This window comes from Corynebacterium sp. HMSC05H05 (genome assembly GCF_001807265.1).
Classification (GTDB): domain Bacteria; phylum Actinomycetota; class Actinomycetes; order Mycobacteriales; family Mycobacteriaceae; genus Corynebacterium.
Genome location: NZ_KV788386.1, coordinates 124,310 through 168,134 on the forward strand (window position 1 = coordinate 124,310; position 43,825 = coordinate 168,134).

Sequence of the window (43,825 nt, forward strand, 5' to 3'; positions counted from 1 at the left end):
CAGCCCGTGGCCCGAGACCACGCCGCCCTCGCCGTCGGTGCGCTCCACCCCGGCAAGCAGCTTGAGCAGGGTGGTCTTGCCGGCACCGTTCGTGCCCAGCACCACCACGCGCGAGCCCTTGTCCACCGCCAAGTCCACCCCCGCGAAGACCTCGAGCGAGCCGTACATCTTGGTCAGACCCTTGCCAAACAGCGGCGTCTTGCCGCAGGGCGCCGGCTCCGGGAAGGAAATGGAGGCGACCTTGTCGGCGACGCGGACCTCGTCGAGCTCCCCCATCATCCGCTCGGCGCGCGCCAGCATCTGTTTCGCGGCCGCGGCCTTGGTCGCCTTCGCGCCCAGCTTCGCGGCCTGCTTCTGCAGCGCCGAGGCCTTCTTCTCGGCGTTGGCGCGCTCGCGGCGGCGCCGGGCCTCATCCAAGGCTCGGGCATCCTTGTATTTGGCAAAGCCCATGTTGTACACGTCGGCCTCGGCGCGCACCGCGTCCAGGAACCAGACCTTGTTGCACACCGCGTCGAGCAACTCGACGTCGTGAGAGATCATGATCAACCCGCCCTCGTGCTTGGACAGGAAGTTGCGCAGCCACGCGATGGAGTCGGCGTCGAGGTGGTTGGTGGGCTCGTCCAGGAGCAGAGTGGTCTGGGACTTACCCGAGCCCTGGCGCGAGGCGAACAGGATCTGGGCAAGCTCGACGCGGCGGCGCTGGCCGCCCGAAAGCGTCTTCAGCTGCTGGTCCAAGACGCGCTCCGGCAGACCCAGGTTGTCGCAGATCTGGGCTGCCTCCGCGTTCGCCTCGTAGCCACCGAGGGCCTGGTAGCGCTCCTCCAGCCGGGAGAACTTCGCGATCGCCTTGTCGCGCTCCGCGCCGTCGGTCTCCTCCATCAGCTTCTGCTGCTTCGCCATCGAGCGCTGGATTTGGTCCAGGCCGCGGGCCGAGAGCACACGGTCGCGGGCGGTCTGCTCGATGTCGCCCTCCTTGGAGTCTTGTGGGAGGTAGCCGATCTCGCCCGAGCGGGTCACCGAGCCGCCATAGGGTTCGGTCTCTCCCGCCAGGATGCGCATCGTGGTGGTCTTGCCGGCACCGTTGCGGCCGACCAGGCCGATGCGGTCGCCGGGTTGGACGCGGAGGTGCTGGCCGGGGGCGTCGAGAAGCGTGCGCGCGCCGACGCGGACCTCGAGATCATTGGTGACAATCACGGGGGTTCACTGTATCAACCGCCCCCAAATCGCCAGCTACTTCTTCGACACTGAGCGCACGATCCACAGAATTGCCAAAATCGGCAGCGCTACCAGGCTAGCGGTACCGAGCATAACCAGTATTTCGCCGAGTCCAAGGTTCACAACAGTCCTCCTTCAAAACGCGGAAATCCCCCACAGGTTAACAACCTGGGGGGGGACTTCGAGGGGTGCTTTTACACCGCGAACCCGAGGGCGCGGAGCTGCTCGCGGCCCTCCTCCGTGATGAACTGCGGGCCCCACGGCGGCATCCAAACCCAGTTCAGGTCCAGCTCGTCGACCGCCGTGTTGGCCACGACCGCCTGGGTCGCCTGCTCCTCGATCACGTCGGTGAGCGGACACGCCGGCGAGGTCAGCGTCATGTTGACCACCGCGACGGTCTTGCCCTCGCGATCCTCAATCCACAGGTCGTAGACCAAACCGAGGTCGACCACGTTGATGCCCAGCTCCGGGTCGATCACGTCGTGGAGGAACTCCTCCACCTCGCCGATGAGCTTGAGCTGCTCCTCGGTCTGCTGCGGACGCTCGGCCTGTTTCTCTGCATCAGTCATCGCTTACTCCTTCTCTCCCAGTGCGTCCGACGTCGCCGCCTGGAACGCCTTCCACCCCAGCAGCGCGCACTTCACGCGCGCCGGGAACTTGGCCACGCCGGCGAATGCCACGCCGTCGCCGATCTTCGCTGCATCCCCCTCGACGGTGCCACGCGAGGTGATCATCTCGTCGAAGGCGGCGAGCTTCGACATCGCCTCGTCGACAGGCAGCCCGATGACCTCCTCCGCCATCACCGAGGTGGAGGCCTGCGAGATCGAGCAGCCCTCGGCGTCGTAGGAGACGTCCTCGACCGTGGAGCCGTCCTCGGACAGGTGGACGCGCAAGGTCAGCTCGTCGCCGCACGACGGGTTGACGTGGTGCACCTCCGCCTCGTACGGCTCGCGCAGCCCCGCGTGCTGCGGGTTCTTGTAGTGGTCCAGGATGACTTCCTGGTACATGGATTCGAGGTTCATCGCGCGAAAAACTCCTTCGCTTTGTTAATCGACGACACCAAGGTATCAACCTCGTCCAGCGTGTTGTACAGGTAAAAGCTCGCACGCGACGTGGACTGCATGTCCAGGCCCCGGTGCAGCGGCCACGCGCAGTGGTGGCCGGTGCGGATGGCCACGCCCTCGGCGTCGAGCACCTGGCCCAGGTCGTGCGGATGCACGCCCTCGACCGTAAAGGCGATCGCACCGCCGCGGTTGTCGGCGGTGAGGGGGCCGGCGATGCGGAGGCCGTCGATACGCTGCATCTGCTCCAGGGCGTAGGCGGTGAGCTCGCGCTCGTGCGCCTGGATGTCCTCCATGCCGATCTCGGTGAGGAAGCGCACCGCCTCGCCGAGCCCCACGACCTGGGAGGTCATCTGGGTGCCCGCCTCAAAGCGCTGCGGCGCCGGGGCAAACGTCGTTTCCTCCATGCGCACAACCTCGATCATGGAGCCGCCGGTGAGGAACGGGGGCAGCTCGTTGAGGTGCTTCGAGTACACCGCGCCCACACCGTTTGGCCCGCACATCTTGTGGCCGGAGAACGCAGCGAAGTCCACGTCGAGCGCGTGGAAGTCCACCGGCATGTGCGGCACCGACTGGCAGGCGTCGAGCACGGTCAGCGCGCCGACGGCCTTGGCGCGTCGCACCATCTCGGCGACGTCGGCGTGCGCGCCGGTGACGTTGGACTGGTGGGTGAAGGCGACAACCTTGACGGTGTCGTCGAGCTCGAGCGAGTCGAGGTCGATGCGGCCGTCCTCGGTCATCGTGTACCACTTCAGCGTCGCACCGGTGCGACGCGCCAGCTCCTGCCACGGCACCAGGTTCGCGTGGTGCTCGAGCTCCGTGATCACGATGGTGTCGCCCTCGCCCACCGCGAACTCGCCGGCACGCGTGTCGCCCAGCACGTAGGCGACCAGGTTCAGCGCCTCGGTGGCGTTCTTGGTGAACGCGATCTCGTCGTCGCGCGCTCCCACGAACGCCGCGATGGCGGCGCGGGCGGACTCGTAGGCGTCAGTGGCCTCCTCGGCCAGCTGGTACGAGCCGCGGTGCACCGGGGCGTTGCAGCCGAGCACGAAGTCGCGCTCGGCGTCCCACACGCGCTGCGGGCGCTGCGATGTCGCGCCCGAATCCAGGTACACCAACGGCTTGTCCCCGCGCACCGTGCGCGACAGGATCGGGAACTCCTTGCGGATGGCAGTTACGTCGAGCGCCATTAGATGAACTTCTCGTAGCCCTCGGCCTCGAGCTGGTCGGCGAGCGAGGAGTCGCCGGTCTGCACGATCTTGCCGTCGGCGAAGACGTGGATGAAGTCGGGCTTGACGTAGTTCAGGATGCGCTTGTAGTGCGTGATCATGAGCACGCCGCCGCCGGTCTCCTCCTGGTAGCGGTTGATGCCTTCGGAGACGATGCGCAGCGCGTCGACGTCCAGGCCGGAGTCCGTCTCGTCCATGACGGCGAATTTCGGCTTCATCAGAGCAAGCTGCATGACCTCGTGGCGCTTCTTCTCGCCGCCGGAGAAGCCCTCGTTGACGGAGCGCTCGGAGAAGGAGGCGTCCATCTGCAGCGCCTCGCGGGCGGCGTTGAGCTCGCCGACCCACTCGCGCAGCTTCGGGGCCTCGCCGCGCACCGCGGTCACGGCGGAGCGCATGAAGTTCGACGAGGACACGCCCGGCACCTCCACCGGGTACTGCATGGCCAAGAAGAGACCTGCGCGGGCGCGCTCGTCGATTTCCATGTCGAGGATGTTCTCGCCGTCGAGAAGCACCTCGCCCTCGGTGACCTCGTACTTCGGGTGGCCCGCCAGCGTGTAGGCGAGGGTGGACTTGCCGGAGCCGTTCGGCCCCATGATCGCGTGGGTCTCGCCGCCCTTGATGGTCAGGTTGACGCCCTTGAGGATCGGCTTCGGTTCCTGGCCTTCCTCGGTGGGCAGGACGTTGGCGTGCAGGTTCTTAATTTCCAGGGTGGACATGTATTGCTCCTTTTAGTTTTCGTTGCGCTCGAGCTCGCCGGCGACGCGGGCGATGAGTTCTTCGCGGACGGACTCGACGGGGATCTGGTTGAGGACCTCGTTGAAGAAGCCGCGGATGATCAGGCGGGTGGCGTCTTCCTCGCGGATGCCGCGGGAGCGCAGGTAGAACAGCTGGTCGTCGTCGAAGCGGCCGACGGTTGCGGCGTGGCCGGCGCCGGCGATCTCGCCGGTTTCGATCTCCAGGTTCGGGATGGCGTCGGCGCGTGCGCCGTCGGTGAGCACCAGATTGCGGTTGGTCTCGTAGGTGTCGGTGCCCTTCGCTTCGGCGCGGATGAGCACGTCGCCCACCCAGCAAGTGCGGGCCTCGGGCAGCTTGGAGGCCTTGTCGCCCTGCAACGCGCCCTTGTACAGCACGTTGGAGCGGCAGTTCGGCACCGCGTGGTCCACCAGCAGGCGGTTCTCGATGTACTGGCCGGCGTCGGCGAAGTACACGCCGGTCAGCTCGGCGTCACCGCCCGGCGCCTCGAAGGCGAGGCGCGGGGTGATGCGGACGATCTCTCCGCCGAAGGTGGCCACGTGGTGGCGCAGGGTTGCATCGCGCTTCACGACGATCGACTGCTGGCCAACGTGCACAGCATCCAGATCCCAATCGGCATCCACCACGGCGTTGACGCGGGAACCCTCGCCGATGACCCAGTTGACGTTGTCGGCGTGGGTGCCGGAGCCCGCGTAGCGCACCACGACGGTGGCGGAAGAGTTCGCGCCGGACTCGAACACGACGGTGCCGAAGGTGGTCTTATCCGCGCCCGCGCCGGTGATGGTCACGGTGATGGGCTCGGTCAGCTCCGCGTTCGCCGGCACCGAGATCAGCGTGGCGTTCTCGGAGGAGGTCCACGCCTGGGCGGCGACGCGGTCGACGGGGGCGCCGGCGGCGGTCACGCGCTCGTCGTCAAGCGAAACCTGCTCGACTGCGACCTCACTGGGAGCATCAACCGCAATCTGCGCCTCGGCCTGCGGGGCGAACTCGCCGTTGTGCAGGCCGCGCAGGCGGCGCAGGGAGATGAAGCGCCAGACCTCGTCGCGGCCGCCCGGGACCTCGAAGTCCTCCACGTTGAAGGAGGAAAACAGGTCGCCCTTGTTGTTGTGCGTGGTGGCGTTTTTGACGGTTTCGGCCATTTAGCCCACCGATCCTTCCATTTGCAGCTCGATGAGGCGGTTCAGCTCGAGGGCGTACTCCATGGGCAGCTCCTTGGCGATCGGCTCGACGAAGCCGCGCACGATCATGGCCATGGCCTCTTCCTCGGCGATGCCGCGGGACATGAGGTAGAACAGCTGGTCCTCGGAGACCTTGGACACCTTCGCCTCGTGGCCCAGGGTCACGCGGTCGTTGCGGATGTCGTTGTACGGGTAGGTGTCCGAGCGGGAGATGTCGTCCACCAGCAGCGCGTCGCACTCCACGTTGGAGGCGGAGTCGTGCGCGTTGGCGTTGATCTGCACCAGGCCGCGGTAGGCCGCGCGGCCGCCGCCGCGGGCGACGGACTTGGACACGATGGACGAGGAGGTGTGCGGCGCCATGTGCGTCATCTTCGCGCCGGTGTCCTGGAACTGGCCCTCGCCCGCGAACGCGACGGAGAGCACCTCGCCGCGGGCGTGCTCGCCGGTCATCCACACGGCCGGGTACTTCATGGTCACCTTGGAGCCGATGTTGCCGTCGACCCACTCCATGGTCGCGCCCTCTTCAGCCTTCGCACGCTTGGTGACCAGGTTGTAGACGTTGTTGGACCAGTTCTGGATGGTGGTGTAGCGGCAGCGGCCGCCCTTCTTCACGATGATCTCCACCACCGCGGAGTGCAGCGAGTCCGACTTGTAGATCGGGGCGGTGCAGCCCTCGACGTAGTGCACGTACGCGTCCTCATCGACGATAATGAGGGTGCGCTCGAACTGGCCCATGTTCTCCGTGTTGATGCGGAAGTAGGCCTGCAGCGGGATGTCCACGTGGACCCCCGGCGGGACGTAGATGAAGGAGCCGCCCGACCACACGGCGGTGTTCAGCGCCGAGAACTTGTTGTCGCCGGCCGGGATGACGGAGCCGAAGTACTCCTTGAACAGGTCCTCGTGCTCGCGCAGGGCGGTGTCGGTGTCGACGAAGATAACGCCCTTTTCCTCCAGGTCCTCGCGGATCTGGTGGTAGACCACCTCGGACTCGTACTGCGCGGCCACGCCTGCGACGAGGCGCTGCTTCTCAGCTTCCGGGATGCCCAGCTTGTCGTAGGTGTTCTTGATGTCCTCCGGCAGGTCGTCCCAGCTGGTGGCCTGCTCCTCGGTGGAGCGGACGTAGTACTTGATGTTGTCGAAGTCGATGTCGGACAGGTCCGCGCCCCAGGTGGGCATGGGCTTCTTGTCAAAGATCTCCAGCGCCTTCACACGCTGGTTGAGCATCCACTCCGGCTCGCCCTTAATGCCGGAAATGTCGCGCACGACATCTTCGTTCAGGCCGCGGCGCGCGGCGGCGCCGGCGGCGTCCGAGTCGTGCCAGCCGTAGTTGTAGGCGCCGATCGACTCGATGATCTCGTCGTCGTTCATCGGCTTCTCAAGGCCTGGTGTGGGCTTCACTTCAGTCATTGTCAGCCGCTCCTTTCGTTGCTGTTCCCGCCGAGCGCGTTCGGGTCCGCGCCGCGGCAAGGGGGATGTTAGTTGTGCAGATTCCGTCGCCGTCGGAGATGAGGGCAAGCGGCTGCACATGCGTATCGACGATCCGCGCCACCGCCTCCCTTTCTGCCTCGCAGAACTCCGGGTGCGCCGCGGCAACCGCGGACACCGGGCAGTGGTGCTGGCAGATCTGGATGCCGGCGTCGGTGCGGTGGACGCTCGGGGCGTAGCCGTGCTTTTCCAGCGCGGCGGCGACGCGCTGCGCCGTCACCTCTGGCTCGTCCGCCGGCTCCACGTCGCCGAGGATCTTTTCCACGCGGGCGCGGGCGAAGTCGCGCACCGCGTCCTCGCCCCCGATCTGCTGGATCAGTTCCACGGCGTCGAGCGCGAGTCCGTCGTAGTGCGAACCGAAGCGCTCGCGACCTGCGGCGGTGAGCTGAAAGTGCTTGGCCGGCCGGCCGCGCCCCTGCTCCTCCCCCGCGACGGCGCGCGGGGCGCAGGGTACTGCCAGCTTCTCCTCGACGAGCTTGTCCACGTGCCTGCGCACGCCGGCCGCCGAGAGGCCGAGCTCTTCCGCAATGTCGTTGGCCGCTACCGGGCCCCGCTTGAGCAGGACCGACATCACCTGCGAGCGCGTGTCGCCGCCAACGCGGGACGCGTCCGCAGGAGCGGGATTGCGGGTATCCGCTGTGTCCGCTGTGTCCACGATGGCACCACCTTTCGCTCGATGTGGTTTGGGTCGCTGCCTTTTCACAACACTAGTGTGTTGTAAATATTCCCGCCGCAACGGGTGGGCCCGTGTCGGGGCGCCACTTAGACTGTTCAACCGTGACTGAACCCGAACGCCCGCACGGCACCCGACGTACGCGCCACGCCAGGCGCGTGAGCTTGGTCAGCGAGCTGCCCCGCTTCGGTCGTCCGGGATCCCGTTCAACGCTGCTCCACGACCCGGCCTCCCCTGCCCAGAGCACTCCGACAAGCGTGGCGGTTCGCACCCGCGAGCGCAGCCGATTCGCGGCTCTGCGCTGGGCAGGTGCGGCGGGGGCGTGCCTGATCGCCTTCGCGGGCATCGGCGGCGGCGCCCTGCCGGTGGTGGAAAACCCGTGGCAGAGCTTCCCCTTCGGCGCGGAGATGGGACGCATGATGCTCGCCTCCAACGCGCTCGTGCTCATCGGCGTCGGCGTGTTGGTGGCCGCTTGGCTGGCCATGGCGCCGTTCGTCGGGGCGTCGCCGGGCGCGGCACGAGGGGCGCGGGTGAGCAACCCGGAGATGCTGCGCACCTTCATCGCGTGGGTGATCCCGCTGCTCGCCACCGCACCACTGTTCACCCAGGACATCTACTCCTACCTGGCCAACGGCAACATCGTGCGCCAGGGGCTCGACCCGTACTCCTCCGGCCCCGTGGAGATTCTCGGCGTGGAGCACCATCTCGCCCGCTCCGTGCCGTTTATTTGGGCGCACTCCCCTAGCCCGTACGGGCCGGTTGCGCTCGGCACGGCGGCGGTGATCTCGCACATCACGGGTGACTCGATCTTTTGGGGCGTGCTCGCCCACCGCGTCGTGTCTGTCGCTGGCATTCTCGCCGCGGCCTGGGCAGTGCTCGCGCTGGCGAAGCGCTGCGGCGTAACAGGGCCGGCCGCCCTGTGGCTGGGCATCCTCAACCCGCTGACGGTGTTGCACATGGTCGGCGGCATCCACAACGAGGCCATCATGATGGGCCTGCTGCTCGTCGGCCTCGAGGTGGGGCTGCGAGGCATCGACCGGCTCGAGCGCGACCGGCGCTCCGGCTGGGCTCAGCTCGCTGCTTCTGCTGCCCTGATCAGCTGCGCCGGCATGGTGAAGGTGATCGGCTTTTTGGCCCTCGGATTCACCGGCATGGCGCTGGCCCGCCACCTGCGCACACGACCACTTCGCCAGCGCAGCGGCCCCCGCGCGATCGCCACCTCCGCCGCCCTGCACGCGACCATGCTGGTGGCCACCGCCATCGCGGTCTCGCTAATCTCCGGCATCGGCCTGGGGTGGGTCACCGGCCAAGGAGGCGCCGCGCAAATCCGCAGCTGGCTGTCTGTGACCACGGATATCGGCGTCGCCGGCGGGTTCCTCGGCATGAACCTGGGGCTCGGCGACCACACGGACGCGATGCTCAGCGTGACCCGTTGGGCGGGGTTGACCGTCGCCGCCGCGTTCGCGGTGCGCATGCTCTGGGCCACCTACCGCGGCACCATCCACCCGGTCGGCGGTCTCGGCGTGTCCACGTTCGTTTTGGTTGTGCTGTTTCCCGTCGTGCACCCCTGGTACCCGTTGTGGGCCGTGCTTCCGCTGGCGGCGTGGGCGAACCGTTTCGCCTTCCGCGCCTCTGTGGCCGGGTACTCGGCGTTGGTGAGCTTCCTCGTCCTCCCCCGCGGGCTCCGCCTCCAAGCGGGGGCGGTGGCCACCATCTACGGCTCCGCCATCGTCGGCTTCATCCTGCTGACGGTGTGCGTGGCGCTCACGCTTCGGGTGCTGCGGCGCAGGCGGTCTACACTCATCACCCATGAGTGATCACGCGCTGGTTGTCGACAGTGTTGTCAAGCGGTTCGGCGACAAAACGGCAGTTGACGGGCTCTCATTCACAGCGCGGCGCGGCGAGCTGCTGGCGCTTCTGGGCCCCAACGGCGCCGGTAAAACCACCACCATCGAGATGTGCGAGGGCTTTACCAAGCCCACCTCCGGGTCGATCCGCGTGCTCGGCATCGACCCGGTCGCGCAGCCGCAGAAGGTGCGCGACCGCATCGGCATCATGCTCCAGGGCGGCGGCTCCTACGCCGGCGTCTCCGTCGAAGAAATGCTCAACCTCGCCGCCAGCTACAACAAGCATCCCCACGACCCGCGGTGGCTCATGGAGTTGGTGGGGCTGGAAGGCGCAGCCAAGACCACCTACCGCCGACTGTCGGGCGGCCAGCAGCAGCGACTGTCGCTGGCGCTGGCGCTGATTGGCAGGCCGGAGCTGATCTTTCTGGACGAGCCCACCGCGGGCCTGGACGCCCAGTCCCGTATGGCGGTGTGGGACATCATCTCCGCACTCAAGCGCGACGGGGTGAGCGTCCTGCTCACCACCCACCTCATGGACGAGGCCGAAAGCCTCGCGGATGACGTGGTCATCATCGACCACGGCAAGGTCGTCGCCCAGGGCACCCCGGAAGAGCTGACCAGCCACGAAGAGTTTCCGGTGCTCGCGGTCGAGACGGCGGAGGTGTTCGACGTGCAAAAGCTTAACGACGAGCTCACGCCCGCCGGCCTCACAGTCGAGGAAGTCCGGCCGCGCAGTTACCGGATCAAAGGTACGGGCTCGCCGGAGGTCGTCGAGACGCTCGCGCGCGAGGCCGCACGCCAGGATGTGCTGATCCGCGAGCTGAGCGTGTCCCACCGCAACTTAGAGGACGTGTTTTTGGACATCACAGGAAGGGAGCTGAGGAGCTAATGGAGAAGCTCACCCCAGGCATTTTCGCCCCGGCGCCGCAGCGGGCGTCGTTCGGCCGGATGGCCGCGGCCCAAGGGCGCATCGAGGCGAAGCTGATGCTGCGCCACGGCGAGCAGCTCCTGCTCAACGTGCTGATCCCGGCGGCGATCCTGCTCGCCGCGCACTTCGCGCCGATCCTCGGCGAGAACACCGAGTTCGACGTGCTGGTGCCCATGGTTTTCGCTGTCGCCGCCACCGGCGCGGGTTTTACCGGCCAGGCCATCGCCGTCGCATTCGACCGACGCTACGGGGCGTTAAAGCGCACCGGCGCATCCGGGGTGCCGCCCTGGACCATCATCGTGGGCAGAATCCTCGGCGTGCTGGCCACGGTGGTGGTGCAGCTCGTGGTGCTCGGCGCGATCGCGCTGGCGCTGGGGTGGCGCGTGACCCCCGCCGGCGCCGCCTTCGGGCTGGCTACCCTCCTGTGCGGTGTGGCCGCGTTCACCGCGATGGGGCTGCTTATGGGAGGCACCCTGCGCGCCGAGCTGGTGCTGGCGCTGGCGAACCTGATCTGGCTGGTGCTCATGGGCGTCCTCGGCTGGGTGGGCTACTCCGGCGACATCGCGCACGCCGGGTGGTGGAACGCGGTGCCCACCGTGGCGCTGGCGGGCGCCCTGGTGCAGGCCCTTTCGCTGCAGGTCAACTGGGCGGCGTGGGCGTCCCTCGGAGCGTGGGGGGTAGCGGCGGTGACCGCCGCCGTGCGCCTGTTCCGCTTTGACGGCTAGGCGCGTTACACTCACCACGATCAACATCGTCCGAAAGTTGGAGAAACAGTGACCGCAACCACAGCTGAGACCCGCCCGAGTTCCTGGAGGGAGGCCTGGCGCGACCCGTCTCTCAAGTTGCAGCGCACCCTCGCCATGGTGCTGCTGCTGTGCCAGGGCGGCATCACCGTGACCGGCTCGCTGGTGCGCGTGACCGGGTCTGGCCTCGGCTGCGACACCTGGCCGCTGTGCCACGAGGGCTCGCTCGTGCCGGTCGCCGGCGCGGCCCCCTGGATCCACCAGGCCATCGAGTTCGGCAACCGCCTCCTCGCCTTCGTGGTCGCCGCGGCCGCCGGCCTCGTGCTCTTTGCCGTGATCCGCGCCGGGCGCCGCAAGGACATTAAGACGCTGGCCTGGATATCCCTGCTGGGCGTGGTCGTGCAGGCCGTCATCGGCGGCATCTCCGTGCGGCTTGACCTGCGCTGGTGGTCCGTGGCGGTGCACTTCCTGCCGTCGATGGTGCTCGTGTTCGTCGCCGCGATGCTGTACATGCGCATCGCCGAAACCGACACAGCAGCCCCCACCCGCCGCTACCCCGGCTCGGCGCAGACGTGGACGCTCATCGCCGCCGCGGCGCTGTGCCTCGTGCTCATCACCGGCACCATGGTCACAGGCTCCGGCCCTCACTCGGGCGACGCTGGCGCAGGCATGGAGGGCCGCCTCGAGATGGACACGCGCGTGCTCGCCTACGTGCACGCCGTGTGCATGTACCTCTACCTCATCGCCACCATCATCACCACGGTGCTGCTGCGCAACTCCGGCGCGCCGGAGGACGCTAAGCGCACCGCATACGTGCTCATCGCCATGATTCTGGTGCAATGGGCCATCGGCGTGATCCAGTTCCGCATGGGGGTTCCGCGCTGGACAATCCCGGCGCATATCGCCATGTCGTCGGTCGTGGTTGCATTTAGCGGGTTCCTTTTCGCACATGGGAAGCGCAGGTTGCCTACGCTCGTGTGACATGAAAGCAATCGTTGTCACATCCCACGGCGGCCCGGAAGTCCTCGAGTACAAGGACGTCGAGCCGCCACAGCCGTCTGAGGGGCAGTTGCTTGTCGACGTCGCGTACGCCGGCATCAACTACATCGACACCTACTTCCGCTCCGGAACTTACCCCTCAAATCCGCCCTATATTCCCGGCACCGAGGGCTGCGGCCGCGTGGTGGAAGATCCCCTCGGCGAGATCGCGCCCGGCACCTTGGTGGCCTGGCACGCCGCTCCCGGCTCCTACGCCGAGCAGGTGGCGGTGGACCGCAACCGGCTCGTGGCCGTGCCGGAAGGTGTCGATCCAGCGGTGGCGGCCTCGATGCTGCTGCAGGGCATGACCTCGCACTACCTGCTCCACGGTGTACGCGAAACGAAGCCGGGCGACACCATGGTCGTCACCGCCGGTGCCGGCGGCGTGGGGCTGATCCTGACCCAGATGGCGGCCGCCGAGGAGGCGACCGTCTACTCAGTTGTCTCCACCGACGAGAAAGAACAGCTCGCCTACGAGGCGGGCGCGTCCAAGGTGTTCCGCTACGGCGAGGACCTGGCCGAGCAGATCAAGGCCGAAAACGGCGGCGGCGTGGACGTGGTCTACGACGGCGTCGGGCAGGACACCTTCGAGATGTGCCTGAACGTCACCCGCCCGCGCGGGCTGGTGTGCTCGTTCGGCTCCGCCTCCGGCGACGTCGAGCCGTTCAAGATCCAGGAGCTCAACGCCCACGGCGCGCTGTTTCTCACCCGCCCCTCGTTGAAGCACTACGTGGCAACGGACGACGAGTTCCTCATGCGCGCCCAGGCCGTGGCCCGGGCGGTGGAAGACGGCACGGTGAAGATCCGCATCCACCCGCCCTATGAACTGAAAAACGCCCGCCAGGCCCACGAGGACCTGCAGGCGCGCAACACCACCGGCTCGGTGGTGCTGAAGGTCTAGAACAGCAGCTGGCTGACGGTCTCCCAGCCGAGCACCGCGTCGAAGGACAGGCCCAGGAACAGCGCGGCGAGGTAGTTGTTGGAGAGGATGAACAGCTTCAGCGGCTTGACGTTCTCGCCGCGCACGATGCCCTGGTGCAGCTTCGTCGCCATGACCAGAAACGCGACGCCGGAAATGATCGCAATTGCCAGGTAAATCCAGGACGCCGCCGGCACCAGCACCAGGGAGACCGCCACGGTCAGCCAGGAGTAGAGCACAATCTGGCGGGAGGTCTCTTCGGCCGAAGCCACCACCGGCAGCATGGGCACGTTGGCGCGGGCGTAGTCGTCCTTGTACTTCATTGCCAGCGCCCAGGTGTGCGGCGGGGTCCAGAAGAAGATGATCAAGAACAGCACGATGGCCTGCCACCAGTTGTCGGCGGAGCCGTCGTGGACGTTGTCGCGGATCACGGCCCAGCCCACCATCACGGGCATGCAGCCGGCGGCGCCGCCCCAGATGACGTTCTGCCAGGTGCGTCGCTTCAGCCACTTCGTGTAGACGAAGATGTAGAAGAAGTTGGTCAGCACGATGAAAAACGCCGCCAGCCAGGAGTTGCACAGCACCCCGAGCCACAGCACGGACAGCACGAGCATCACCCAGGCGAACACCGCGGCCTTCTGCTTGGTCACCGAGTGGCGCACCAGCGGGCGGGCGCGGGTGCGGCCCATCTTCTGGTCGATGTCGTAATCCGCCACCATGTTGAAGGTGTTCGCGGCCGCGGCACCCATCCAGCCGCCAAGCAGCGTGCCCAGCACTAGCCAGAGGTGCACCTCGCCGCGGTGCGCCTGCAGCATCGCGGGAATCGCGGCGACCAAGAGAAGTTCAATGACCCTCGGCTTCGTCAACGCGAAATATGCCTTGATGGTCTCCAACAACTCTCTCCTTTTTGTACCGCCGTCGGGCGCGGGCAATCATACCTTCGGATGATGGTAGCCCCAACCAGCGTGAGTTAACGAATCGAGGAACGGGTGGGACCGGAGGCGTCGATAAGCGATATGCTTTTGTGCGACCTTAAAGAAAGCGAGGAACCCATGACGCTGCCCCCGAAACTGCAGGCAATGACCGAGCGCAACTACCCGCAGGACTGGACCGAGACCGACACCCGCGCCGTTGACACGGCCCGGGTGCTCGCCGCGGACGCAGTGGAGCACTGCGGCTCCGGCCACCCCGGCACCGCCATGAGCCTCGCGCCGCTGGCCTACACCCTGTTCCAGCGCGTGATGGACGTGGACCCGTCCGACAAGGACTGGGTGGGCCGCGACCGCTTCGTGCTGTCCAACGGCCACTCCTCGCTCACGCAGTACGTGCAGCTGTACCTCGGCGGCTTCGGGCTGGAACTGCAGGATTTGAAGGACCTGCGCACCTGGGGCTCGAAGACCCCGGGCCACCCGGAGTACAACCACACCGACCACATCGAGATCACCACCGGCCCGCTCGGCCAGGGCCTCGCTTCCGCAGTGGGCATGGCGATGGCTTCTCGACGTGAGCGTGGCCTGTTCGACCCCGACGCCCCCGCCGGAGAGTCCCCCTTCGACCACTTCATCTACGTCGTCGCCGGCGACGGTTGCCTGCAGGAGGGCGTGACCGCCGAGGCGTCCTCCCTGGCAGGCACGCAGCAGCTGGGCAACCTCATCCTGTTCTGGGACGACAACCGCATCTCCATCGAGGACGACACCCAAATCGCCTTCACCGAGGACGTGCTCAAGCGTTACGACGCATACGGCTGGCAGACCCTCACCGTCGAATCCGGCGAGGACGTTGCCGCCATCGAGGCCGCCGTGGCCGAGGCGAAGGCGGAGCCGACCAAGCCGACGATCATCCGCGTGAAAACCGTGATCGGCTACCCGGCCCCGAACCTGATGAACACCGGTGCCATCCACGGCGCAGCACTCGGCGCCGACGAGGTCGCCGCAGTCAAGGAGGCGCTCGGCTTCGACCCGGCCGTGCACTTCCCTGAAGAAGACGAGGTGATCACCCACACCCGCAGGCTGCGCGAACGTGCGGCTGAGAAGCGCGCTGCCTGGGACGAAAAGTTCAACGCCTGGGCCGAGGCGAACCCGGAGCGCAAGGCGCTGCTGGACCGCCTGACCGCTCGCGAGCTGCCGGCGGACTGGAAGAAGGACTTCCCCACCTGGGAACCGGACGCGAAGGGCGTGGCCACTCGCAAGGCCTCCGCCGCCGCGATCCAGGCCGCCGCGGCCGCGCTGCCCGAGCTGTGGGGCGGCTCCGCCGACCTGGCCGGGTCCAACAACACCCTGATCGAGGGTGCGGACTCCTTCGGCCCGCGCTCCATCTCCACTGAGATGTTCTCCGCCGACCCGTACGGGCGCAACCTGCACTTCGGCATCCGCGAGCACGCCATGGGCGCGGTGATGAACGGCATCGCCCTGCACGGCGGCACCCGCGTCTACGGCGGTACCTTCCTCATCTTCTCCGAGTACCTCTACCCCGCCATCCGCGTCGCCGCCCTGTCCGGCATCGACGGCTACTACGTGTTCACCCACGACTCCATCGGTCTCGGCGAGGACGGCCCGACCCACCAGCCGGTGGAGACCCTCGCCGCTCTCCGCGCCATCCCGGACGTGGCGGTGATCCGCCCGGCCGACGCGAACGAGACCTCCGCCGCCTGGATCGCCGCACTCGAGGCGAAGGAGCAGCCGAAGGCGCTGGCGCTGTCCCGCCAGAACCTGCCGGTGCTCGAGGGCACCAAGGAGAAGGCTTTCGAGGGCGTGGCCCGCGGCGCCTACGTGCTGGTCGAGGAATCCGCCGACAGCCCGGAGGTGATCCTCATGGCCTCCGGTTCCGAGGTCCAGTACGCCGTCGGAGCCGCCAAAACGCTCGAGGCCGAGGGCACCGCAACCCGCGTGGTGTCCGTGCCGTCCATGGACTGGTTCATGGAGCAGGACGACGCCTACATCGACGCCGTGCTGCCGCGCGACGTCAAGGCCCGCGTCTCCGTCGAGGCGGCGACCTCCATGCCGTGGTTCCGCTTCCTCGGCGAGTACGGCCGCGCCGTGTCCCTGGAGCACTTCGGTGCCTCCGCACCGGGCGCCGAGCTGTTCGAGCGCTTCGGCTTCACCACCGACAACGTCGTGCGCACCGCCCGCGAAACCCTCGAGTGCGTGCGCGAGGAGCGCAGCGTGGCCACGAGCGTGCGCGTCGGGGACACCGAATCCGAGCCCACCCGCGGCGACGGGCGCTAACTCGCAAAGGAAGGGATTGAAAGCATGACCGCAATCGACGACCTCTACCAAGTCGGCACCTCCACCTGGCTCGACGACCTGTCGCGCGAGCGCATCGCCACCGGCAACCTGGACGAAGTGAAGCAAGCGAAGTCCATCGTCGGCGTGACCACCAACCCCGCGATCTTCGCCGCCGCCATGGGCTCCGGCACCCACTACGACGAGCAGCTCGCCGAGCTGAAGCAGGCCGGCACCACCGCCGACGCCGCCGTCTACGCCATGAGCGTCAAGGACGTCCAGGACGCCTGCGATCTCTTCCGCGACACCTTTGATGCCACCGGCGGCAAAGACGGCCGCGTCTCCATCGAGGTGGACCCGCGCTTCGCCGCCGACGAGGCGAAGACCATCGCCCAGGCCCGCGAGCTTTGGCAGCTGGTGGACCGCGACAACCTCATGATCAAGATCCCGGCCACCGACGAGTCGCTGCCCGCCGTCACCGCGGCGCTGGCCGAGGGCATCTCCGTCAACGTCACCCTGATCTTCTCCGTGGAGCGCTACAAGCAGGTCATCGATGCCTACAAGGACGGCATCCGCAAGGCCGCCACCAACGGCCACGACGTCAGCCGCATCCACTCCGTGGCGTCCTTCTTCGTCTCCCGCATGGACACCGAGGTGGACAAGCGTCTCGAAGCCATCGGCACCAAGGAGGCGCTGGCGCTGCGCGGCAAGGCCGGCATCGCCAACGCGCGGCTGGCATATGCCCTGTTTGAGCGTGAGTTTGGCGGAGCTGACGTCGAGAAGCTTCCTGCGGGCGCGAACGCCCAGCGCCCCCTATGGGCGTCGACCGGTGTGAAAAACCCGGACTACCCGGCGACGATGTACGTCACTGAGCTCGCTGGCCCGCAGACCGTGAACACGATGCCGGAGAAGACGCTCGACGCGGTGCTTCGCGACGGCGGCGTGCACGGCGACACCCTCACCGGCACCGAAGCTGCCTCTCGCGAAACCTTCGCGGCGCTGCGCGGCGTGGGCATCGACCTCGACGACGTGGTCGCCGTGCTGGAGCGCGAAGGCGTGGAGAAGTTCGTGGACGCGTGGCAGGAGCTGCTCGATTCCATGACTGCTAGGCTCGCCTAACGTGACTTCACCGCACCAGCAGTGGACCAACCCGCTGCGCTCTGACGCCGACAAACGCCTCCCCCAGATCGCCGGGCCCTCCGGCATGGTGATCTTCGGGGTCACCGGCGACCTCGCCCGCAAGAAGCTGCTGCCGGCCGTCTACGACCTGGCCAACCGCGGCCTCCTGCCCGGCGGGTTCACGCTGGTCGGTTACGGGCGGCGCGACTGGTCCAAGGCCGACTTCGAGGCGTACGTGCGCAAGGCTGTCAACGACGGCGCGCGCACCGAGTTCCACGAGAACGTGTGGCAGCGTCTCGCCGAAGGCCTCGAGTTTGTCCAGGGCAACTTCGACGACGACGCCGCCTTCGACCGGCTTGCCGCCACCTGCAAACGCAGCGACGACGAGCGCGGCACCGCCGGCAACTGGGCCTACTACCTGTCCGTGCCACCTGAGTTCTTCGCCGAGGTGGTCCACCAGCTGGACCGCTCCGGCATGGCGCACGACGGCGAGAACCAGTGGCGCCGCGTGATCATTGAAAAGCCGTTCGGCCACGACCTCGAGTCCGCCAAGGAGCTCAACGCGGTCGTCGGCGCGGTGTTCGACGAGCGTTCCGTGTTCCGCATCGACCACTACCTGGGCAAGGAAACTGTCCAGAACATCCTTGCACTGCGCTTTTCCAACCAGATGTTTGAGCCGGTGTGGAACTCCCACTACCTCGACCACGTGCAGATCACCATGGCCGAGGACATCGGCCTGGGCGGGCGCGCCAGCTACTACGACGGCATCGGCGCCGCCCGCGACGTGATCCAGAACCACCTGATCCAGCTGCTCGCCCTGGTGGCTATGGAGGAGCCGACCTCCTTTTCCCCCGGCCAGCTGCGCGCCGAGAAACTCAAGGTGCTGCGCGCCACCTCAGCGGTGGGCCCGTTCGGCAAAACCACCGCGCGCGGGCAGTACACCGCCGGGTGGCAGGGGTCGAAGAAAGTGGTCGGCCTGCGCGAGGAGGAAGGGTTCGACCCGAACTCCACCACCGAGACGTTCGCCGCCTGCACCCTACAGATCGATTCCCGCCGCTGGGCCGGCGTGCCGTTCTACCTGCGCACCGGCAAGCGGTTAGGTCGGCGCGTCACCGAGATCGCGCTGGTGTTCAAGCGCCCGCCGTATCAGCCGTTCTCCCAGGGCCAGACGGACCTTCTAACCAACAACGCGGTGGTCATCCGGGTCCAGCCCGACGAGGGCGTGCTCATGCGCTTCGGCTCCAAAGTCCCCGGCCCCGGCATGGAGCTGCGCGACGTGAACATGGACTTCTCCTACTCCGAGGCGTTCACAGAGCAGTCGCCGGAAGCCTACGAACGCCTCATCCTGGACGCGCTTTTGGACGAGTCCAGCCTGTTTCCCACCAACTCCGAGGTGGAGCGCAGTTGGGAGATCCTGGACCCGGTGCTGAATTACTGGGCCGAGCAGGGCAGCCCCGACGACTACGCCGCCGGCACCTGGGGGCCGGCCTCCGCCGAGCGCATGCTGTCGAAGGACGGGCGCGCCTGGCGGCGTCCATAAGCAAGAAAGGCTCGAGCATGATCACCGAACTGCCGGATACCACCACCAAGGCCATCGCCGCCGAGCTCGCCCACGCCCGCGAGCGGCACTCCCTGGCCACCGGGCGCGTGCTCACCCTGCTGGTGGCCATCGATGACTCGCGTGACGACAGCATCGACGCCACACTTGCGACCCTGCGCGACGCCTCTTTCGAGCATCCCGCCCGCGTGCTGGTGCTCATCTCCGGCGACCCGGAAGCCGAAACCCGCCTCGACGCGCAGGTGCTGGTGGCCACCGACGCCGGCGCCTCCGAGGTCGTGGTCATGCGCCTCTACGGCGAGCTGACCGGCCACATGGGCGCGGTGGTCACCCCGCTGCTGCTGCCGGACACCCCCGTGGTGGCATGCTGGCCGCAAAAGGCCCCGAAGCACCCCGCGGGCACGCAGCTGGGCCGGATCGCGCAGCGCCGCATCACGAACTTGCGCCGCGGCACGAACGGCGTGACCCTTGGTGAACTCACAGAGGGCTACGAACACGGCGATTCGGACATGATGTGGTCGCGGATCACCCCGTGGCGCGGCATCGTCGCCTCCGCCCTGGACCGCCACCCCGGTGCCCGCGTCCACAGCGCCGAGATCGCGGGCGCGGCCGGGGACCCGAGCGTCGATCTCGCAGCGGGCTGGCTCGCCTCCAGCCTGGGCGTGGACGTGACCCGCTGCGAAGGCGAGGCGGCCAGCGACTTCCCCATCGCCCGCCTGGTGCTGCACTGCGACGGCGGCGACGTGGAGGTTGCGGTCCAGGACCGCCACACCGTGCGCATCTCCGCGCCCGGCCACGCCGATTCTTTCGTGGCCATGGGCGAGCGCACCGAAGCGGAGAGCCTCGCCGAGGACCTGCGCCACCTCGGCCCCGACACCACCTACGAGCGCGCGCTGCGCGGACTTCAAGGAGTACACAATGAGCTTTAACGATCTTGCATCGCTTCTCGACGCCGCGACCTCCCGGTTCACCACCCTCATGTCCGACATCCACGGCGAGGGCCGCACCGCACGCGTGGTGCTCACCGGCGGCACCGCCGGCATCGCCCTGCTGGAGCGCCTGGCCGACGAGGACATCGACTGGTCGCGCGTGGAGGTCTTCTTCGGAGACGAGCGCAACGTGCCCGCGGACCACCCCGACTCCAACGAGGGCCAGGCCCGCACGGCGCTGCTGTCCAAGGTGGGCATCCCGGAGGAGAACATCTACGGATACGGCCTCGACGGCGGCCCGATGGACGCCGCGGTGGAGCGCTACCGCGAGCTCGTCGGCGACGGCGGCTTCGACCTGCACCTACTGGGCATGGGCGGCGAGGGCCACATCAACTCCCTGTTCCCCCACACCGACGCGGTGCGCGAACGCGACGCGATGGTGGTGGCGGTGACGGATTCACCGAAGCCGCCGGCCGAGCGCGCCACCCTGACCCTGCCGGCGGTGCAGTCCGCCGACCGGGTGTGGCTGCTGGTCTCCGGCGCCGAGAAGGCGGAGGCTGCGAGCCACGCCTCCGACGGTGCCGAGGCAGCCGACGACTGGCCGGTCGCCGGCGCTATCGGGCGCAAAGAAACGGTCCTGTTCGCCACGAAGGACGCAACAGGACCGTTCTAGTTCAGCGGGCGTTTAGACCGCGTAGGTCTGAATCAGATTCAGGCCGATGATGCAGAGGATCCAGATCAGGGCCAGCAGCACGGTGACGCGGTCGAGGTTCTTCTCCACCGTGGTCGAACCGGACAGGTTGGCCTGGACGCCGCCGCCGAACAGGCTGGACAGGCCGCCGCCCTTACCCTTGTGGAGCAGGACGAAGACGGTCATGAGGATCGCGGCGATCACCAGCACAATCTCAAGGGCTAAAGCCATGTGTGCGACACCTTTCAAAATGGGCGATGGTGCAAACTCCCGATGAGCTTACACCACCGCTAAGACAATCCCGGCAGCGACTTACATCACCGCGTTGGCGGCTGCCGCGGCGAGCCTGGCAAAGTCCTGCCCGTCCAGGGAGGCGCCGCCGACCAGGCCGCCGTCGACGTCCGGCTGCGAGATGATCTCGGCCACCGTGTCGGCCTTGACGGAGCCGCCGTAGAGGATGCGGATCGCGTCGGCGACGGAGTCGTCGCTAAGCTCGCGCACGAGCTCGCGGATGCCGTGGCAGACCTCCTGGGCATCCTCCGCCGAGGCGACCTTGCCGGTGCCGATCGCCCAGACCGGCTCGTAGGCGATGACCGCCTTGGACAGGTCGACGCCCGCGAGCGACTCGCGCGCCTGCTGGACCACGTAAGAGACGTGCTCCCCCGCCTCACGCACCTCGAGCGGCTCGCCCACGCAGACGATCGGGGCGATGCCGTGCTCGATGGCCTTGGCAGCTTTCGCCGCGACCTGCTCGTTGGTCTCGCCGTGGTACTCGCGGCGCTCCGAGTGGCCGACGACCACCCAGGAGCACCCCAGCTTCTCCAGCATGGACGCGGAGATGTCGCCGGTGTAGGCGCCGTTGTCGTGCTCGGAGACATCCTGGGCGCCGTAGGTGATCTTGAGCTTGTCGCCCTCCACCAGGGTCTGGATGGAACGCAGGTCCGTGAACGGGACCGTCAGCGCGATGTCGACGTACTCGTAGCCGTCTTTCGGAAACGCGAAGGCGAGCTTCTGGGCGCTCTGGATGGCCTCGAGGTGGTCGTGGTTCATCTTCCAGTTGCCCGCGATAAGTGGCGTGCGTGCCATGGGTAGCAAACCTCCTAGTTCAGAACGGAAACGCCCGGCAGTTCCTTGCCCTCGATGAGTTCGAGGGAGGCGCCGCCGCCGGTGGAGATGTGGGAAAAGCCGTCCTCGTCAAGACCGAGGGTGCGCACCGACGCCGCGGAGTCGCCGCCGCCGACCACGGTGAAGGAGCCGTTCTCCTTCGTCGCCGCGATCATTGCCTCGGCGACGGCCTTGGTGCCGTCGGCGAAGTTCGGGAACTCGAACACGCCCATCGGTCCGTTCCAGAACACCGTCTTGGAGTCCTTGATGGCCTCGGCGTAGTTCTCGGCGGTCTCCGGTCCGATGTCCAGGCCCATCCAGCCCTCCGGGATCTCGTCCAGGCCGACGATCTTCTTCTCGGTGTCCTTGTCAAACTCCGCACCAGCGGCGACGTCCACCGGCAGCAGCAGCTTGTCGCCGAAGCGCTCGATGAGCTCCTTGCAGGTATCCACCATGTCCTCTTGCAGCAGCGACTTCTGCACGTTGTGGCCCTGGGCGGCGAGGAAGGTGTAGCACATGCCGCCGCCGATGATGATCTTGTCGGCCTTTTCCGCCAGCGCCTCAATCACGCCGAGCTTATCGGAGACCTTGGAGCCGCCCAGCACCACCACGTACGGGTGCTCCGGGTTGTCTTTCACGGAAGACAGGGTCTCAACCTCCTTGTCCACGAGGTAGCCCGCGTAAGCCGGGAGCTTCTTAGCCACGTCAAAGACGGAGGCCTGCGCGCGGTGCACAACGCCGAAGCCGTCGGATACGAACGCGCCGTCGTCGGCGGCCAAGGCGGCGAGTTCCTCGGCAAACGCGGCGCGCTCCGCCTCGTCCTTGGAGGTCTCGCGCGCGTCGAAGCGGACGTTCTCGAGCAGGAGGATCTCACCCTCGGTCAGGCCATTAGCGCGCTCGTGAGCGTCCTCGCCGGAGACGTCGCCGGCCAGCGGGACAAACTGACCCAGGCGCTCAGACAGCGCCTCCGCCACCGGGGCGAGGGAGAACTTCGGGTTGACCTCGCCCTTCGGCCGGCCCAGGTGCGCCATGACGATCACCTTGGCGCCGCCGTCAAGCAGCGCCTTCAGGGTGGGCAGCGAGGCGTCGATGCGGCCGGCATCGGTGATGTTGCCGTCGTCGTCCAGGGGCACGTTGAAGTCGGACCGGACCAGGACGTGGCGGCCGTCCACGCCTTCGTCGAGAAGCTGCTGCAGGTTCTTGGTCATAGGTATCTCCTTTGCTCTGTGAACACTCACCATCGTATGAAAAACGGGCCCGCCGTGCCGGAAGGCACCACGGACCCGCAACCAATGCTCTTTAGAGTTTGTCCGCCACGAACTTGGTCAGGCGGATGTACTGGGCGGTGTAGGACCACTCGTTGTCGTACCAGGAGATGATCTTGACCAGGTTGCCGTCAATCACACGGGTCATGCCGGCATCGAAGATCGCGCCGTGCGGGTTGCCGATGATGTCGGAGGAGACGATCGGGTCCTCGGTGTACTTCAGCGCCTGGCCGAACTCGGGATCCTCGGCTGCCTTCTTCACTGCTGCGTTGAGTTCCTCAACGCTGGTCTCCTTGGACAGGGTGACGGTCAGGTCGGTGGCAGAGCCGGTGATGGTGGGCACGCGCATCGCGAAGCCGTCGAGCTTGCCGTCCAGGTTCGGCAGCACCAGGCCGACGGCCTTGGCGGCGCCGGTGGTGGTGGGCACGATGTTCTGGGCTGCGGCGCGGGCGCGGCGCCGGTCCTTGTGCGGCGCGTCCTGGAGGCGCTGGTCGCCGGTGTAGGCGTGGATGGTGGTCATCAGGCCGTGCTCGATGCCGAAGGCCTCGTCGAGGACCTTCGCCACCGGTGCAAGCGAGTTGGTGGTGCAGGATGCGGCGGAGATGACGTCCTCGGAGCCGGTGTAGTCGGTGTGGTTGACACCCCAGACGTAGGTGCCGTCGACCTCCTTGCCCGGGGCGGAGATGATGACCTTCTTCGCGCCGGCGTCGATGTGCGCCTTCGCCTCCGGGCCCTTGCGGAACACGCCGGTGCACTCGAGCACGATGTCCACGTCGACGTCACCCCAGGCGAGGTTGGCCGGGTCCTTCTCCGCGGAGACCTCGATGCGGCGGCCGTCAATGGTGATGGAGTTGTCGTCGTGCTCGATGTCGTGGTTGAACTGGCCGTATGCGGTGTCGTACTTCATCAGGTGGGCCAGGGTCTCGTTGTCGGTGAGATCGTTGATCTTCACCACTTCGAGTTCGCCCTTGTATTCGTCCTCGATGATGCGCAGCGCTGCGCGGCCGATGCGTCCAAAACCGTTGATGCCAATGCGGGTAGTCACTGTCCACACTCCTCGTGCTCGTGGTCTGTCGGTCCACCCCCGAGTGTAGAGAGCAGCGCTCCTACCTGCAGAGAGCTTTGTGCTTATCGACGAAACCAGGGGTAGCAACCGCAATCAGCACCCGCCCTGAATGTTGGTTTACGCCCGGTTTCCCGCTCTAGGGGGAGTAAAACTCTCCACTTCCACCCCCGGTAGCGACAGCGGGGCACTCACTGTGAAGTGCGTCACCCCCACTGGATTTAGGTGGTCGGGCTTCCGTGGGTGTCCTCCACGCCCAGCTCGGCGGCCCGTTTATCTGCGAGCGAAAGCAGGCGCCGGATGCGTCCGGCCACCGCGTCCTTGGTCATCTGCGGGTCCGCCAGGCGCCCCAGCTCCTCCAGGGAGGCGTGGCGGTGCTCGACGCGCAGGAAACCAGCTTCGGCGAGGTGCTCGGGGACATCGTCGCCGAGGATCTCCATGGCACGCTCCACGCGTGCGGCTGCGGCAGCCGCGGCCTGGGCCGAGCGGCGGGTGTTCGCGTCGTCAAACGTGGCGAGCCTGCTGTTCGCCTTCGCTTTGACGGCACGGGATTCGCGTTTGGTGTCCCATTCGATGCGGGTGGCCGGCGCCCCCATGCGGCTGAGCAGGATGCCGATAGCCTCCCCGTCGCGCAGGGTCACCCGCTCGATGCCGCGGGTCTCTCGGGTCTTGGCGGTCAGCCCCATGCGGCGGGCGAGCCCCACGAGCGCCAGCGCCGCCTCCTGCCCCGGGCACGCGACCTCGAGGGTGGCGGTCCGGCCGGGCTCGGCCAATCGCCCGCGGGCCAGGAACGCCCCGCGCCAGGCGGCCTCCACCCACGACATGTCGCCGGAGATGATCTGGCGCGGCATCCCCACCACCGGGTGCCCGGAGGCGGTGACCAGCTTCAGCCGGCGGATCACGTCGGCGGCACCGTCGTCGACGCGGACCTCGTAGCGGGTTTCGCGGTTGCCCGAAGAAGGCGAAAGAAGTTCCACCCGCGCCTCAACTGCGCACAGGTCTGTCAACGTGCCGGCCAACCGGCGGGCGACAGCTTCCTCCTCGAAGTCGGCCACGATCGATACCCCGTGCTCGGACGGTTGGAACTCGCCGCCGAACCGGATCAGCGCGGTCGCCTCCGCGGCGCGCACCTCTAGCCCGCCGCCGGTGGCGCGCAGGAGTTCGTCCTTGACCTTGGCCGTGAGCGCCACCGGCGCCTCCCCTCGTTTACGTGTGTTGGAGCTTCGAATCGACCAGCATTCTAGCGTGCCGGCCGAAGGGCTCTGAGGGCAGCTGCCAATTGCTCGGGGTCGTGCCGGTTGAGCGGGCTGCCGGCGGCGTCCATTTCGCGCAAGGGGGCGAAGACTACCTCGGCATCGAGCCGGGAGGCAGCCCGCGCGATGTTGTCTCGTTCGCCATCGGAGGTTGCGGTGCGCTCGTCGGCCAGGAAGTAGTCCACGTGCAACTGCGGGGCGTGCTGGGAGAAGACATGGATGTGCCGCTCAGTGGTGAACCCGTGGGTCTCCCCCGCTTCCGGCGAGAGGTTCAGGATCACCACGACGGTCGCCGAGGTTTCGTTCAGCGCCTGCGCGATGTCGGGCACGAGAATGTGCGGGATCACCGAGGAGAACCATGAGCCGGGGCCGATGGTCACCACGTCGGCGTCCATAATCGCCTGCACCGCCGCTTCGCTCGCGGCCGGCTGCGCCGGGGTCAGGCGCACGCGCCGCACCGCTCCGGGGGTGGTGGCCACCGCTACCTGGCCGCGCACGGAGCGCAGCACGCGCGGGTCGTCGTCGAGCCCTGCCACGTCCGCCTCGATGTCCAGCGGCTGCGGGCACACCGGGATCACGCGGCCGGCGGAGCCGGTCCAGGCGGCCACCTGGTCCAGGGCCGCCTGGGTGTCTCCGAGGCGCTCTGCCAACCCCGTGATCAACAAGTTGCCCAGCGCATGTCCCGCCATCGCGCCGTGTCCGCCGAAGCGGTGCTGCAGTGTATCGCGCCACTGCACGCCGTCCTCGCCGTCGGCGGTGAGAGCCGCGAGCGCCATGCGCAGATCGCCCGGCGGGACGATCTCCATTTCGCGGCGCAGACGGCCGGAGGAACCGCCGTCGTCCGCCACTGTGACCACGGCGTTGATCGTGGACGCGCCGGCTTGACGCGCGGCGGTGAGCGTCTGGTACAGGCCGTGCCCTCCCCCGAGGCAGGTGAACGACGTATGGCTCAATTGTCCCTTCTTTCTGATGGCCTAACCGGCTCGCTTAGTGGCGCTCAAGATCGCGGTGGATCACATTGACATCCACCTGCCCCTGCTGGCGCAGACGCTTTCCGACGGCCTCCGCCACCGCCACCGAGCGGTGGTGCCCGCCCGTGCAGCCGATGCCGACGGTGATGAAGTCCTTGCCCTCGTGGCGGTAGCCGCCCAGGGTGCTGGAGAGCAGGTCGACGAAGTTGTCCACGTACTCGCGGGCACCGTCCTGGTTCAGCACATAGTCTGAAACCGCTTGGTCCACGCCGCGGAACTCCCGGAGCTCCTCCACCCAGTACGGGTTTGGCAGGAAACGAACGTCAAGCACGATATCAGCGTCGCGCGGAGAGCCGTGCTTGAACCCGAAGGATTCGATGGTGACGTGCTGGCGGCCCATCGGTAGCTCGCCGACGGAAGCCTCCACCGCGCGGCGGAGATCGTGCACCGACAGGTTGGACGTGTCGATGATGACGTCCGCGGAGGCACGCAGGTCCTCCATCTCCTCGCGCTCGTGCTCGATGCCGGACTGCAGGGTGCCGTCTCCCTGCAGCGGGTGGGTGCGCCGCACCGAATCGAAGCGGCGGATCAGCACGTCGTCGCGCGCATCCAAAAACAGCACGAACGGCTGGTGGCCGCGGTCCCGAATCGCCGCGATGGTGTCCATGAGCGAGCCGTTGAACCTCGCCGCCCGGATGTCGGTGACCACCGCGAGGCGCTCCACCGGCGAATCGTCCGCGGCGGCCAGATCCACCAGCTCCAGAATCAGCTGCGGCGGCAGGTTTTGGGAGACGAAAAAGCCCTTGTCCTCGAAGACTTTCGCTGCCGTGGACAGACCGCCGCCGGACAGGCCAGTGATGATCACGGGCCGCATCGGGGTCGCGGAATTCTCCTGGGGCAAAGCGTGTGCAGAGGATGTCGTGGGCATAGGGATCATCCTAGACAAGCCGGGGGCGGAGTGCCGTCGATTAGCAGCACGCTTTTACTGGTGCAGGTGCTGGTAGATGTTCTCCGCGAGCTTCGGCCCGACCCCTCTGACCTGCTGGATCTCCTCCACTGAGGCCTCCTTGATCTTCTTCACGGAGCCGAAGTGCTTGACCAGGTCCGTGCGGCGGGCAGGCCCAAGCCCCGGCACCGCGTCCAGTGCCGAGGCGCGCATCCGTTTGGAGCGCTGCTGGCGGTGGTACGTGATGGCGAATCGGTGTGCCTCGTCGCGGATCTGCTGCAGCAGGTACATGCCCTCGGAGTTGCGGGGCAGGATGATCGGTTCATCGTCGTCCGGCACCCAGACCTCCTCCAGGCGCTTGGCCAGTCCGATGAGCTGCACGTCCACGATGCCCAGGTCGTCGAAGACTGCCTGTGCGGCGGTGACCTGGGGCTTGCCGCCGTCAACGATGAACAGCTGCGGCGGGTAGGCGAAACGCTTCGCGCCGGTGGATTCGTCCGCCTCGTCTGCGAAGGTCTGCTCCTCCGCAACCTCGTCGGGGTTGGCCAGCTTGTCCTCGTTGTAGCGCTTAAAGCGGCGCTGCGTCACCTCGGCGATGGAGCCGACATCGTCGGAGCGGCCGTCGCCGGCGGCTTCCTTGATGCGGTAGCGGCGGTAGTCGTTCTTCTTGGGCAGGCCGTCCTCGAACACGACCAGCGACGCCACCACGTCGGTGCCCTGGATGTGGGAAATGTCGGTGCACTCGATGCGCAGCGGCGCCTCGTCCATCCCGAGGGCGTCCTGGATGTCCTGCAGCGCCTGGGAGCGGGCGGTCAGGTCGCCGACGCGCTTGAGCTTGTGCTGGTGCAGCGCCTCGGAGGCGTTTTTGTGCACCGTCTCCATCAGTGCGCGCTTGTCGCCGCGCTGCGGCACGCGGATCTCCACCGGGCCGCCGCGCAGCTCCGCGAGCAACTCGGTGACCTCCGGCAGCTCCGCCGGCAGGGTCTCCACCAGGATCTCGCGCGGCACCGGCATCGGTGTCTCCGCCTTGGCGCGGGACTCCTGGTCCACGCCGCGGCGGCGCACCTTCTGCGCCTCAATCGTGCGGTCTTCCTCCTGCTCCTGGCGCACCCGCTCGACCGCATCCGAGTAGTACTGCACCAGGAAGTTCTGCATCAGCGTGGGCAGGGTGGGGTCGGCCTGGCCCTCCTCCAGACGCTCGGCGGCGCCGGGTTCGTCGCCGGTCTTTTCCACCACCCAGCCGCGCTGTGCCCGGATGCGCCCGTCGCGGACGTTGAAGATCTGTACCGCCGCCTCCAATTCGTCGGTGTCGAAGGCGATGATGTCGGCATCGGTGTCTTGCCCCAGGACCACCGTTTGGCGCTCCATGACCTTGTTCACGGCACCCAGGTCGTCGCGAAGCCTGGCGGCCTTCTCAAACTCCAGGTTCTCTGATGCCTCCTGCATCTGGGCGGTGATGCCGCGCACGAGCTGGTCGGTGCGGCCCGACATGAAGCCCAAAAATCCCTGCACGATCTCGTCGTAGTCGGCCTCGTCCACGCGCCCCACGCACGGGGCGGCGCACTTGTCGATGTAGCCGAGCAAGCACGGCCGCCCCAGCGACTCGTGCCGGTTAAACACCCCGTTAGAACAGGTGCGGATCGGAAACACGCGTGTGAGCAGGTCAAGGGTTTCGCGCACCGCCCACGCGTGGGAGTAGGGACCAAAGTAGCGCACACCCTTGCGCTTCGGCCCGCGGTAGAAAAACGCGCGCGGGTAGCGCTCCCTCACGCTCACCGCGAGCATGGGGTACGTCTTGTCGTCGCGGTACATGACGTTGAACCACGGGTCGAAGCGCTTGATCCACGTGTACTCCAGCTGCAGCGCCTCCACCTCGGAGGCCACCACAGTCCACTCCACGGACGCGCCTGTGTAGACCATCTGGCGGGTGCGCGGGTGCAGCGTGTTCGGCGGCTGGAAGTAGTTGTTCAGGCGTGCGCGCAGGTTCTTCGCCTTGCCCACGTAGATGACGCGGCCGTCGCGGTCGCGGAACTTGTACACCCCGGGGTCGGTCGGGATGGTGCCCGGCGCCGGGCGGTAGCTTTGCGGGTCCGCCAACGCTTAATCCTGCGGCATGTACTTGGCTTCGAGCGCGCGGAACTCTTCCACGGCCTTCAAGGCGTGCTCCTTGTCGCCGGACTGGATCGCCCACAGGGGCACGTACTCGAACTCCGGCAGCTCCAGGCGCGCCATGCGGGAGCCTTTGGGAAAGCTCAGCCCGTAGATCACGGCCCACGGGTAGAAACGGGTGCCGATGATGTTGCGCACCTGCACGCCGTCCTCGTTCGCGCGCACCCGCGGGCGGGTCAGCGCGATCCAGGACAGCACGGAGATGATCAGGCCGACTCCGATGAATGCGAACTTGTCCAGGTTGGTGATGGCCACGCCGGTGAATTCCGCGTCCACGGCCCAGAACATAAACACGTGCACCGCCATGACCAGCACAATCCAGCCCACGGCGACCTTGCGCAGAAACTTCGAGGTCAGCTCGAGTTCCCAGGGTTTCGTGGTGGTGGTGGCGTGCGGGTCGAGCGCATTGAGGTAGGCAATCTCGTCCCGGTCCGAAAGTCCCGCGGTTTGGTGCTGCTTTGCCTGTTCAGCCACTGCCTTACTCCTTACAAGCGCTCGAGCTTTGCTGCGTGTCGACGTCCCAAAGGCCGCCCCACGCCCTCCGGGCTACCTTAACCCTTCAACGGCAGAGCGCGAACTTTGCGCAGCTCCGCGGCAGTGCCGGCGGCGGCGCGCATGGCCTCGGCGCCCTTGTCTTCCTTGGCGTCCTCGCCGCCGGCGCGCTCGTAGGCCTGGTCTTCGTCGTCCACGGTGAGCACGCCGTTGCCCACCGGGGTCTGCTCGTCCAGTGCCACGCGGGTCAACCCGGCGGTCACGGAGTCGCACACGTACTGGAAATGCGCTGTTTCGCCGCGGATGACGCAGCCGAGGGCCACCACGGCGTCGTAACGCTCGGCGCAAGCTTGCACCACCACCGGCAGCTCGAGTGCGCCTGCGACGGCGTACTCCTCCACCTTGACGCCGAGCTCCCGTGCCTCATCCCGCGCGCCGGCGCGCAGCAGGTCGACGATCTTGTCGTTCCAGCGGGTGTAAACCACGGCGATGGTCATACCCTCCGCCTGTATGGAATAGTCCTCGGGTGCTCCGCTCGATGCCACTTCCAGCTCCTTTTGAGTCCGTCTAGATTCCGTACCCCGGATGGGCGTGGAGCCATTCGGCCACACCGGGAAGGTCATGGCCCATCCGGTCGCGCTTGGTGCGCAGGTACTCGATGTTGTCGTGCGTGGGAACGATCTCGATCCTACTGCGGCGCGCCACCGCAGGGCCGTAACCCGCCAGCGCGTCGGACTTGTCCGGATTGTTGGTGAGCAGCTCGAAGCTGTCCACCCCCAGATCCGCCAGGATCTGCCCGGCCGCGGAGTACTCCCGCGCGTCCGCGGGCAGGCCTTGCTCCAGGTTGGCATCAACGGTGTCCAGGCCCGCGTCCTGCAGCCGGTAGGCCTGCAGCTTCGCCATCAGCCCGATGCCGCGGCCCTCGTGCCCGCGCAGGTAGACCACCACGCCGCGTCCGGCTGCCTGGATGCGCCGCATGGATTCGCGCAGCTGCGGACCGCAGTCGCAGCGCGTGGAGCCGAACACGTCGCCGGTGAGGCACTCGGAGTGCACCCTCACCAGCACATCGTTTGCTTCCCGCAGCTTGTCGACGCCTCCGGCAACCAACGCCACATGCTCCACCCCGGAAACAGTGTCGCGGTAACCCACCGCGGTGAACTCGCCGTACTCGGTGGGTAGGGTCGCCGCGGTGACCCGCTCGACGGTGCGCTCGTGGTGGCGACGGTATTCGGCCAGCTGCTCGATGGAGATCATGGGCAACCCGTGCGCGTCGGCAAAACGGCGCAGCTCGTCGAAACGCGCCATGTCGGTCGGGTCATCCTCGGAGACGATCTCGCACAGCGCGCCCACCGGGGCTTTGCCTGCGAGCCGTGCCAGGTCCACAGCCGCCTCCGTGTGCCCGGGCCGTTCCAGCACTCCGCCGACCTTGGCGCGCAGGGGCACCACGTGGCCGGGGCGGGTAAACGATGAGGCGGTGGCGGATCCACTGGCAAGCAGGGCGATCGTCGTCGCGCGCGAGCGGGCGGAGATGCCGGTCGTGCCGGTGGCCGCGTCCACGGTGACGGCGTACGCGGTGCCGTGCAGGTCTTGGTTGTTGGCCACCATCGGCGGTAGCTCGAGCGCGGTGGCGCGCTCATCCGGCATGGACACGCAGATGTAGCCGGAGGTGTGGCGCACCATGAACGCGACCAGCTCCGGGGTGGAGTCCTCGGCGGCGAAGATGAGGTCGCCCTCGTTCTCGCGGTCCTCGCTGTCCACCACAACAACGGCCTTGCCAGCGCGGATGGCGTCGATGGCCTCCTCGACCGTATTCAAGGAGTTTGGGGAAGTCATACCGTCCAAGCCTATCCCTGCACCATCTTCTCAACGTATTTGGCCACGATGTCTACCTCCAGGTTCACCGGGTCGCCGGGTGCGAGCGCGCCGGCGGTGGTCTCGCGCAGCGTGGTGGGGATCAGAGAGACATCGAAGTAACCCTCGCCCACCGCCGAGACGGTCAACGACGTGCCGTTCACCGCGATCGAGCCCTTCTCCACCACGTAGCGGTCCAGCTGCTGAGGAAGTGTGAAGCGCACGACCTCCCAGTGCTCTGACGGGGTGCGCGAGACCACCTCGGCAACCCCGTCGACGTGTCCCTGGACGATGTGGCCGCCCATGCGCTGGCCTGCGGCGAGAGCGCGCTCCAGGTTCACCTCGGAGCCTGCTTCATACGTCCCGAGCCGGGAGCGGTCCAAGGTTTCGCGCATCACGTCCGCGGTGAAGGTGCCGTTCGCGTTGTCCACCACTGTCAGGCACACCCCGTCGACGGCGATCGAGTCGCCGGGCGCGGCATCGCCGGTGACTTTGGGGGCGCGCACGGCGATCCGGACGGCGTCGTCGAGCAGCTTCAGCTCCTCCACCACGCCGATTTCCTCAACGAGTCCCGTAAACATCTCTCTCCATTTCTATGAAAACGTCGCCTCCCACCGGACGCACGAACGTGGTGCGGAAGCGGCGGGCGTCGGCGATGGTGCCTGCGATCGCGCGGTCCAGCACCCCGCGGCCCGCGCCGAGCAGCGCGGGCGCGATGTAGGCCTGCACCGCGTCGACCAGGTCCTGCTCAAGAAAACTCGCGGCGAGTGTCGCACCGCCTTCGACCAGCACGTCGCGCGCGCCGGTTGCCCACAGCGCTCCAAGCGCCTCCTCTGGCGTGGCGTACTGCTCGAAGCCTAAGCGGGTGAGGTTGCCCTCAGGGACCTCCCGGGCGCCGATAACTACGCGCCGCGGCTGGTGCCCGCGCAGCGTGCCGTCGGGGAAACGCGCGGTCAGCGACGGGTCGTCGGCGATCGCGGTGCCGGTGCCGACGATGATGGCGTCGATCTTCCCGCGGTCCTCGTGCACCAGCTCGCGGGCTTCCTCGCCCGTGATCCACTTGCTCGTGCCATCTTCCGCGGCGGTGAAGCCGTCGAGCGTGGAGGCGAACTTCAGCGTCACGCTCGGGCGGTGGTGGCGCACCGAGCGCAGCCACGGCTGCAGCGCGGCCACTCGCACCGGCTGGAAGTCCACCTCGACGCCGTGGGCGCGCAGGTACTCCGCCCCTCCGGCGGCCGCGTCGTTGGGGTCGGCGGTGAAGTACACCACGCGTGTGATCCCCGCCTCCACCAGCGCCTGCGAGCAGGGGCCGGTGCGGCCGGTGTGGTTGCACGGCTCGAGGGTCACCACGGCAGTCGCGCCCCGGGCGCGCTCCCCTGCTTCTCGCAGGGCGTTGACCTCCGCGTGGGGCCCACCCGCGGGTGAGGTTGCGCCGGTGGCGATGAGCGCACCGGAGGCGCTGACAAGCGCGCAGCCCACCGGCGGGTTCGGCGAGGTCGTGCCCCGGACGGATTCGCCCGCCTCGATCGCGGCGGAGATAGCTCCCAGCTCCTCCGTCACCCTCGCTTCGCCTCGCGGGCGAGTTCACGCAGGCGCTCCACCGCCTCGGCCGGGTTGTCGGCGCCGAAGACTGCGGAACCTGCCACGAACGCGTCCACGCCGGCCTCCGCGGCCTGCGCGATGGTGGCGTTCGCGATGCCGCCGTCGATGCCGATGATGGTGTCCAGGCCTGCCTCCGCGATGCGGTCGCGCAGCACCATCACCTTGCTCAAGACCTCCGGCATGAACTTCTGGCCGCCAAAACCCGGCTCCACGCTCATGACCATGACCTGGTCGAAATGCTCCAGGTCGTCCAGGTACGGCTCGATCGCGGTGCCGGGCTTGATGGCAAAGCCGGACTGCACGCCCAGCTCGCGGCACTGCTTCGCGGCCGCCACGTGGTCGTCGGTGGCCTCGACGTGGAACACCAGGCGGTCGCCGCCGGCTTGCACGTAGGTTTCGAACCAGCGCTCCGGCTCCTCGATCATCAGGTGCATGTCCAGGAACTGCTCGGTCACCCCGTTGACCGCCTTGGTCACGTCCGGGCCGAAAGACAGGTTGGGCACGAAGTGGCCGTCCATGATGTCCACGTGAATCAGGTCCGCGTTGGGCACCTTGCGCACGTCCTCGCCGAGCGCGGCGTAGTTCGCGGCCAGAATTGATGGGGCGATCTGAATCATGGGTCCTACCCTAGCTTTTTGCGCAGCACCGCGAAGAACATTGCGTCGGTGCCGTGGCGGTGCGGCCACATCTGCACGCTCGGCCCCGCGCCCACGTTCTCCATGCCGGCGGCCCACTCGCGGGCGTCGAGCTCCTCAACATCGCCTTTCGCCAATTGCTTCTCGACGATCCTCCGGGTCTCCCGCACATCCGGCGAGCACGTGGAGTAGACCACCACCCCACCCGGCTTGGCCAGGTTTACTGCGGATTGGAGCAGCTCTTCCTGCAGCTGGTTCAGCTCCGCGATGTCGCCTTCGGACTTCGTCCACCGCGCCTCCGGGCGCCGCCGCAGCGCGCCGAGGCCGGAGCAGGGCGCGTCGACGAGGATGCGGTCGTAGCCGGGTTCGAGTTTGGGGTCGCGCCCGTCCGCGGTGTGGACCGTCACCGGCAGGCCGCGCACCGTCTTCGAGATGAGCTCCGCGCGGTGGGGGCTGACTTCGACGGCGTCGACCGCGGCGGCGTCGATAGCCGCGATGGCCCCGATGAGCGCGGCCTTGCCGCCGGGACCCGCGCACAGGTCAAGCCAACGGCCTTGATCCTGCTCGACGGGGACCTCGGTGACGGCGCGGGCGATGATCTGCGAGCCCTCGTCCTGCACCGCGGCAAGACCCTCGCGCACCGGCTCGAGCTGGCCCGGATCCCCCTCCGGCAGGTATACCGCGTACGGCGAGTACGTGCCCTGCTCGCCGCCGGTGGTAAGCGCGAGTTCTTCCGCGGAGATCTCGCCGGGGCGCGCCACCAGGTGCACGACCGGGCGGGCCGAGTCCGCCTCGAGTGCGGCTTCGAGCTCGTCGCGCTTGTCGCCGAGCGCCTCCGCGAAGGAGCGCGCGATCCATTCCGGGTGGGCGTGGGTGAAGGCCAGCGTGCCCAGTTCGTTGTCCGGGGCGAGGGTGGGCAGCCACTCGTCGGCAGGCGTGCGGCCGATCGAGCGCAGCACGCCGTTGGCGAAGCCCTTCGCTTTCTCCTGACCCGCAGCCTCGACCAGCCGCACCGAGGTGTCCACCGCGGCGTGGTCGCCCACCCGGGTGTAGAGCAGCTGGTAGGCGCCCAGGCGAAGTGCTGCGAGCACCTCGGGCGCGATGCGCTCGAGCTCGCGCGAGGAATTCTTCGCGATCACAGCGTCGAGCACCCCGAGGCTGCGCAGCGTGCCGTAGGCCAGCTCGGTGGCGAACGCGGCGTCGCGTCCGGTGATCTTCCGCTCGCGCAGGATGCCGGGCAGTGTGAGGTTGGCAAACGCGCCGTCGCGGGAGACGCGCAACACCACCTCAAAGGCCGCCTCGCGCGCCGGGTCGCCGATGCTGGCCGGCCGGCCCTTCACCGTGTAGCGCTGGCGCCCTCCGCCTTGTTTGCGGGGCTGCTGCTGTGCATTGCGCCCCTGCTGCCGGTTGCGGGCGGGCGTATCCTTGCGCCGCCCCGCGGAGCGCGACCTGAATCCTCCGCTCACTCGAACACCACTCCTTCTTTCGCTTCGGGGTGAAGTCCGCGGGCCCAGTCCGCGGCGTTCATCATCTTCTTGCCCGGCGGCTGGATCGTGCCCAGACGCACGTCCCCGTCGGCGGTGCCAACAAGCACCTCGTTTTTGCCAAACGCTGCCACGCCCGGGGCCAGCGCGCCCGAACCCGTCGGGGTGACCGGGCCGAGCTTGAAGCGGTCGTCCCCGCGCATCGTCCACGCACCCGGCGCCGGGGTGTGGGCGCGGATGCCGCGGTCGATGACGGCGGCCGGCTGGTTCCAGTCCACCCGGGCGTCCGCCGGGGCAATCTTGTGGGCGTAGGTGCCCTCCTCCGGCTGCGCCGTCGGTGCCGCGGTGCCGGCCTCGAGCGCATCCATGGTCTCAACCAGCAGTTCAGCACCCGCGTAGGCGAGGCGCTCCAGCAGCTCGCCGCTGGTTTCTGCCTCACCGATCTCGGTTTCCAGCGTGTTCAGGATGTCGCCGGTGTCCAGACCCTCGTTGATGCGGAAGGTGGTCGCTCCGGTGACCGCGTCGCCGGCTGCGATCGCCGCCTGCACCGGTGCCGCCCCGCGCCACTTGGGCAGCAGCGAGAAGTGCAGGTTCACCCAGCCGTGTGTGGGTATGTCCAGCATGTCGGCCGGGATGAGGTTGCCGTAGGCCACCACCGGAATCGCGTCCGGGGCCAGCTCCCTCAGCTGGTCCCGGATGGCGTCGTCGCGCGTGAGGCTCTCCGGGGTGAGCACCTCAATACCGTGCTCGACCGCGAGCGCCTTGACTGGCGACGGGTGCAGCGTGCGCCCACGGCCGCGGCGCGCATCCGGGCGGGTAAGCACCGCGACGACCTCGTGGTCGGACGCGATGAGCCGCTCAAGTGCCGCGGCGGCAGGTTCGGGGGTGCCGGCGAATACGAGTCGCATACAAACGTTCTCCTTAACTCCAGTCGGCGGCCCGGATCGCCGCCATCGCTTCCTTGCGCTGCTCCGGTGCCATCCTGCGCATGAACATCACGCCGTCCAAGTGGTCCGCCTCGTGCTGGATGCAGCGGGCCAAAAGCCCGGTGCCGCGCAGCGTGAGCGGGCGGCCGAAGCAGTCCTGGCCGCGGGCCACCACCGTCTTGTGGCGGGTGACCTCCCCGCGCACGTCCGGCACAGAGAGGCAGCCCTCGACACCGGTCTGCATCTCCTCGCCCAGCGGCTCCCACACGGGGTTGATGATGTGCCCGCGCATGCCCTGGCAGTCAAAGACGAAGATCCGGCGCGCAAGCCCGATCTGGTTGGCGGCCAAACCCACCCCGCCGGCGTGGTCCATGGTCTCCAGCATGTCGGCGACCAGCCGCTCTAAGGCGGCGTCGAAAACTGCGACCTCTGCTGCAGCGGTGTTGAGCACTGGGTCGCCGAACAGGCGGATGTCGCGAATAGCCATGGGGTGCAAGTGTAGTGGCACGCCCGGTCGCGCGACCCAGCTAGCCGATGTCCACCGGATTGACTTGGATGCGCAGCGGCAGATCCTGCTTCGCCGTCGTCCACGCCACCGCGCCGGCCCGCAACGTCTTTCCCAGCGCGGTCCGCCCGGCAAGCGGGGTGCGCACCAGCATCCGCTGCGCAGGCCCGAGCGCTTCCCGGTTCCACTCGCCCGGCAGCCGCACCCCGGGCGGCAGGTCCACCGGGCCGAGCAGCTCGGCGTGTTCCGGCAGCTCGGTGCGGGCGAAGAATTCGTCTAACCCGTCGCGCGGGGCGTCCACCACCGCCACGTGCACCGCCGGCGGGAAGCGGGCCTCGCGCCTCAAAGAAAGCTCAAGGGCCGCGAATCCGGGCGCGTCCCAGCGGATCAGGTGCTGCACCACGGGCAGGGAGGGCTCGGCGACCACGACGACTTCCCCGCCGGCACTGTGCGGCTGCACCAGCGTGGCCGCCCCCATCCACTTGGCAAAGGTGTCCTCCACAGCGCGCAGGTCCGGCCGCTGCATCAGCGCCCAGGCGTCCAGGAGCACCGCCGCACCGTAACCGCCCTCAACGTGCGGCTCCGCGCCAGGCGTGGCCACCACCAGCGCCGGGCCCGCCGGCACCTGCGCACGCACGTTGTCCCCGCCGGAAGTGATCACCTTGTACTTGGCAAACGCTCGGCCGAGCTCTTCAGCCGTGCGCTCCGTGCCCAGCACCACCGCGCGTAGCCTGCGCGAGCCGCACGCCGGGCACACGTGCGCGGGGTCCATCCGCCCGCACCACCGGCACGTCGGCGCCGCCGCCTCGCCGCCTGAGGGCAGGCCGAGCGGCCCATTGCACCACCTGCAGCGCGCCGGCGTGCGGCACTGCCCGCACGCCAGCGACTGGATGTAGCCGGTGCGCGGCACCTGGAACAGCACAGGCGCCCCGCCCTCCAATGCCTTCGCTGCCGCCTGGAACGCCGACGACGGCAGCCGGGCCTGCTTCGCGCGCGGGTCGCGCTCCATCTCATAGTCCGAATCCCCCGCCGCGTGAATGTAGGGCGAGCGGGTGCGCAGGCTCTGTCGCGGGGCGACCAGCTCGTGCATCCATCCGGACTCCACCAGCAGCTGTGCCTCGGCCGTACGGGCGTGCCCGCCGATTATCAGCGAGCATCCCTCATGCGCCGAACGCGTGGTCAGCACCTCACGCGCGTGCACGTACGGCGCGCGCGGATCCACCAAGTTGTCGTCGCCGTCGAACATCAACGCCGCAAAGCGCAGGTTGTGCACCGGGGCGAACGCCGCCGAGCGCGTGCCCACCACGATTCGGCCCTGCCCGTGCAGCACCGACAGGTAGCGCGAGTACCGCGCTTGCGGGCCCTGCGAGGCAGTCAGCGTGGTCACCTGCCGCGCGCCGACGATCTCCTTCAGCGCCGCCTCGCACGCGTCCACGTCCTTCTGGTCCGGCACCACGATCAGCGCGCCCGCTCCGTCCAGCGCCACCTTTGCCGCCAGCGACGCAAGTGCGGCGGCCCAGTCGTCCCCCGGCGCCACCTGCCACGCAGCCCGCGCAATCTTGCCGGCCACCACCGCGTCCACGAAAGACTCGCCGAAGGTGTACGCAGTCCACGCCGACAAGTCCGGCTCACCGGCCTCCCCCAGCTCCTCCCACGGCGTGGAATTGTCTGTCTCCTCCGCCTTCGCGTGGCGCGCCGGGATGGCGGAGCGGTAGATATCGGATCGCACGCCTGCGTAACGGTCCGCCAGCGCGTCGATAAGCTCCCGCGTCTTCGCGGGCGCCACAACCTCCGGCGAGATGACGCGCTCGATGAAGCGCAGCGACCCCTCGTGCCTCGATACCGAGGCGCGTTCGAGCACCACGGCATCCACGAGCCGGCCCGCGAAGCGCACCCGCACCCGCACCCCGGGCTGCGCCGCGTCCGCATCCTGTGAAGGCACCAAGTAGTCGAAGGGCCTGTCCAGGTGCGCCAGCCCGAGCATGGGCAACACTCGCGCGACGGGGGCTTCGGCGGCGGGCGTGTCAGACATGACCCCGGATTCTAAACCACCGCCCGACACTGCCATTGAGCGCAATCGCCCCAATCCCCAGTTTCAGACCCCAATGGAGTACTAATAAGACTGAAAGTTTTCCCCTTACGCGCGTTTGAAAGACCCCGCTGCCCCATGAAACGCCTGCTCGTAGCAGCCACTTCCGTTACACTCCTCGCCGCCGCAGCACTCACGCCAGCGCCTGCCACCGCGGAGCCCGTCAAAGTGACGCAATTGGCGCGGTTAGGAGACGCGAAGATCATTCCCGGCCACTCCTTCGGCCCCGTCCTGGCGCAGGGGGCAGGTTTGCCTATCGACGGCAGCTCCGCCTTCATCACCGGTTCCTCCGACCGCGCCCGCAGCGCCGCGGAAGACGGCTGGCGGCGCGCCTTCGACGGCCTCCCGGCACAGGTCAAGCAGGCCGTGCCTCCGCACCTGCGCCCGCCGGAACCCGCGACACCCGCCGAGGTGACCACGGCACCCGCAGCAGAGCCGTCACCCTCGCCGGTGCTGCCCAAGTGCTACAACTGCGTCGCCATCACCTACGACGACGGCCCGGTGCCAGGCAGCACCGAGCGCCTGCTGGACATTCTCAAGCGAAAGGGCGTGCACGCCACCTTCTTCGTGGTTGGCCGAAACGCCAACGCCCACCCGCAGATCCTGCGGCGGATCCGCGACGAGGGCCACACCATCGGCAACCACTCCTTTTCCCACCCGGACCTGGCCCGCCAGTCCGACGGCACCATCGCCGCCCAGTTGGACGACACGGACACCGTGCTGAAGAAGCAGGCCGGCCTCGACCCGCACTGGATGCGCCCGCCCTACGGCTCCCACGACCCGCGCGTGGCGTCCGCCGCCGGCACCCGCGGCATGGCGCTGGCCGTGTGGGATGTGGATACCGCCGACTGGCAGCACCGCAACCCCGCCACCACCTGCAAGCGTGCGGTGGACGGCGCCCGTGCAGGCTCCATCATCCTCATGCACGACATCCACGAACCCACCGTCGACGCGGCGGAGTGCGTCATCGACGGTCTGCGCGCCAAGGGGCTCAATCCCGTCGGCCTGGACGAAATGATCGCCCACCCCGAGGCGGGTCACGTCTACACCCGCGCGGATTAGTTCCTATACTCCTGCCCGTGACTGAACAGCAAGACAACGACAGCCGCCAAGGGTGGGTCAAAGCCATCCCGTATGCCATGTTCGCTGCCTACGCCCTCGGGCCCTTGCTGCTCATCCCGTTGGTGGGCAACCCGTGGGTCATGGTCGGGTTCATTGTCGCGGTGGCCATCATCGCCGGGCTTATCGACGGCATCGCGTTCCGCCCCAACTGGTCCCTCCCGCTGCTCACCGGTGTGGGCTTTTGGATTGCCAAGGCCCTGTACTTCAACGACGGCACGTTCATCTATTCCATCGCCGTGACGCTGATCTGCGCGGCGGCAATGTGGGTGGGGGCGTTGGTGGGCGGCAGCTCGTCGAGAAGCAAGGCGGAGGCCTAGCCGATGGAAACCTGGAGCCTGAACCACCCCGAGTACGGCCTGATCGAGGTCAGCGTCGGTTTCGACCGCGACTTCGCCGCCGAGGATTCCAGCTGGCCCGGCGACGAGGCGGACAAGGCGGGCACCCTGGCAACGGCGGAGAATTCTTTCAAAGAGCGGATCACACTGTGGTCGATGAACCCCACCGAGCGCATGGAGGTGCGCGTCGACGGCGAGGTGCAGCACCGCTACAACGACGTTGCAAGCGCCCGGCTGCCGCTGTTCGGCGACGGCCCCGCAAACGAGTTGGAAGCACCGGTGGGGCTTGGCACCAACCGCAAGAAGCCGCACCTGAAACTGCGGGTGAGCAGCTTGGATGAGCTGCTCAGCGTGGAGTTTCGCGAAGGCGACACGGTGGTGGAGTTCGACCCGCCCGCCGGCTCCCGCGGCGCGCACCGGCGCGAAACCATGGAGTCCAGCGAGCTCAAGCGCACCCTTATCCCAATGGCGGAAGGGCTGGGCAAGGGCGGCTGGGCGCTCGCGGTGCTTGTGCTCGGCCCGATCATTTCTCGGTTCATCAGCTGGCTGCTTGGGTTCGTACCCGACTGGGACCTGCCCGACCTGCCTGACATCCAGCTGCCGCACATGGACCTGCCGGTGCCGTCGCTGCCAGATTTCAACCTGCCGCTGCCAGACATCGACCTGCCGGAGCTCAACCTTCCGGAGGTGCCCGAGTGGGCGCTGTGGCTGCTCGAGTACTCGAAGATTTGGGTGCCGGTTCTCATCGGCATCGTCGTCGGAGTGGTCGCGCTGCGCAACCACCGGCGTTCCGAGCAAGAAAAAGCCGCCTGGCAGGAACACCAGGCGGACAAGACGCCGGAGACGGACTAGACGCCGGCGGCGGCCTTCAAGTCGTCGACCTTGTCGGTGCGCTCCCACGGCACGTCGATGTCCGTGCGGCCGAAGTGGCCGTACGCGGCGGTTTGCGCGTAGATCGGGCGCTTGAGGTCCAGCTCGCGGATGATCGCCTCAGGGCGCAGGTCGAAGACCTTCTCCACCGCCTGCTGAATGCTCTCGTCTGTCTGGCCCTCCGTGGCGGTGCCGAACGTCTCCACGTACAGCCCCACCGGGTTCGCGCGGCCGATGGCGTAGGCCACCTGCACCTCGACGCGCTCCGCCAGGCCCGCGGCGACGATGTTCTTGGCCACCCAGCGCATCGCGTACGCGCCGGAGCGGTCCACCTTTGAGGGGTCCTTGCCGGAAAACGCGCCGCCGCCGTGACGGGCCATGCCACCGTAGGTGTCCACGATGATCTTGCGGCCGGTCAGGCCGGCGTCGCTCATGGGGCCGCCTTGGATGAAGGACCCGGACGGGTTGACCAGCACCTTGGTGTCCTTACGGTAGTAACGCTGAAGGTCCGCGTCCTTGAGCACCCAGTTGATCACGTGCTCGCGAAGCGCAGCCTCCAGCGTCTTGCCGGTGAAGTCCGGGTCGTGCTGGGTGGAGATGACGATGGTGTCGATGAACGCCGGGGTCTGCCCGTCGTAGGCGAAGGTCACCTGCGTCTTGCCGTCCGGGCGCAGACCTTCCACAATGCCCTCGTGGCGCACCTGGGACAGGCGGCGCGCCAGATGGTGCGCCGTAGAAATCGGCAGCGGCATGTACTCCGGGGTCTCGTTGGTGGCGTAGCCGAACATCAGGCCCTGGTCGCCCGCGCCGGTCTGGTCGTCCTCGCCGGTCGAGGTGTTCTCGCGGACCTCCTGCGAGGTCACCACGGAATCGTGGATCTCCGCGGATTGGTCGCCGATGGCGATGTTCACGCCGCAGCTGCGGCCGTCGAAGCCGACCTCGGAAGAGTCGAATCCAATCTCCACCAGCTTTTCGCGCACGATCCGCGCGATGTTGGAATAGGCGGAGGTCCGCACCTCGCCCACGACGTGTACCTGGCCTGTTGTGGCGAGGGTCTCCACAGCCACCTTCGCGTCCGGATCCTGGGCCAGCATGTCGTCCAAGATCGAGTCCGAGATCGCATCGCAGATTTTGTCGGGGTGGCCCTCAGTGACCGATTCGCTTGTGAACAAGCGGAAGTACGTATCAGTGGACAAAGCAGTCTTTCCTTTGCATCTGGGCGGAGGGGTTATGTTCCGGCGCGCCTGCTGGGTGGCTCAGCTCTGTGCAGGCTGAAACGGAATCGGCACGTCGTTAAGTCATGCCAACGATAGACCAAGCTGTCTAAATGTGCAATGTCACTGCGAGAGGCGCTCAATCGCGTCCCAAATCCGGGCAGCGACCTCGTGCTTGGTGCCGTCCGGGATCTCCTCCTCGCGGCCGTCGGCGCTGAGCAGCCAGCCCCGGTTACGCGCCTGCCCAAAGACGCCGCCGCCCGCCACGGAGTTGAGCATGAGCATGTCCGCGCCCTTGCGCTTGAGCTTCGCGCGGCCGTTTTCCAGTTCGTTGTCCGTCTCAGCGGCGAAACCGATGATGGTCGCGGCGGTCTGACCCGCCTTGCGCATCTCCACCAGGCCCTTGAGGATGTCCGGATTCTCGGTGAGACGGATCGTGGACAACGCGTCGTCCGCCTGCCCCTTCTTCAGCTTCGTGTCCGCTTCCGCTTCTGGACGGAAATCCGCCACCGCGGCCGCCATAATCACCACGTCAGCGTCCGGCGCGCGATCCGCCATCGCCTGCTGCATCTCGCGGGTGGAGCCGACCTCTATCACCTCCGCGCCCGACGGCGGTTGAAGCTCGTCGGTCGCCCCCGCCACGATGGTCACCTTCGCTCCGCGTTGCGCGGCGATGTCGCCGAGGGCGTAGCCCTGCTTGCCGGAAGAGCGGTTGCCGATGTAACGCACCGGGTCAATGTTCTCCTGGGTGCCGCCGGCGCTGATGAGCACTCGTTTGCCCGCAAGTGTTGGGGCGAATGCTTTCGTGCGCACCACGGTGCGGGCGAGCTGGGCGATCACGTCCGGCTCCGGCAGGCGCCCGGGACCGGTGTCTGTGCCGGTGAGTCGCCCGTGCGCGGGCTCGAGCACCGTTAGTCCGCGCTCGCGTAGCGTAGCGACGTTCGACTGCGTGGCCGGGTTGAGCCACATCTCCGTGTGCATCGCGGGTGCCAGCACCACCGGGCAGGTGGCGACGAGGATGGTGGAGGTGAGCAGGTCGTCCGCCCGTCCGGCAGACACCCGGGCCATAAGGTCCGCGGTCGCGGGCGCGACGACAATCAGGTCTGCCTCCTGCCCCACCCGCACGTGCTGTACCTCGTCCACGCGGGTGAACACGCCGGTGTCCACCGGGTTGCCGCTGAGCGCTTCAAACGTCGCTGCGCCGACGAAGTTCAACGCGTTTTCTGTTGGAATGACGCGCACCTCGTCCCCAGCCTCCTTGAAGTTGCGGACGAGGTGGCACGCCTTGTACGCGGCAATTCCTCCAGAGACTCCAACAACGATACGCAGCGGGTGGGACGGG

42 protein-coding genes (1 of these 42 only partly in view) are annotated in these 43,825 nt (G+C 67.7%); 13 read left to right on the forward strand and 29 right to left on the reverse strand.

Features of this window, described 5'->3' with window-relative positions; translation table 11 throughout:
- From HMPREF3151_RS04700 to HMPREF3151_RS04735, 8 genes are all read right to left on the reverse strand, one after another.
- On the reverse strand, positions 1-1,194 hold the 5' portion of the coding sequence (locus HMPREF3151_RS04700) for an ABC-F family ATP-binding cassette domain-containing protein (RefSeq protein ID WP_070473958.1). The gene continues 435 nt to the left of window position 1, outside the view; only the first 1,194 of its 1,629 coding nucleotides appear in the window; its start codon is at positions 1,192-1,194; its stop codon lies beyond the left edge, outside the window.
- 215 nt (positions 1,195-1,409) lie between these two features.
- Positions 1,410-1,784, reverse strand: coding sequence for a metal-sulfur cluster assembly factor (locus HMPREF3151_RS04705; protein WP_070473960.1), 375 nt, complete (start codon positions 1,782-1,784; stop codon positions 1,410-1,412).
- A gap of 3 nt (positions 1,785-1,787) precedes the next feature.
- Positions 1,788-2,237 (reverse strand): Fe-S cluster assembly sulfur transfer protein SufU, encoded by a 450-nt coding sequence (gene sufU, locus HMPREF3151_RS04710; RefSeq protein WP_070473962.1) that lies wholly within the window; start codon positions 2,235-2,237, stop codon positions 1,788-1,790.
- Entirely contained in the window at positions 2,234-3,466 is a 1,233-nt protein-coding gene (locus HMPREF3151_RS04715; protein WP_070473964.1) for a cysteine desulfurase, read from the reverse strand. Before HMPREF3151_RS04715 ends, sufU begins: the two co-directional genes overlap by 4 nt.
- Positions 3,466-4,221, reverse strand: coding sequence for a Fe-S cluster assembly ATPase SufC (gene sufC / locus HMPREF3151_RS04720; RefSeq protein WP_070473965.1), 756 nt, complete (start codon positions 4,219-4,221; stop codon positions 3,466-3,468). Before sufC ends, HMPREF3151_RS04715 begins: the two co-directional genes overlap by 1 nt.
- 12 nt (positions 4,222-4,233) lie before the next feature.
- Positions 4,234-5,397, reverse strand: a complete 1,164-nt coding sequence (gene sufD / locus HMPREF3151_RS04725) for a Fe-S cluster assembly protein SufD (RefSeq protein WP_070473967.1) — start codon at positions 5,395-5,397, stop codon at positions 4,234-4,236.
- Positions 5,398-6,843, reverse strand: coding sequence for a Fe-S cluster assembly protein SufB (gene sufB / locus HMPREF3151_RS04730; protein ID WP_070473969.1), 1,446 nt, complete (start codon positions 6,841-6,843; stop codon positions 5,398-5,400). It abuts the gene before it with no gap.
- Positions 6,836-7,576, reverse strand: a complete 741-nt coding sequence (locus HMPREF3151_RS04735; protein ID WP_239218117.1) for a helix-turn-helix transcriptional regulator — start codon at positions 7,574-7,576, stop codon at positions 6,836-6,838. The genes sufB and HMPREF3151_RS04735 overlap by 8 nt, the downstream gene beginning before the upstream one ends.
- 122 nt (positions 7,577-7,698) lie before the next feature.
- Here HMPREF3151_RS04735 and mptB point away from each other — a divergent pair, with 122 nt between their 5' ends.
- The 5 genes from mptB to HMPREF3151_RS04760 all read left to right on the forward strand — a co-directional run bounded on the left by mptB (position 7,699) and on the right by HMPREF3151_RS04760 (position 13,051).
- Positions 7,699-9,411 carry a polyprenol phosphomannose-dependent alpha 1,6 mannosyltransferase MptB gene (gene mptB, locus HMPREF3151_RS04740; RefSeq protein WP_371441210.1) on the forward strand — a complete coding sequence of 571 codons (1,713 nt, stop codon included), beginning with the start codon at positions 7,699-7,701 and terminating at the stop codon, positions 9,409-9,411.
- A complete protein-coding gene (locus HMPREF3151_RS04745; protein ID WP_070473973.1) occupies positions 9,404-10,330 on the forward strand; it encodes an ABC transporter ATP-binding protein in 927 nt (308 codons plus the stop codon). The genes mptB and HMPREF3151_RS04745 overlap by 8 nt, the downstream gene beginning before the upstream one ends.
- Positions 10,330-11,094: an ABC transporter permease gene (locus HMPREF3151_RS04750; RefSeq protein WP_070473975.1), complete on the forward strand. Its 765-nt coding sequence runs from the start codon at positions 10,330-10,332 to the stop codon at positions 11,092-11,094. Before HMPREF3151_RS04745 ends, HMPREF3151_RS04750 begins: the two co-directional genes overlap by 1 nt.
- Before the next feature lie 135 nt (positions 11,095-11,229).
- Positions 11,230-12,093 (forward strand): COX15/CtaA family protein, encoded by an 864-nt coding sequence (locus HMPREF3151_RS04755; protein WP_083290195.1) that lies wholly within the window; start codon positions 11,230-11,232, stop codon positions 12,091-12,093.
- Between the two features lies 1 nt (position 12,094).
- On the forward strand, positions 12,095-13,051 hold the full coding sequence (locus HMPREF3151_RS04760) for a quinone oxidoreductase family protein (protein ID WP_070473979.1): 957 nt from the start codon (positions 12,095-12,097) through the stop codon (positions 13,049-13,051).
- Here HMPREF3151_RS04760 and HMPREF3151_RS04765 read toward each other — a convergent pair.
- Entirely contained in the window at positions 13,048-13,965 is a 918-nt protein-coding gene (locus HMPREF3151_RS04765) for a heme o synthase (RefSeq protein ID WP_256365525.1), read from the reverse strand. The two genes, HMPREF3151_RS04760 and HMPREF3151_RS04765, sit on opposite strands and share 4 nt — an antisense overlap.
- Before the next feature lie 156 nt (positions 13,966-14,121).
- On the opposite strand from HMPREF3151_RS04765, the gene tkt reads away from it, so the two are divergent.
- From tkt to pgl, 5 genes are read left to right on the forward strand one after another with little or no spacing between them, the layout of a single operon-like run.
- Positions 14,122-16,293: a transketolase gene (gene tkt, locus HMPREF3151_RS04770; RefSeq protein ID WP_083290186.1), complete on the forward strand. Its 2,172-nt coding sequence runs from the start codon at positions 14,122-14,124 to the stop codon at positions 16,291-16,293.
- A 24-nt stretch (positions 16,294-16,317) separates the two neighbouring features.
- Entirely contained in the window at positions 16,318-17,409 is a 1,092-nt protein-coding gene (tal, locus tag HMPREF3151_RS04775; protein WP_070473983.1) for a transaldolase, read from the forward strand.
- A gap of 1 nt (position 17,410) precedes the next feature.
- Positions 17,411-18,949, forward strand: coding sequence for a glucose-6-phosphate dehydrogenase (gene zwf / locus HMPREF3151_RS04780; RefSeq protein ID WP_083290187.1), 1,539 nt, complete (start codon positions 17,411-17,413; stop codon positions 18,947-18,949).
- 17 nt (positions 18,950-18,966) lie between these two features.
- Positions 18,967-19,896 carry a glucose-6-phosphate dehydrogenase assembly protein OpcA gene (locus HMPREF3151_RS04785; protein ID WP_070473987.1) on the forward strand — a complete coding sequence of 310 codons (930 nt, stop codon included), beginning with the start codon at positions 18,967-18,969 and terminating at the stop codon, positions 19,894-19,896.
- Positions 19,886-20,569 (forward strand): 6-phosphogluconolactonase, encoded by a 684-nt coding sequence (pgl, locus tag HMPREF3151_RS04790; protein ID WP_070473989.1) that lies wholly within the window; start codon positions 19,886-19,888, stop codon positions 20,567-20,569. The genes HMPREF3151_RS04785 and pgl overlap by 11 nt, the downstream gene beginning before the upstream one ends.
- 12 nt (positions 20,570-20,581) lie before the next feature.
- Here pgl and secG read toward each other — a convergent pair whose 3' ends face one another.
- From secG to HMPREF3151_RS04880, 18 genes are all read right to left on the reverse strand, one after another.
- The gene (gene secG, locus HMPREF3151_RS04795) at positions 20,582-20,818 is read right to left on the reverse strand and encodes a preprotein translocase subunit SecG (protein ID WP_070473991.1); all 237 of its coding nucleotides are present in this window, start codon (positions 20,816-20,818) and stop codon (positions 20,582-20,584) included.
- Positions 20,819-20,899: 81 nt separating this feature from the next.
- Positions 20,900-21,673, reverse strand: coding sequence for a triose-phosphate isomerase (gene tpiA / locus HMPREF3151_RS04800; protein WP_070473993.1), 774 nt, complete (start codon positions 21,671-21,673; stop codon positions 20,900-20,902).
- Positions 21,674-21,687: 14 nt separating this feature from the next.
- On the reverse strand, positions 21,688-22,899 hold the full coding sequence (gene pgk / locus HMPREF3151_RS04805; RefSeq protein ID WP_070473995.1) for a phosphoglycerate kinase: 1,212 nt from the start codon (positions 22,897-22,899) through the stop codon (positions 21,688-21,690).
- 91 nt (positions 22,900-22,990) lie between these two features.
- Positions 22,991-24,001: a type I glyceraldehyde-3-phosphate dehydrogenase gene (gene gap, locus HMPREF3151_RS04810; RefSeq protein WP_070473997.1), complete on the reverse strand. Its 1,011-nt coding sequence runs from the start codon at positions 23,999-24,001 to the stop codon at positions 22,991-22,993.
- Positions 24,002-24,240: 239 nt separating this feature from the next.
- Positions 24,241-25,209 carry a DNA-binding protein WhiA gene (gene whiA, locus HMPREF3151_RS04815; RefSeq protein ID WP_070473999.1) on the reverse strand — a complete coding sequence of 323 codons (969 nt, stop codon included), beginning with the start codon at positions 25,207-25,209 and terminating at the stop codon, positions 24,241-24,243.
- A gap of 50 nt (positions 25,210-25,259) precedes the next feature.
- Positions 25,260-26,225, reverse strand: a complete 966-nt coding sequence (yvcK, locus tag HMPREF3151_RS04820) for a gluconeogenesis factor YvcK family protein (protein WP_070474001.1) — start codon at positions 26,223-26,225, stop codon at positions 25,260-25,262.
- 34 nt (positions 26,226-26,259) lie between these two features.
- Entirely contained in the window at positions 26,260-27,180 is a 921-nt protein-coding gene (gene rapZ, locus HMPREF3151_RS04825; protein WP_070474003.1) for an RNase adapter RapZ, read from the reverse strand.
- 45 nt (positions 27,181-27,225) lie between these two features.
- Positions 27,226-29,286 (reverse strand): excinuclease ABC subunit UvrC, encoded by a 2,061-nt coding sequence (gene uvrC, locus HMPREF3151_RS04830; RefSeq protein ID WP_070474005.1) that lies wholly within the window; start codon positions 29,284-29,286, stop codon positions 27,226-27,228.
- A gap of 3 nt (positions 29,287-29,289) precedes the next feature.
- Positions 29,290-29,832, reverse strand: a complete 543-nt coding sequence (locus HMPREF3151_RS04835; protein WP_070474007.1) for a PH domain-containing protein — start codon at positions 29,830-29,832, stop codon at positions 29,290-29,292.
- Between the two features lie 77 nt (positions 29,833-29,909).
- Complete coding sequence (gene ribH / locus HMPREF3151_RS04840; RefSeq protein WP_371335880.1) at positions 29,910-30,395, reverse strand: 6,7-dimethyl-8-ribityllumazine synthase; 486 nt, start codon at positions 30,393-30,395, stop codon at positions 29,910-29,912.
- Between the two features lie 22 nt (positions 30,396-30,417).
- Positions 30,418-31,683 carry a bifunctional 3,4-dihydroxy-2-butanone-4-phosphate synthase/GTP cyclohydrolase II gene (locus HMPREF3151_RS04845; RefSeq protein WP_070474062.1) on the reverse strand — a complete coding sequence of 422 codons (1,266 nt, stop codon included), beginning with the start codon at positions 31,681-31,683 and terminating at the stop codon, positions 30,418-30,420.
- Positions 31,684-31,694: 11 nt separating this feature from the next.
- Positions 31,695-32,282, reverse strand: a complete 588-nt coding sequence (locus HMPREF3151_RS04850) for a riboflavin synthase (RefSeq protein ID WP_070474011.1) — start codon at positions 32,280-32,282, stop codon at positions 31,695-31,697.
- Entirely contained in the window at positions 32,263-33,261 is a 999-nt protein-coding gene (ribD, locus tag HMPREF3151_RS04855) for a bifunctional diaminohydroxyphosphoribosylaminopyrimidine deaminase/5-amino-6-(5-phosphoribosylamino)uracil reductase RibD (protein ID WP_246815202.1), read from the reverse strand. The genes HMPREF3151_RS04850 and ribD overlap by 20 nt, the downstream gene beginning before the upstream one ends.
- The gene (gene rpe, locus HMPREF3151_RS04860; RefSeq protein ID WP_070474013.1) at positions 33,258-33,920 is read right to left on the reverse strand and encodes a ribulose-phosphate 3-epimerase; all 663 of its coding nucleotides are present in this window, start codon (positions 33,918-33,920) and stop codon (positions 33,258-33,260) included. Before rpe ends, ribD begins: the two co-directional genes overlap by 4 nt.
- Positions 33,921-33,925: 5 nt before the next feature.
- Entirely contained in the window at positions 33,926-35,404 is a 1,479-nt protein-coding gene (locus HMPREF3151_RS04865; protein WP_070474015.1) for an RsmB/NOP family class I SAM-dependent RNA methyltransferase, read from the reverse strand.
- On the reverse strand, positions 35,401-36,330 hold the full coding sequence (gene fmt / locus HMPREF3151_RS04870; RefSeq protein WP_070474017.1) for a methionyl-tRNA formyltransferase: 930 nt from the start codon (positions 36,328-36,330) through the stop codon (positions 35,401-35,403). Before fmt ends, HMPREF3151_RS04865 begins: the two co-directional genes overlap by 4 nt.
- 13 nt (positions 36,331-36,343) lie before the next feature.
- Complete coding sequence (def, locus tag HMPREF3151_RS04875; protein WP_070474019.1) at positions 36,344-36,835, reverse strand: peptide deformylase; 492 nt, start codon at positions 36,833-36,835, stop codon at positions 36,344-36,346.
- A gap of 40 nt (positions 36,836-36,875) precedes the next feature.
- On the reverse strand, positions 36,876-38,885 hold the full coding sequence (locus tag HMPREF3151_RS04880; RefSeq protein ID WP_070474021.1) for a primosomal protein N': 2,010 nt from the start codon (positions 38,883-38,885) through the stop codon (positions 36,876-36,878).
- Positions 38,886-39,020: 135 nt separating this feature from the next.
- On the opposite strand from HMPREF3151_RS04880, the gene HMPREF3151_RS04885 reads away from it, so the two are divergent.
- Genes HMPREF3151_RS04885 through HMPREF3151_RS04895 form a run of 3 tightly spaced genes read left to right on the forward strand, consistent with a single transcriptional unit; the run spans position 39,021 to position 41,251 of the window.
- Entirely contained in the window at positions 39,021-40,004 is a 984-nt protein-coding gene (locus HMPREF3151_RS04885) for a polysaccharide deacetylase family protein (RefSeq protein WP_083290189.1), read from the forward strand.
- A 17-nt stretch (positions 40,005-40,021) separates the two neighbouring features.
- Entirely contained in the window at positions 40,022-40,381 is a 360-nt protein-coding gene (locus HMPREF3151_RS04890; RefSeq protein ID WP_141741325.1) for a hypothetical protein, read from the forward strand.
- A 3-nt stretch (positions 40,382-40,384) separates the two neighbouring features.
- Positions 40,385-41,251, forward strand: coding sequence for a hypothetical protein (locus tag HMPREF3151_RS04895; RefSeq protein ID WP_070474026.1), 867 nt, complete (start codon positions 40,385-40,387; stop codon positions 41,249-41,251).
- On the opposite strand, the gene metK is transcribed toward HMPREF3151_RS04895, so the two are convergent.
- Together metK and coaBC are read right to left on the reverse strand one after the other, a co-directional pair.
- Positions 41,248-42,465, reverse strand: a complete 1,218-nt coding sequence (gene metK / locus HMPREF3151_RS04900) for a methionine adenosyltransferase (RefSeq protein ID WP_070474028.1) — start codon at positions 42,463-42,465, stop codon at positions 41,248-41,250. The genes HMPREF3151_RS04895 and metK overlap by 4 nt on opposite strands.
- Before the next feature lie 141 nt (positions 42,466-42,606).
- Entirely contained in the window at positions 42,607-43,812 is a 1,206-nt protein-coding gene (gene coaBC / locus HMPREF3151_RS04905) for a bifunctional phosphopantothenoylcysteine decarboxylase/phosphopantothenate--cysteine ligase CoaBC (RefSeq protein WP_070474030.1), read from the reverse strand.
- Positions 43,813-43,825: the final 13 nt, after the last annotated feature.

Excerpts from the sequence above, each read along its gene's own strand:
- tpiA (WP_070473993.1), bottom strand. The coding sequence starts at position 21,673 with ATGGCACGCACGCCACTTATCGCGGGCAACTGGAAGATGAACCACGAC.
- HMPREF3151_RS04760 (WP_070473979.1), top strand. The coding sequence starts at position 12,095 with ATGAAAGCAATCGTTGTCACATCCCACGGCGGCCCGGAAGTCCTCGAG.
- rpe (WP_070474013.1), bottom strand. The coding sequence starts at position 33,920 with ATGATTCAGATCGCCCCATCAATTCTGGCCGCGAACTACGCCGCGCTC.
- sufC (WP_070473965.1), bottom strand. The coding sequence starts at position 4,221 with ATGTCCACCCTGGAAATTAAGAACCTGCACGCCAACGTCCTGCCCACC.
- HMPREF3151_RS04715 (WP_070473964.1), bottom strand. The coding sequence starts at position 3,466 with ATGGCGCTCGACGTAACTGCCATCCGCAAGGAGTTCCCGATCCTGTCG.
- HMPREF3151_RS04845 (WP_070474062.1), bottom strand. The coding sequence starts at position 31,683 with ATGACTTCCCCAAACTCCTTGAATACGGTCGAGGAGGCCATCGACGCC.
- HMPREF3151_RS04895 (WP_070474026.1), top strand. The coding sequence starts at position 40,385 with ATGGAAACCTGGAGCCTGAACCACCCCGAGTACGGCCTGATCGAGGTC.
- HMPREF3151_RS04750 (WP_070473975.1), top strand. The coding sequence starts at position 10,330 with ATGGAGAAGCTCACCCCAGGCATTTTCGCCCCGGCGCCGCAGCGGGCG.
- HMPREF3151_RS04785 (WP_070473987.1), top strand. The coding sequence starts at position 18,967 with ATGATCACCGAACTGCCGGATACCACCACCAAGGCCATCGCCGCCGAG.
- sufU (WP_070473962.1), bottom strand. The coding sequence starts at position 2,237 with ATGAACCTCGAATCCATGTACCAGGAAGTCATCCTGGACCACTACAAG.
- tkt (WP_083290186.1), top strand. The coding sequence starts at position 14,122 with ATGACGCTGCCCCCGAAACTGCAGGCAATGACCGAGCGCAACTACCCG.
- HMPREF3151_RS04745 (WP_070473973.1), top strand. The coding sequence starts at position 9,404 with ATGAGTGATCACGCGCTGGTTGTCGACAGTGTTGTCAAGCGGTTCGGC.
- sufD (WP_070473967.1), bottom strand. The coding sequence starts at position 5,397 with ATGGCCGAAACCGTCAAAAACGCCACCACGCACAACAACAAGGGCGAC.
- HMPREF3151_RS04850 (WP_070474011.1), bottom strand. The coding sequence starts at position 32,282 with ATGTTTACGGGACTCGTTGAGGAAATCGGCGTGGTGGAGGAGCTGAAG.
- HMPREF3151_RS04885 (WP_083290189.1), top strand. The coding sequence starts at position 39,021 with ATGAAACGCCTGCTCGTAGCAGCCACTTCCGTTACACTCCTCGCCGCC.
- pgk (WP_070473995.1), bottom strand. The coding sequence starts at position 22,899 with ATGACCAAGAACCTGCAGCAGCTTCTCGACGAAGGCGTGGACGGCCGC.
- HMPREF3151_RS04705 (WP_070473960.1), bottom strand. The coding sequence starts at position 1,784 with ATGACTGATGCAGAGAAACAGGCCGAGCGTCCGCAGCAGACCGAGGAG.
- HMPREF3151_RS04755 (WP_083290195.1), top strand. The coding sequence starts at position 11,230 with ATGGTGCTGCTGCTGTGCCAGGGCGGCATCACCGTGACCGGCTCGCTG.
- secG (WP_070473991.1), bottom strand. The coding sequence starts at position 20,818 with ATGGCTTTAGCCCTTGAGATTGTGCTGGTGATCGCCGCGATCCTCATG.
- HMPREF3151_RS04880 (WP_070474021.1), bottom strand. The coding sequence starts at position 38,885 with ATGTCTGACACGCCCGCCGCCGAAGCCCCCGTCGCGCGAGTGTTGCCC.
- def (WP_070474019.1), bottom strand. The coding sequence starts at position 36,835 with ATGGCTATTCGCGACATCCGCCTGTTCGGCGACCCAGTGCTCAACACC.
- rapZ (WP_070474003.1), bottom strand. The coding sequence starts at position 27,180 with ATGATCCCTATGCCCACGACATCCTCTGCACACGCTTTGCCCCAGGAG.
- tal (WP_070473983.1), top strand. The coding sequence starts at position 16,318 with ATGACCGCAATCGACGACCTCTACCAAGTCGGCACCTCCACCTGGCTC.
- fmt (WP_070474017.1), bottom strand. The coding sequence starts at position 36,330 with ATGCGACTCGTATTCGCCGGCACCCCCGAACCTGCCGCCGCGGCACTT.
- sufB (WP_070473969.1), bottom strand. The coding sequence starts at position 6,843 with ATGACTGAAGTGAAGCCCACACCAGGCCTTGAGAAGCCGATGAACGAC.
- pgl (WP_070473989.1), top strand. The coding sequence starts at position 19,886 with ATGAGCTTTAACGATCTTGCATCGCTTCTCGACGCCGCGACCTCCCGG.